The organism is Micromonospora okii, from assembly GCF_020884795.1.
GTDB classification, from domain to species: Bacteria; Actinomycetota; Actinomycetes; order Mycobacteriales; family Micromonosporaceae; genus Micromonospora; species Micromonospora okii.
On record NZ_BBZF01000015.1, the window covers coordinates 1 to 57,438 of the forward strand.

Annotated in this window: 47 protein-coding genes, 1 tRNA gene and 1 pseudogene (1 of these 49 only partly in view); 14 read left to right on the forward strand and 35 right to left on the reverse strand. The window is 72.9% G+C overall.

The annotated features are described in order from the left end of the window. On the reverse strand, positions 1-474 hold a 474-nt coding region (locus tag LPU43_RS09535; protein WP_229399912.1), incomplete at its 3' end, for a hypothetical protein. Positions 475-631: 157 nt separating this feature from the next. Between LPU43_RS09535 and LPU43_RS09540 the strand changes: the two genes are divergently transcribed. Continuing rightward, positions 632-1,702, forward strand: coding sequence for a glycosyltransferase family 4 protein (locus LPU43_RS09540; RefSeq protein ID WP_229399913.1), 1,071 nt, complete (start codon positions 632-634; stop codon positions 1,700-1,702). Between the two features lie 30 nt (positions 1,703-1,732). On the opposite strand, the gene LPU43_RS09545 is transcribed toward LPU43_RS09540, so the two are convergent. The 19 genes and pseudogenes from LPU43_RS09545 to folE form a co-directional block, all read right to left on the reverse strand. Beyond that, complete coding sequence (locus tag LPU43_RS09545) at positions 1,733-2,680, reverse strand: phosphotransferase family protein (RefSeq protein WP_229399914.1); 948 nt, start codon at positions 2,678-2,680, stop codon at positions 1,733-1,735. 98 nt (positions 2,681-2,778) lie between these two features. Further along, the gene (locus tag LPU43_RS09550) at positions 2,779-3,447 is read right to left on the reverse strand and encodes a dTMP kinase (RefSeq protein ID WP_229399915.1); all 669 of its coding nucleotides are present in this window, start codon (positions 3,445-3,447) and stop codon (positions 2,779-2,781) included. Beyond that, positions 3,441-4,265, reverse strand: a complete 825-nt coding sequence (locus LPU43_RS09555) for an inositol monophosphatase family protein (protein WP_229399916.1) — start codon at positions 4,263-4,265, stop codon at positions 3,441-3,443. The genes LPU43_RS09550 and LPU43_RS09555 overlap by 7 nt, the downstream gene beginning before the upstream one ends. Then, on the reverse strand, positions 4,262-4,819 hold the full coding sequence (locus tag LPU43_RS09560) for a P-loop nucleotide/nucleoside kinase family protein (protein WP_229399917.1): 558 nt from the start codon (positions 4,817-4,819) through the stop codon (positions 4,262-4,264). Before LPU43_RS09560 ends, LPU43_RS09555 begins: the two co-directional genes overlap by 4 nt. Before the next feature lie 71 nt (positions 4,820-4,890). Next, positions 4,891-5,703 carry a nucleotidyltransferase family protein gene (locus LPU43_RS09565; protein WP_229399918.1) on the reverse strand — a complete coding sequence of 271 codons (813 nt, stop codon included), beginning with the start codon at positions 5,701-5,703 and terminating at the stop codon, positions 4,891-4,893. Beyond that, positions 5,700-6,824, reverse strand: coding sequence for a hypothetical protein (locus tag LPU43_RS09570; protein WP_229399919.1), 1,125 nt, complete (start codon positions 6,822-6,824; stop codon positions 5,700-5,702). Before LPU43_RS09570 ends, LPU43_RS09565 begins: the two co-directional genes overlap by 4 nt. Further along, positions 6,821-7,624 carry a hypothetical protein gene (locus tag LPU43_RS09575; RefSeq protein ID WP_229399920.1) on the reverse strand — a complete coding sequence of 268 codons (804 nt, stop codon included), beginning with the start codon at positions 7,622-7,624 and terminating at the stop codon, positions 6,821-6,823. Before LPU43_RS09575 ends, LPU43_RS09570 begins: the two co-directional genes overlap by 4 nt. After that, positions 7,621-8,403 (reverse strand): HAD family hydrolase, encoded by a 783-nt coding sequence (locus LPU43_RS09580; RefSeq protein ID WP_229399921.1) that lies wholly within the window; start codon positions 8,401-8,403, stop codon positions 7,621-7,623. Before LPU43_RS09580 ends, LPU43_RS09575 begins: the two co-directional genes overlap by 4 nt. After that, on the reverse strand, positions 8,400-9,116 hold the full coding sequence (locus tag LPU43_RS09585) for a ribulose-phosphate 3-epimerase (RefSeq protein WP_229399922.1): 717 nt from the start codon (positions 9,114-9,116) through the stop codon (positions 8,400-8,402). The genes LPU43_RS09580 and LPU43_RS09585 overlap by 4 nt, the downstream gene beginning before the upstream one ends. A gap of 2 nt (positions 9,117-9,118) precedes the next feature. Beyond that, positions 9,119-9,895 (reverse strand): dTMP kinase, encoded by a 777-nt coding sequence (locus LPU43_RS09590; protein WP_229399923.1) that lies wholly within the window; start codon positions 9,893-9,895, stop codon positions 9,119-9,121. A 20-nt stretch (positions 9,896-9,915) separates the two neighbouring features. Continuing rightward, on the reverse strand, positions 9,916-10,170 hold the full coding sequence (locus LPU43_RS28540; protein WP_306416125.1) for a TIM barrel protein: 255 nt from the start codon (positions 10,168-10,170) through the stop codon (positions 9,916-9,918). A gap of 92 nt (positions 10,171-10,262) precedes the next feature. Further along, positions 10,263-10,787: pseudogene (locus LPU43_RS28545) on the reverse strand (TIM barrel protein); the annotation flags it as partial. 11 nt (positions 10,788-10,798) lie between these two features. Beyond that, on the reverse strand, positions 10,799-11,521 hold the full coding sequence (locus LPU43_RS09600) for a 7-cyano-7-deazaguanine synthase (protein WP_229399924.1): 723 nt from the start codon (positions 11,519-11,521) through the stop codon (positions 10,799-10,801). 118 nt (positions 11,522-11,639) lie between these two features. After that, on the reverse strand, positions 11,640-12,776 hold the full coding sequence (locus tag LPU43_RS09605) for a DegT/DnrJ/EryC1/StrS family aminotransferase (RefSeq protein WP_229399925.1): 1,137 nt from the start codon (positions 12,774-12,776) through the stop codon (positions 11,640-11,642). Then, the gene (locus LPU43_RS09610; RefSeq protein ID WP_229399926.1) at positions 12,773-13,804 is read right to left on the reverse strand and encodes a radical SAM protein; all 1,032 of its coding nucleotides are present in this window, start codon (positions 13,802-13,804) and stop codon (positions 12,773-12,775) included. The genes LPU43_RS09605 and LPU43_RS09610 overlap by 4 nt, the downstream gene beginning before the upstream one ends. A 103-nt stretch (positions 13,805-13,907) precedes the next feature. Further along, positions 13,908-14,399, reverse strand: a complete 492-nt coding sequence (locus LPU43_RS09615) for a phosphoribosyltransferase (RefSeq protein ID WP_229399927.1) — start codon at positions 14,397-14,399, stop codon at positions 13,908-13,910. Continuing rightward, the gene (locus tag LPU43_RS09620; protein ID WP_229399928.1) at positions 14,389-15,186 is read right to left on the reverse strand and encodes a 7-carboxy-7-deazaguanine synthase QueE; all 798 of its coding nucleotides are present in this window, start codon (positions 15,184-15,186) and stop codon (positions 14,389-14,391) included. Before LPU43_RS09620 ends, LPU43_RS09615 begins: the two co-directional genes overlap by 11 nt. Before the next feature lie 17 nt (positions 15,187-15,203). Beyond that, positions 15,204-15,626, reverse strand: coding sequence for a 6-pyruvoyl trahydropterin synthase family protein (locus LPU43_RS09625; protein ID WP_229399929.1), 423 nt, complete (start codon positions 15,624-15,626; stop codon positions 15,204-15,206). Further along, positions 15,623-16,375 carry a GTP cyclohydrolase I gene (gene folE / locus LPU43_RS09630; RefSeq protein ID WP_229399930.1) on the reverse strand — a complete coding sequence of 251 codons (753 nt, stop codon included), beginning with the start codon at positions 16,373-16,375 and terminating at the stop codon, positions 15,623-15,625. The genes LPU43_RS09625 and folE overlap by 4 nt, the downstream gene beginning before the upstream one ends. A 240-nt stretch (positions 16,376-16,615) precedes the next feature. On the opposite strand from folE, the gene LPU43_RS09635 reads away from it, so the two are divergent. Continuing rightward, a complete protein-coding gene (locus LPU43_RS09635; protein ID WP_229399931.1) occupies positions 16,616-17,950 on the forward strand; it encodes an NsdA family TPR-like regulatory protein in 1,335 nt (444 codons plus the stop codon). Positions 17,951-18,097: 147 nt separating this feature from the next. On the opposite strand, the gene LPU43_RS09640 is transcribed toward LPU43_RS09635, so the two are convergent. The 3 genes from LPU43_RS09640 to LPU43_RS09650 form a co-directional block, all read right to left on the reverse strand. After that, the gene (locus LPU43_RS09640) at positions 18,098-19,117 is read right to left on the reverse strand and encodes a tyrosine-type recombinase/integrase (RefSeq protein ID WP_229399932.1); all 1,020 of its coding nucleotides are present in this window, start codon (positions 19,115-19,117) and stop codon (positions 18,098-18,100) included. Beyond that, positions 19,114-19,413 carry an AbrB/MazE/SpoVT family DNA-binding domain-containing protein gene (locus tag LPU43_RS09645; protein WP_229399933.1) on the reverse strand — a complete coding sequence of 100 codons (300 nt, stop codon included), beginning with the start codon at positions 19,411-19,413 and terminating at the stop codon, positions 19,114-19,116. The genes LPU43_RS09640 and LPU43_RS09645 overlap by 4 nt, the downstream gene beginning before the upstream one ends. A gap of 299 nt (positions 19,414-19,712) precedes the next feature. Further along, positions 19,713-19,796, reverse strand: a tRNA-Leu gene (locus LPU43_RS09650). Between the two features lie 225 nt (positions 19,797-20,021). Between LPU43_RS09650 and LPU43_RS29065 the strand changes: the two genes are divergently transcribed. The 6 genes from LPU43_RS29065 (at position 20,022) to LPU43_RS09690 (ending at position 31,240) form a co-directional block, all read left to right on the forward strand. Continuing rightward, entirely contained in the window at positions 20,022-22,709 is a 2,688-nt protein-coding gene (locus LPU43_RS29065; protein WP_505845378.1) for a tetratricopeptide repeat protein, read from the forward strand. Between the two features lie 158 nt (positions 22,710-22,867). Next, the gene (locus LPU43_RS09670) at positions 22,868-25,507 is read left to right on the forward strand and encodes a fibronectin type III domain-containing protein (protein ID WP_373321680.1); all 2,640 of its coding nucleotides are present in this window, start codon (positions 22,868-22,870) and stop codon (positions 25,505-25,507) included. A 27-nt stretch (positions 25,508-25,534) separates the two neighbouring features. Continuing rightward, positions 25,535-26,539: an AAA family ATPase gene (locus LPU43_RS09675; protein ID WP_229399935.1), complete on the forward strand. Its 1,005-nt coding sequence runs from the start codon at positions 25,535-25,537 to the stop codon at positions 26,537-26,539. Between the two features lie 17 nt (positions 26,540-26,556). Then, the gene (locus tag LPU43_RS09680; RefSeq protein WP_229399936.1) at positions 26,557-27,849 is read left to right on the forward strand and encodes a DUF58 domain-containing protein; all 1,293 of its coding nucleotides are present in this window, start codon (positions 26,557-26,559) and stop codon (positions 27,847-27,849) included. 50 nt (positions 27,850-27,899) lie between these two features. Continuing rightward, positions 27,900-30,152: a transglutaminase TgpA family protein gene (locus LPU43_RS09685; protein WP_229400354.1), complete on the forward strand. Its 2,253-nt coding sequence runs from the start codon at positions 27,900-27,902 to the stop codon at positions 30,150-30,152. A 203-nt stretch (positions 30,153-30,355) separates the two neighbouring features. After that, positions 30,356-31,240, forward strand: a complete 885-nt coding sequence (locus tag LPU43_RS09690) for a DUF1028 domain-containing protein (protein WP_229399937.1) — start codon at positions 30,356-30,358, stop codon at positions 31,238-31,240. A gap of 40 nt (positions 31,241-31,280) precedes the next feature. On the opposite strand, the gene LPU43_RS09695 is transcribed toward LPU43_RS09690, so the two are convergent. Next, positions 31,281-31,967, reverse strand: coding sequence for a maleylpyruvate isomerase N-terminal domain-containing protein (locus tag LPU43_RS09695; RefSeq protein WP_229400355.1), 687 nt, complete (start codon positions 31,965-31,967; stop codon positions 31,281-31,283). After that, complete coding sequence (locus tag LPU43_RS09700; RefSeq protein ID WP_229399938.1) at positions 31,964-32,851, reverse strand: phosphatase PAP2 family protein; 888 nt, start codon at positions 32,849-32,851, stop codon at positions 31,964-31,966. The genes LPU43_RS09695 and LPU43_RS09700 overlap by 4 nt, the downstream gene beginning before the upstream one ends. Before the next feature lie 217 nt (positions 32,852-33,068). Here LPU43_RS09700 and LPU43_RS09705 point away from each other — a divergent pair, with 217 nt between their 5' ends. Continuing rightward, a complete protein-coding gene (locus tag LPU43_RS09705) occupies positions 33,069-33,680 on the forward strand; it encodes a DUF3159 domain-containing protein (RefSeq protein WP_229400356.1) in 612 nt (203 codons plus the stop codon). Between the two features lie 271 nt (positions 33,681-33,951). Here LPU43_RS09705 and LPU43_RS09710 read toward each other — a convergent pair whose 3' ends face one another. After that, positions 33,952-36,849 carry a glycoside hydrolase family 48 protein gene (locus LPU43_RS09710; protein ID WP_229399939.1) on the reverse strand — a complete coding sequence of 966 codons (2,898 nt, stop codon included), beginning with the start codon at positions 36,847-36,849 and terminating at the stop codon, positions 33,952-33,954. Between the two features lie 921 nt (positions 36,850-37,770). Here LPU43_RS09710 and LPU43_RS09715 point away from each other — a divergent pair. Then, the gene (locus LPU43_RS09715; protein ID WP_229399940.1) at positions 37,771-39,159 is read left to right on the forward strand and encodes a GH1 family beta-glucosidase; all 1,389 of its coding nucleotides are present in this window, start codon (positions 37,771-37,773) and stop codon (positions 39,157-39,159) included. Between the two features lie 44 nt (positions 39,160-39,203). Here LPU43_RS09715 and LPU43_RS09720 read toward each other — a convergent pair whose 3' ends face one another. The 3 genes from LPU43_RS09720 to LPU43_RS09730 all read right to left on the reverse strand — a co-directional run bounded on the left by LPU43_RS09720 (position 39,204) and on the right by LPU43_RS09730 (position 43,633). Further along, positions 39,204-39,626 carry a roadblock/LC7 domain-containing protein gene (locus tag LPU43_RS09720; protein ID WP_255684531.1) on the reverse strand — a complete coding sequence of 141 codons (423 nt, stop codon included), beginning with the start codon at positions 39,624-39,626 and terminating at the stop codon, positions 39,204-39,206. Then, positions 39,623-42,124, reverse strand: a complete 2,502-nt coding sequence (locus tag LPU43_RS09725; protein WP_229399941.1) for a sensor histidine kinase — start codon at positions 42,122-42,124, stop codon at positions 39,623-39,625. Before LPU43_RS09725 ends, LPU43_RS09720 begins: the two co-directional genes overlap by 4 nt. A 96-nt stretch (positions 42,125-42,220) precedes the next feature. Next, a complete protein-coding gene (locus LPU43_RS09730; protein ID WP_229399942.1) occupies positions 42,221-43,633 on the reverse strand; it encodes an FGGY family carbohydrate kinase in 1,413 nt (470 codons plus the stop codon). Positions 43,634-43,891: 258 nt separating this feature from the next. On the opposite strand from LPU43_RS09730, the gene LPU43_RS09735 reads away from it, so the two are divergent. Beyond that, the gene (locus LPU43_RS09735; protein WP_229399943.1) at positions 43,892-45,823 is read left to right on the forward strand and encodes a chorismate-binding protein; all 1,932 of its coding nucleotides are present in this window, start codon (positions 43,892-43,894) and stop codon (positions 45,821-45,823) included. 67 nt (positions 45,824-45,890) lie between these two features. On the opposite strand, the gene wrbA is transcribed toward LPU43_RS09735, so the two are convergent. Both wrbA and LPU43_RS09745 read right to left on the reverse strand, forming a co-directional pair. Next, a complete protein-coding gene (gene wrbA / locus LPU43_RS09740) occupies positions 45,891-46,511 on the reverse strand; it encodes an NAD(P)H:quinone oxidoreductase (protein WP_229399944.1) in 621 nt (206 codons plus the stop codon). A 146-nt stretch (positions 46,512-46,657) separates the two neighbouring features. Next, positions 46,658-47,044 (reverse strand): hypothetical protein, encoded by a 387-nt coding sequence (locus tag LPU43_RS09745; RefSeq protein ID WP_229399945.1) that lies wholly within the window; start codon positions 47,042-47,044, stop codon positions 46,658-46,660. Positions 47,045-47,219: 175 nt separating this feature from the next. On the opposite strand from LPU43_RS09745, the gene LPU43_RS09750 reads away from it, so the two are divergent. The 3 genes from LPU43_RS09750 (at position 47,220) to LPU43_RS09760 (ending at position 53,316) form a co-directional block, all read left to right on the forward strand. After that, positions 47,220-47,945 carry a PRC and DUF2382 domain-containing protein gene (locus LPU43_RS09750; protein WP_229399946.1) on the forward strand — a complete coding sequence of 242 codons (726 nt, stop codon included), beginning with the start codon at positions 47,220-47,222 and terminating at the stop codon, positions 47,943-47,945. 115 nt (positions 47,946-48,060) lie between these two features. Beyond that, entirely contained in the window at positions 48,061-49,212 is a 1,152-nt protein-coding gene (locus LPU43_RS09755; protein WP_229399947.1) for a winged helix DNA-binding domain-containing protein, read from the forward strand. 213 nt (positions 49,213-49,425) lie between these two features. After that, positions 49,426-53,316, forward strand: coding sequence for a S8 family peptidase (locus LPU43_RS09760; protein ID WP_229399948.1), 3,891 nt, complete (start codon positions 49,426-49,428; stop codon positions 53,314-53,316). A gap of 53 nt (positions 53,317-53,369) precedes the next feature. Here LPU43_RS09760 and LPU43_RS09765 read toward each other — a convergent pair whose 3' ends face one another. The 4 genes in view from LPU43_RS09765 to LPU43_RS09780 are tightly spaced (at most 55 nt apart) and all read right to left on the reverse strand, a layout consistent with a single transcriptional unit that may run on beyond the window. Beyond that, a complete protein-coding gene (locus LPU43_RS09765) occupies positions 53,370-54,575 on the reverse strand; it encodes an ABC transporter ATP-binding protein (RefSeq protein ID WP_229399949.1) in 1,206 nt (401 codons plus the stop codon). A gap of 11 nt (positions 54,576-54,586) precedes the next feature. Further along, positions 54,587-55,420 (reverse strand): carbohydrate ABC transporter permease, encoded by an 834-nt coding sequence (locus LPU43_RS09770; protein WP_229399950.1) that lies wholly within the window; start codon positions 55,418-55,420, stop codon positions 54,587-54,589. Between the two features lies 1 nt (position 55,421). Further along, positions 55,422-56,405 carry a carbohydrate ABC transporter permease gene (locus LPU43_RS09775; RefSeq protein WP_305073837.1) on the reverse strand — a complete coding sequence of 328 codons (984 nt, stop codon included), beginning with the start codon at positions 56,403-56,405 and terminating at the stop codon, positions 55,422-55,424. Positions 56,406-56,460: 55 nt separating this feature from the next. Continuing rightward, on the reverse strand, positions 56,461-57,438 hold the 3' portion of the coding sequence (locus LPU43_RS09780; RefSeq protein WP_229399951.1) for an ABC transporter substrate-binding protein. 303 nt of this gene lie beyond the right edge of the window; 978 of the gene's 1,281 nt are visible here — the last part of the coding sequence; the start codon falls outside the window, past its right edge — the gene reads right to left on this strand; it ends in the stop codon at positions 56,461-56,463.

The window sequence follows — 57,438 nt, forward strand, 5'->3', positions numbered from 1 at the left end:
CCCGGTGGCTGCGATTTTCATGCACTGCTGAGCAGGAAGACCGTTGGTCGCCACCCACAGCGCATGATTCCGCGCAAGCAGCTCTAGCCCGGCCCCGACCTCTGGTAACAGCCGGAGAGCGCGACGGCGGCATGCTCGGAAGGTACGGGCCGCCACGGCCGCCCGACTAGGATCGCCGCGCAGCGATTCAATGATCGTTGCCCACACCCGTATCTCGTGCGAATGCAGCGATTCCGCCACGGCCGTAGGGAGCCCGGCGCCTGTGGCTGGCAGCCATAGCACTTCCCAGCCGCTGACGGAGGTGAGTGGCCCGGTATGGCGATGGGGATGCCGTGCCCATATCTTGCGGATATACGACATAGCCTGATCCGCTGCCGTGGAATCTGCGGCCAGGTTCTCCGAAGCAAGCACCTGGGTAACTGATTCGCGGGTGGCGCGAATGTCGTCGACGAGCGTATCGTCAAGGTCGAGCACGACAACGTTCGTGGTCGTCTCCTAGAGAAGGACGTACTCCCCGGGAGCGTTGCGCCCCGGTCCCTTAATGTGTAACCTGCTGTCAATCTCGCCTCGATCGAGGAAACTGGCGCTTCGGAGGCGTTTGTAGAGCGGGGTACCGTCTATTTGGAGTCTCATGAAGATCGATATCGCACACCCGGGGTATCTGCCCGTGCAGCCGTCCGACCTGGAAAGCAAAGGTCTGGGTGGCAACGAGACCGCGCTCGTACTTGCCGCCCGTGGCCTCGCAGCGAGGGGACATGATGTGCGGGTTTTCGCCGACTGTCCCCGTGTCGAGGACCAGGGGGTGCGCTGGCTTCCTTTACCCTCCTTGCGTGAAGAAGAGCACCGGGACGTAATCATGTTCTGGGTGCGCACGAAGCGGGTTGAGCCCGGAAAATTCAACGCGCCCGTCAGGGTGGCAAAGCTGGGGTTGAAGACGCCGAACGACAGCCTCCTGGATCAGGTTCTAAACGACGACATCAACGTCCTGATTGCGTTCTCTGAATTTCAGCGACGCCTTTACCTGGACGGCTTTGGCTATCCCGAAACGGCGAATTGGGTCGTCACTGCCGATGGGTTGGACATGTCGCACTACGCCCGGAGGTTACCCAAGGCGCCGGGGAGGTTTTTACACGCCGCGAACCCGAAACGCGGATTGGAGCCTCTTCTGGACATGTGGCCTACCATTCGTCGGGCGCATCCAGGCGCGGAGCTGTTCGTGGCGTCGAGTCACCTGCTGCGAGGGATTACCGCAGACGAGGACGAGCGGCGTGCGGGAGATCTGTACCGGCGCGCGGCCTCGATGTCGGCGGACGGCGTGCGGTTCCTGGGGCGGGTCGCGAAGCCTGACCTGGTCGAGTTGCAGCTGACCGCGCAGTTCTATCTGTATCCCACCACGTACCCGGAGACCTGCTGCATAGCGGCGCTGGAGGCCGCCGCTGCAGGCGATGTGATCGTGTGTTCGCCGGCGGGCGCGCTGCCGGACCGGGTTGTGGACGACGTGACGGGTTTTCTGATTGACGGGGATCCTGCGGACCCGGCGGTGGCCCGGCGCTTTGCCGACCGGATCGCGCTGCTGCGCGAGGATCCTTCGCGCCTGGCAAGGATGTCGCAGGCGGCTCGTGACCTGGCTGCGACCCACGACTATGCGCATGTGTTGCCCGTCTGGGAGGAGGCGTTCACGCGGACCATGAGGTCCGCGTGAACGCGGCTGGCCAGGGCCTTGGGGCGGGGATCAGGCGTAGGGGTTGGTGCTGTTGTAAAGCATTTCGACCCGCTCGTGCTGGACGGTGAACTCCTCGCGGCGGCGGTCGCGCTGCTTCCACAAGACCGCCAGCCACCGCAGGGCGCAGGTGCGCTGGTTTGCGGTGAACTGGCGTCGGTTTGCGTCGGTGACGCCGAGGTCGGGCAGCAGCTGCGTCCAGATGCTGTCCGGGACCGCGCGGCCGGAGATGTGCTCGATGAGGTCAGCGGCGTCGAAGGCAACGTTGCTGAAGCCGGCGTACTCGAAGTCGACGCAGGCAGCGCCGTTATCGGTCGTCATCCAGTTGAGCAGGTTCGCGTCACCGCGAGACAGGACCGGCATGGCTGGCGCCGTGACCAGGGCCGCGTCGCCGCTGCGCTGCCATGCCGCGAGCAGCTGCTGCATGGCAGGGGTGAGCGGGTCGTCGGGCTGGCCGGCCAGCTGCTCCGGCCACGCTTGCGTCAGGCGGACCATGTAGTGCTCGCCGGTGTCGATCCGGGGAAGTCCGGCCAGCAGACCGGTCAGGGGTACGGCCTGTAGCTGCGTGGTGGTGTGCGCGAGGGCGCGCAGGGCAGCCAGCTGGTCCGCGGCCTCGATCAGTGGCTTGCCGTGGAGCCGGGTCATGCCGATCGCGGGTTCGACCGGTGCCTCGTCGCGCCATAGCGGGGCGGGGACGGTGCCGAGCTGGTGCGGGGCGAGCAGGGTCAGGGCGGCCCACTCTCGCTCCATGCGCTGCCGGTCGGTCTTGACGTACAGCTTAATTACCACGTCGTCGCCGTGTGGAGACGTCCACAGGTAGAGGTCGTTCTGCATTCCTCCGGTGAGGGGACGTAGACCCAGCGTCGACAGCGCGGCGTCACGGTCGTTGTCGGCACCGGCGCGTACGCGGCGGAGCTCGGCGAGCAGGCCAGTGGGGACGTCGATGAGCGGGACAGGCATGGGATCTTCGGCTCCAGGTTGATGGAACGAAACGGACTGTAGGGGACCGACCGTAGTGGTCGGGCTTCGCCGCCGAGCGCGTGACGCGGCCAGGGATGTCACGAGATGGTGGACAAGACGACGGCGGATGGGGTCAGGTCGGCGACGGCGGCGAGCACCGCATGGTGCGCGTCGTCGGTGCCGAGTCCGCTGACGTCGACGACACGTAGGTCGGGGTTGCTCTCGGCGAGGGCCGTGTAGGCGTCGTGGACGTAGCGCAGGAACGCACGCTGCTCGTCGGTGTACGGGTGGCCTTGCCGCTGCTCGGCGCGGGCGATGGCGTCGTCGGGGGGAAGGCGCAGCCACACTGACCGGTGGGCGGCTGGGCCGGCGAACGTGCCGACCTGCTGCAGCCAGGCGATCGCCTCGTCCGGTGGGGTCCGGTGTTTCTGAAGCAGCCCGGCGAGGCTGTAGGAGTAGAGGGTGTGCAGGCCGCGGTCTTCGATGACGGTGCTCCCCGCGGTGAGCACGCGGGCGATGTAGGTGGTGTAGGTGTCGGCGCGGATCGCGGCCGCGAGGTAGGTGTCGGTGAGCACGCTGTCGTGCCGGGAGAACGGGTCGCCGGAGCCGAACAAGGTCAGCAGGGCCTGGCCGAGCGGTTCGGCGTCGCGCGTGAGGTTGTCGGGCAGGTATGTGACGGCGGCGTCGCGCTGGGAGAGGTGCGCGGCCAGGGCGCGGGATTGGGTGGTTTTCCCGGCGCCGGGCAGTCCCTCGAAGGCGATCAGCATGAGGCGGCCCTTCTGACGTATCGAGTTCCGGTGGTGGCGGTGGTCAGGATGTGCAGGAGGGCCCCGGTGAGTCCGGGTGCGGAGGCGATCGTGGTCAGCGACCGGCTGTCGTGCGGGCTGCCGTCGGTGTCGATGACGGCCGCGCCCGCCGCGCGGGCGATCGCGACGCCGGCGGCCATGTCCCAGTCCCGGTTGCCCAGGGTGATGCTGGCGTCGAGGGTGCCGTCCGCGACGAGCGCGAGGTCGACGGCTGCGGAGCCGAGCATGCGTACCTTCTCCGCGACCGGCGCGAGCGCGGTGTGCAGGGCGACGGCGACAGCATTGCGTTCCGGCGCGTCGTCGCCGGTGCCGTAGTCACCGATTGCGATCATTGCGGCCGGCAGGCCGCTGACGGTTGACGGTGCGATCGGGTGCCCGTCACGCCAGGCGCCGATGCCGGGTGCCGCCCAGTAGGTGCGGTCGAGCGCGGGCAGGCTGATCACGCCGAGCAGTGGCTGGATGCCGTCGGTCAGCGCCAGGGAGACGCCGTAGAGCGGCAGGCCGTGGACGAGGTTGAGGGTGCCGTCGACCGGGTCCAGGACCCACCGGTGCGGGGTGGCCGGGTTGCCGCCCGACTCTTCCCCGAACCGGTCGATGCCGGGCGTGCGCTCGGCCAGGAATGTGAGGATCTCGCGTTCGATGGCGTGGTCGAGGTCCGTGGCCACGTCCCTGTCGCCTTTGGTAACGACCTGTTGGACGGCCTGGGTCTTCAGCCGCCGGGTGCCGCGGCGCACGGCGTCGCGTGCGACGTCAAGCATGACGGCGAGGTCGATCTTCATCGGATGGCGTCTCCCTGAGCGGGTGGTGCGGCTATGTCGTGGAGGTAGTCGACGGCGGCGGCGAGGGTCCGCGCCGCTGTTGTGTCGGTGCGCAGGTGCAGCGCCGGGACGGTGATGGGGTCAGCAGTCGCCCGCAGCCGCTGGTAGAGGGCGAAGTCGCGGTTGGCAGCCGGGTGCTGGCCGTGCTGCTGGTCGGCGTCGAGGCGGGCACGCGCCACAGGCTCGGGGCACCAACATCTGATGATTGCCAACGGCTGGTGCAGTCCGGCCGCGAGTCGGACCACGGCGTCGATCTGGTAGCGGCGGGTGCAGGTGCGTTCAAGGATGACCGTGGCGTCCGGCTGCCGGCTCAGGTACTCGTGGGCGGCCTGGTGCAGCAGGGAGACCACGAAGTCGTCTTGGTCCCGGCTGTAGGTGACCTGGCCGCTGGCCGCGTAGAGCGCGGCCCGGACGTGGTCCTTGTCGAGCACCAGGCCGTGGCCGAGGTGCGCGTGCAGCGCAGCGGCCAGTGAGCTCTTGCCCGTGCCGGGCAGCCCGGCCAACTGCACGATCATCGCCGGTGTCCAGTGGTTTCGGGCAGCGGCGGCCGTTCGGGCAGCTGTGGCCAGCAGGAGCGCAGCAACTGTCATCCGGTCTGCGCCGGCACGGCCACCACGGTGGCTGCAGCCGTCGGGGCGGCGCTGTGGGCGCTGTACCGCAGCGCGTCGGCCAGCGCGGGCCAGCGGCGCTGCGCGGCGATACGGGCCAGAGTGTGCAGAAACCCGTCATTGCGGCTCAGGATCGGCAACGGCTCCAGATCCGCACCGTGCTGCGGCGCAGGTGTCCGGCGGGCGAGGACGGAGGTGATGTCGGCAGGTTCGCTAGTATGTGCCAGCCGTGTGCACAGGTCGAGGGTGAGGCCGGGGACCACGGGATCGTCGAAGTCCCGGTGCAGGGCTGTGGACCGGCGCCCGGTGGCGTAGTAGCCGCAGCCGGTTAGGGCGTTCACAGCGTCGTCGGTGGCCTCGGCGGGGATGAGAATGTCGACGTCGCTGGACTGGCGGGATCCGTCGCCGTGGTAGAGCAGGCTCGCGTGTGCGATCCCGTTGATTGCGGCGGCCGGGATGCCACGGCCGGTAAGGACGGTGATGACGCGGGCGGCTTCCCGGTGGTGCATACGCCAGCGGTGGGTGTTGAGCCGCCGCTGCCCGCGTAGGAACTGCTGCATCGGTCGGGCCAGGCTCGCCGTGTGGCCGTGGCGGTCGAGGCAATCGGCGAAGAGGCATAGCATCTTGGCGACGATGGCGTACTCCAGCACATCGCCGAGCGGCCGAATGTCCTCGTCGGCCAGGCCGACGTCGGTTGCGGTACCGGGGGGTTCGCAGGCGGCGCGCAGCAGCCGGTACGCCCGAGGACAGCTGGTGGTGTCGGGAAAGAAAGTGGCGGGCGCGGCGGTCATCGGGGCTCCCTGGCGTCGGGGAGTGCACCGACGGCGTCGGCCAGGGCGGCCGGGTCGGTGCCGGCGTGGACGCGGTAGCAGGGCCGCGTGGCCAGCATGGCGGCGGTGCTTAGCAGGTGGGCGTCGGTGACCTCGTCGGCAGGGCCGGGCACGAGCCACTGGTTGATGTGCGCGCTGGTGCCACGCGCCGGGTCGTGCATGAACATGCGGGTGTCGAGCAACGTCTGGTGCACCTCGTCGGGGTCGACGCGCTCGACGCTGACGCCGGTGCGACTGGGGTCGAAGTGCGGCCAGATCATCACCGACGGGGTCATCCGGCTGGCGACCTTCCCGCCCCTGTGTAGCAGGTCAGAGAAGTCATCCGGCTCGATGACGATCTTCTGTGGGAAGCTCCACTTCTCGTCCGTCGTCAACGCCCGCTGTCCGGCGGGGACACGATGGCGCAGGTGCGGCAGGGCGGCGAGCGTGCCGATCCCGGCGCGCAATGGCATCGGCCAGGGGTAACCATTCAGGTTGTTGTCGTTGCCGTGCAGCATTAGCCGGTCGTTCGTCACGTAGTCGCCGCCGAGGTAATGCAGCCCGGCCAGTAGGGTGGTCGTCTTCCCTCGGCCGCGGTGGCCGGCGATCAGGATGCCACGCTCGCGAAAGGCGAAGGCGGCGGCGTGGACGTAGACCATCCCCTCGGCCAGCAGTTGCCCAGTCATTGCCTGCCGCACCAGTCGCGGCGCCCACAACGCGGTCGCCTCCGCCGTCGCGCACCGGACCCCGATCTTCCTCGCCTTTTGGTCGGCATGCAGCAAAGTGCCCCGGTCGGGCACCCAAAATGTGCTCAACGGCCCGTCCGCGACTTCGTAGGCGTAGGTCTGCGGGCCGATGTCAAAGCGCCGCCCATCCGTCGTGGGTTCGGCGCTGCTTTCGATGTCTGGATCGAGGGTGAGGTAGATGTACCAGGTCGCGGGCCCGGCGGGTTGTTCGTCGTAGGAGTACAGGATTCGCCGGGCCTCGGCCAGCGCCTGCGCGCTGTCGGTGTGGAGGGTGACGGTGGCGTTGCCGCACCGGAACGTCGCGGCGCAGCCGCTGGTGGTGACCGAGGCCGGGCTGATAGCTGTGGAGTAGGTCATCGGCTCTCCGTTTCGCGACGGTGCGGCGTGTGCACCGGCAGATGGCGGTGCGCGTGCCAGGCCAGCGCGGCGAGCGCGGATCCTTCCGCGGTGCGGTAGAACTCCGGCAGGCTCGCGCCACCGAGGGCCTGGCGCAACCAGGTGGGCTCGACGGCCTGCTGTGCGGTGCCCCAGGCGGCAAGTCCGGCACCGGTGAGCTGGAATTCGTCGCCGACCCGCACGGCGGTGATCTCGACGGCCGGCGCGCGCCGGTACTTGTCCGCGTCGAGGTCGACCCGCTCAGCGGGCGGGTGTCCGGCGGCGGGCAGGTCGGTGTAGAAGTTGAATACCGTGGCCGGACCGTCGAGCACGAGGGTGAGGTGCCAGCCGCCGAAGGGAATCACTGCCAGTGCACCGGCGGGGCATTCCTGATATCGCAGAGCCGGCTGGCCGGCGGCGGTCCGCCAGGCGGTGATCATCAGCGTGCGGCCGGTCAAGGCCTGAAAGACCTCTAGCTGCGCCGGGGTGTTCCAGTGCCCGGTCGAGCGGTGCAGCTCCCCGCCGGGCAGCACGCCGGGTTGGTACTCGACCAGGTCGGCGAACCAGTCGCTGCCGAACGCATGCCGGCGCGGCAGGACATCGCGGTGGGCGGTGTAGAGCAGCTGATCGTTCCCGGTGCCGTGGCGCAGGACGGCGTCGCTGACGAATACCGTGTTCCCGCCGTCGCGGTGGCGGGCCAGGAGGTCGGACAGGAGGAAGTCGGCACCAGCGTCATGCTCGGGCCGCATGTTCAGCGACGCGGCCGACGCGATCGTGGTCATCGGGGGTCTTCCTTTCGGGTGATGCCGTCGGCATCGTTCGACAGGCAGGCGACAGACAGCGCGTCTACGAGCTGGTCGAGAGCGGCGACGGCGAGGACACCAGGTCGGGCCGGACGACCGGTCGGCTGGTACTGCACGGCCCGGCAGCCGGCATCCAACGCGCCCCGGACGTCGGTGAGCCAGTCGTCACCGACGTGAACCACTCTTTCCGGTGTGGTGTGCGCGCGCTCGGCGACCGTGGCGAAGACCTCCGGCCGTGGTTTCGCGATGCCGAGCTCCCCGGAGAACAGCATGTCGGCGAAGAACGGCGACAGCTCAAGGTCGTCAAGCAGCTGCCGGTGCACCTGGGGAGAGGTCGACAAGGTGTTCGAGGTCAGCACGAGCCGCGCACCAGTTCCGACCAGCGCCCGCAGCGCGTCCTGCGCGCCGTCGATGGGGTGCGGGCATCCGCGCAGACTCGCGTGGGTGTGCACGACTTCGAGGACCGACAGCATCTCCGCCGTCGCCTGGACGGCGAGCGGATCGAGGATCCCGGCCAGCAGGTCGCCGACGCTGGGCTGCTGGCCGTCGTGGCGCTGCCGGTGAAGGGCGAGGCGATCGGCGGCAGTCACCGCGTGGCGGATCTGGGGGTCGGGCTTGGCCTGCCCGAACGCGTCCAGGACGCGGGTGAACTCGGCTACCCGCCAGTCCGTCACGGCTGTTCGGTCGCCGTGCACGATGAGGGTGCCCCACAGGTCGAGGCTGACCGTCCAGCCCGACAGGTCAGGTGAGGTGGTCATAGTGGGGTCTGCCTTTCGGGCGATGCCGGCGGCATCGGTTGGTGGGAGCGAATCCATGCGGCGGTGCCGGGCAGGTCGCGGCTGGCCCAGAGCAACGATCCGGGGACCACACCGTTGGCTCCGGCAGCGGCAAGCGACGCGACGGTGCCCTGGCGGATGCCGCCGTCGGCAATGATCGGGATCTGCCGCTGCTCGGCGTCCAGCAGCCGCCGCATCGCGGTGATTTTGGTCAAGGCGGCGGGCTGCATGGTTGTGCCTTTGGTGCCAAGGGGGGTGCCGATCAGGACGATCGCGTCGACTTCTGCGAGCAATCCACGGACGTCGAGGGGATCGGTGTCGAGCATCAGCGCGATCCCTGCCGACAGCCCGGCATCGTGAATCGCCCGAATGGCGTTGGCCGCGCCTGTCGCTTCCACATGCACAGTGATCAGGTCGGCACCGGCATCAGCGAACGCGGACGCGAGCCGGGCCGGCCGGTGCGCCATCAGATGCACGTGCAGCGGCCGATCGGTGTGCGGACGGACCGCGCGCACGAGGTCGGGGAAGAACAGCGGCTCCGGTATGAAATTGGTGTCGGAGGCGTCGATGTGCAGCAGGTCGGCGTGCGGGCTAATCCGGGCGGCCTCAGCCCCGAGGGCGGACAGATCGGCCGACCACAGGGACACATCCAGCACCAGCCGGTCATGCGGTAACGCGTCGAGCAGCGACGACATCCTCATCCCCTCCCCAGGGCGCTCGGGGAAAGCGGTGCGGCCCGCAGCGGGCCGAGGAGCCGGCTGGTGATCTCCTCTGCGACCGCGCCGGCGGCACGCAGCCCCACCCGCACGCGGGTCACTCGGTCCTCGTGGCCTGCGAGAACCTGCCGGTAGGCGGCGGTGTAGCGGGGCAGGAACAGCAGCCGTTCGATAGCGGCGGGATCGCCACCGCCGCGACCGCGAGCGATCGCGCGTTCCCGGGCAAGCGGCCACGGCGTGTCGAGGAACACCGGTAGGTCGGGCTCACAAAACCAGGGCGCGACGACGGCCCGTAGCCGTTGCAGCGTGCGGGCGGGATCGGTGTCGGGTGCGGTCTCGGTTAGCACCGCCAGCGCCCAGGCGAGCTTGGAGTAGACGCCGTGGTCAACGAGCACTATGTCGTTGACAGCCAGGGCGGGCCGGAAGCAGTGGACGTGGTGATGGGCCTCGCGGCACAGGCGCAGCAGCACATCGACGGCGCTGTGATGTGGCAGCGCGTACCCGCCGAGACCGGTCCGTGCGCGCAGCGGGGAGCGTTCGAGGAACGCCGACAGCCGGCCGATGCTGCCGGGCTCCCCGCCGTAGTGGACCACCTGGACGGTGAACCCGGCCCGCCGGAGCCTCGCGCCAACGAGTTGGGCAGCCGTGGTCTTGCCTGCTCCCCAGACCCCTTCGATCGTGACGAGGCGTCCCCGCGGCGGCCCGAACCGACACGACGGCTCGGCCGGCGCGTCGGCTGCCGCCGTGCTGTGTGGCATCTCTACTCCCGCCCACGTCATCAGGTCAGCCCTCGGGCCGGCAGCCAGTCGTAGTCGACGGCGGGGTCACGAGCCGGCTCGTACTCCAGCCCGATCCAGCCCTGGTACCCGATGTCCTGCAGGGTTGCGAAGTAGGCCGGGTATTCCAGCGTGCCCGAGCCGGGACGGCCGCGGCCGGGGTCGTCGGCGACCTGCACGTGCGCGATGCGGGCCGCGTGCCGGTGCAGCAGCGCGGGCACATCCTCACCCGCACGGCCGTGGTGGTAGAGGCGCACAGGACACCGGTGTTGGTCAAGCCGGTCACGGCGTTGACCGCATCGGCGGCCGTCACCGCCGCGTCGGCGTCGCCGAGCGGGTAGTCCGGGGCCTCTCGGAGGCTGATTGCCTCCAGCACCACCGTGGCGCCGATCGTGTCTGCAGTGGCGGCCGCAGCGAGACTTTCGAGGGCCAGCTGGTCCTGGCGGACGGGGTCGACGTCGGGTTCCCGGTTGCCGTACAGCGCGTTGAAGATTCGGCAGTCGGTGCGCGCGGTGAACCCGACTGCGGTGTTGATACCAGCACGGAACTCGCCGTGGCGGCGCGGGCTAGACAGCAGCCCGCGGTCACCGAATCGCATGTCGCCTTCTACGAGGTTCATCGCGACCAAACGCACTCCGGCGGCGTCGAGTGCGGCAGCGAAGGCGTCGGTCTCCCGGTCGTCGGGTACCGGGCTGGAAAACGGCCACCAACACTCGACAGCGTCGAAGCCGTCGGCAGCCGCTGCGGCCGGCCGTTCCAGCAGAGGCAGGTGCCCGTAAAGGATGGACATGTTCGCGGCGAACCGCAGGCCGGAGACGTTCATTGTTCCTCCCATGGCGTAAGAAGTTCGTCGTATCGGTGATGCCGGAGGCATCGGTCAGTGGGTCAGTGGAGCGGCGGCTCCTCGGGTGGCTCGGGAAGTGCGCCAACGGTGGCCATGGCGCGGCGGAACTCCTCAACGCGGTGTAGCGGGTAGCCGCCGCTGGCCATCGCCGGCAGGTAGTAGGTGCCGATCCGGTCCCAGGCCCACGGCGGGGAGGCGAAGTGTCCGGTGATGTCGTTGTTGGTCAGCGCTATCCACCGGCGCAAGCAGCTCGGACACCGGCCGCAGTGTGTGAACGCGGTGCCCGGCGTCGCGCAGGAGAACGTCTGCAGCAGCTCGTCGACGGGCAGCCCGGCCTGGAGGTACCAGGCGACGATCTCCGATTTCGTCATATCCCAGAACGGACTGTCCACCCGGATCGGCCGGCCCGCGAACGCGGTCAGCATCTCGCTCATCCGCGCAAACGCCTCTGGGCTCTTGTCGGCGGTATGGTCGCCCTTGACCCCCACGCACCAGATCACGTCGGCGCGGAGCGCGGCGAGCATCGCGAACAGCACGTTCCGGAACCGGATCAGGTCCCCCTGCGGGGTGGCCCGGCGAGACAGGTCGAGCTCGTTGCTGATCTCCAGGTCCATCCCGTGCGCGGCCGCGAGCGCCCGCACGGTGTCGATCTCCTGCTGCCGTCCGTAGTGCCCGCTATCGAAGTACAAGGTCGGAGGTTTGCCCAGGTAGTGCCAGGCCGGGAAGGAATCCAGCCCGGCGGAAAAGAGCAGGATCTCGCTCATCGCTCACTCCTTTTGGTAGGTGCCGCTGTAATGCCGGCGGCATCACCTTGTGACCGGCCGGCGCCGGTGGGCCCGGTTCCCGGGTGGGGTGTTCGCGACGACCGGCTGACGTCGCAGGTCACGGTCTCCACTGCCGGGCCTCACGAGAGATCGTTTGTGCGTAGCCGGCGAGGCGCTGCTCGTCGTCGTGGTCGGTGAGGACGACAGCGAGAGTCCGGTCGACGACCGCAGCAGCGTGGGGACACGGCGCGGTGGTGAACGGGGCGAGGGCGGGTCGCTGATCGGCGGGGATCAGGCCAAACGTGCCGACGCTGTTTGGTACGCCGCGACGGGCAAGGTGCTCGCAGAACGCGCGGGGCTCGTCCAGGGCCACGGTCGCCAGGAAGTTGTAGCCGTTCCACCCCCGACGGGCCGGGACGTCGGTCACGTCGATGCCGGGCGTGCTGGTTAGCAGTTCGGCGAGCAGGCAGGACTGGTGTCGACGGCGAGCGGCCAGCGTGTGGAAGCGTGCGAGGTTGGCGCGGGCGATGAGGGCGAGCGGCTCGGCGAGCCGGTAGTTGTAGCCGACCTCGGCCGGACGACCGTTTTCGGGCGGTGACGGCTGCTGGTGTGAGCGGAAGGACCGGGCGCGTTGGGCGATGTCGTCGCGGTCGGTGAGGAGATATCCGCCCTCTCCGGACGAGAGCACCTTGCCGTCTTTGAGGCTGAAGCAGCCGACATCTCCGATGGTGCCGGCAAGTCGGCCGCCAACGCGGCTCCCTTGTGCCTGGCAGGCGTCCTCGACGACAGCCAGGCCATGATCCATCGCCATGCGGGCGAGCCGGGCCGGGTCACCCGGGCGGCCCCAGAGATACACGGGAAGGAGCGCCTTAGCGGAGGGCGTGACCTTCCGAGCGAGGTCGTTGTAGTCGAGGTCGGTGCCGGTGGGGTCGCAGTCGACGAAGACCGGCCGGGCGCCAGCGTGGACGATCGGGGCTACTGACATGATCACCGACAGCGCCGAGACGAGGACCTCGTCGCCCGGACCGATGTGGAGCGCGCGGAGCGCGGTGTGCAGCGCTGCGGTGCCGGACGACACCGCGACCGCGTGCCGTACCCCGGTGGTTGCGGCCAGTTCCCGCTCCAGGGCCGCGCCATGCACACTCCCGGCGGGGTCGGGCATCCGCGCGAGCAGACGCGCAAGGTCCGCGACGACGGCCTCCTCAACTCCGGCGGCGTCCGGTGGGGCAGCGGGGCGCGTATCGCCGGGCGTCATGACGGCACACCGGTGGGCAGGAACTGGGCGAAACCCATCAGCGGCCACATGTTGACGCAATCGGGGGAGAACAGGTGGCAGTCGGCGCAGGGGCCGCCGGGACCAAACAGGATGGTGGCGCTTGCGCTGCGGATCGAGCGCCGACCGTCGGCCGCCGTGGTGGCGCGGATCTTCAAGGTGGAAGGGCAGTCCCAGACGCTGCCGTCGGGCTCGATGAAGAACAGGTCGGTCCCGTCGAAGCAGCCGCGCACGAAGCCGGGGCGCTCGGCGGTGACCGCGTCGATGACCTGACCTGCATAGCCAGGCGCGGGTAGTTGTACCGGCGGCGCGTCGTACAACTGCGCGAGCGCTGCGGCCAGCGCTTCGGCGTCGGACGGTGTGAGCGACAGTTGCTGGTGCAGCGCGTGCTCCGGCTCAAGGGCGATCGGCTGCGGCACGAAGTAGTCGCAGCCGATCCGAGCGGCCAGGGCGGCGGTTTCGGTGACCGTGTCGATGTTCTGCCGGGTGACCACCGAGTAGATGCCCACGCGTGGCACCCGGTCAGCGCCGCGGGCGGCGACCAGGGCCTGGATGCCGGCCACGACGTCCCGATGGCCGTGCACACCATTGCGAGCCGGACGCCACCGGTCGTTGTAGCCAGGGTCGGCGGAGTCGAGCGAGACGGACACGGCGTCGACGCCGGTGGCGAGGATCGCCTCGACGAGTTCCGGCCGGTTGAGCGGGATGCCGTTGGTGCACAACACCACCTGAACGCCGGCGGCTTTGATCCCGGCGACCACCTCCATGATCGGCGGCCAGATCAGCGGCTCGCCGCCGGCGAGGAAGATCCGCTCGACGCGCGATGCGGGCAGGGTCTGCACGAACGCGGCAATGGTGGCCAGGTCCAGATCGGTGCGCGCCAGGTGCGACAGCATCCCGGGTTGAGCCGGCATGGCTTCCCGGTGCTCCTCAATGGTGCCGAAGTAGCAGTAGCGGCAGCCGAGGTTGCACGGCGAACGCAGCGCCCACAACAGGGAAACACGGGTCATCGCGTGCCGCCCTCCCTTCCGAATTGAGTGCCGGTCGGTGTGCTGTGGCCGCCGCGATCGGTCCTCGGCGCATATGTGCGCAGGGACCGGATGCCCGCTCCGTTCACGAGCGCTCCCACGGAAAGACCACCCAGCTGTCGATGACGGTCCCGATATAGGTCAGCGCCTGCCCGGGGTCCTGCGTCCGGCGCCAGTTGCCGACGTTGACGACGAAGACCGCAGTGCGTACCTGGGCAGCCCCGGCGGTCCGCACCAGCTCGACGGTGCGCGCAGCGGTGTCGCCGCTGCCAGCGATATCGTCGACGACGAGCACGTCCGCGCCGGTCAGGTCGCCGAGGCTGATCGCGTTGGCGACCTGCGGCGCGGCCGACTTCACTGCGTCTACGCCGTCGGCGGTCGTGTGCAGAACCTCTACGGCGCGCACCGTGCGCACGCCGAGGGCGTGCGCGAGCAGCACGGCCGGGATGACGCCACCGCGTAGCACGCCCACCAGCACGTCGGGAACCTTGTCGGCCCGGACCTCGCTCGCGATCCGGTCAGCGGTGGCGGTGATGCCGTCCCAGCCGAGCATGGTGGGGGTGCGGTCACCGGCCACGTTCGTCACCCCAGATCAGCACGTGCTGGCGGGTGGTGAGGTTCCAGCCGTGAGTCAGCGCGACGTCGGCCAGCCACCGCGTCCGGTCGACGATCACATCGACATTGGCACCCTCCGGGGACAGCCACACCTCCGTTAGGCCGAATTCCTGCTGGAGGCCGGCGACCTCCTGCACGTCATCGGGGCCGGTCACCACGAATTTCCACCGAACCCGTCCGCTGGCCTGTAACTGCGCGATGACCTGCGGCTTGATCCGCTTGCTGAACGGGACTGCGGAGCTTGCCAGCTTCAGACCGGCGTTGAAGCGCGCGCCGGCCGCGATCAGCGCTGCGCTCGGCGCTATGGTCGCGTTCGTCTCGATCTCCAAGGCCCTGCCCGAGGCGGACGCAGACCGGGCGAGGTCAACGACGATGCTGGGGTGCAACAGCGGTTCGCCGCCGGAAACGACGACCAGGTCCACCGGCGCCAGGCCCGGATCGCTGGTAGCCGGGTCGAGCCGTACCAGCTGATCCCAGATTTCGGCGGCGCTCATCGCCGGCGCGGCCCGCAGGTCGTGCTTGGTTGTGTTCCACGTGTACTCGGTGTCGCACACCATCGCGCCAGCGGCGGCCGCATCCGCCGTTCGAGGCATACCGGGATATCCGCAGGTCAGATTGCATTTCATGAGGCGCACGAACAGGGCACGGCGGCCGAGGTTCACACCTTCTCCCTGGAAGGAGTAGAAGATGTCGGCGACCGCAACCCGTGCGGCGGTCCGGCGGTTCGTGGCGGTAATCGCGGTAGACAAGGCGGCTCCCTTCCCGGTCACGGAATGTCTTGGCGGTACTCCGCCCAACTGGTCGCGGTTTCGCGCACCCGCACGGCCTCGACGAACGCGCCGTCCGGCAGGGCAAGGTGGGCCGCGCACCAGTCGAACAGCACCCGCGCCAGCTTCTCGCTGGTTGGCTCCACGTCGACGACCTCGTTGAGGAACTGGTGGTCGAACTCGCTGTCCAGATGCCGCTTCAGCAGATTGAGCTCCGCGAAGTCGACCACGAAGCCGGGCCCGGCCAGCCGTCTTGAGGCGAGCGTGACTTCTACGGTGTACCCGTGGCCGTGCAGCTGGCCGCATTTGTGTCCCTCGGGCAGCCCACCCAGCTGGTGCGCCCCCTCGAACGTGAACATCTTGCCGATCCGGTAGATCCCCCGCCCGACGAGAGCCGAGCCGGCCGGTGCGGGCCGGCTCATACGGCCCTGCCCGACGGAACGGCCAACTGGAGAAATTCGATGCGGGCAGAGTGGTCCCGCTTCAGCCGACCGCGGGTGGCGACCGTGAGCGTGTCCGCCCCTGCGGCGCGGACACCGCGGCGGGTCATGCACAGGTGCTCGGCCACGAGCACCACGCCGACGCCGTCGCATGCCAGCTGCTCCTCCAGGAACCCGGCGATCTGCTGCCCGAGGTTCTCCTGCACCTGCAGCCGGGCGGCGAACATCGCCACCGTCCGGGCGATCTTTGACAGGCCGGGCAGCTTCTCTCCGGGGTAGAAGCCGACGTGTGCGCGGCCAAAGAACGGCAGTAGGTGGTGGGCACACAGCGACGTGAACACGATGTCGCGCGTCAGGACCAGATCGTGGTGACCCTCGTCGTTCGGGAACGTTGTGAACGTCCACGACTGGGGGGTGAGTAACTGGATCAGGGCGTCGGTCATTCGTCGAGGGGTGTTGCGGCCGACCTCGGTGTCTGCGGGGACGCCAAGGGCTCGCAGCAACTTTCTCGATGCCTCTTCGGCTTGCTCCCGATCGAGCACGTCTGCGCCAGCGAGCACGGTGTGGACTGGACCGTCGAGGTCGGGGATCGTGGTTACCACCAGGTCTCCTTCGGTGTCAGCTCGGACGTCCGGACTGCCCTGTGCGATGTCGGCCGCCGCATGCGCGAGCTGGTGCAACGGGGTGCTGCCTTGACGGTGGGCGCGATAGGGCGGCGCTGTGGCGATCATCGCTTGCAGAGGTCCACAGGTCGTCGCCCTGCACAGTCAGCAATCGTGCGGCGGTGAATCTCCGGCCGTCGGTCGCGGCGGCCGTATGACTGAGCGTGGCACCGGGCCTACCCGGTTAGCCAGACCGTAAAGGGTGCTCAGGAAGGTGCGCGAAAGGTGCGTTCGTCTACTGTCAATTTCGTCGCCGATACTCTGTAGACGGGGCAGCGCGGTCACTCCGCGTATGCGAGGGTCTACGTCATGCGAATGCCTTCACGTATCGTCAACCCGGTCCTGGCGGTTCTGCTCGATGGCAGTGGCTTCACTTCGCTCGACGAGTTCGCTGCAGCGGTCAACGCTTTCGGGAAGCACGAGTACGGCCTTCACCTGTCCTACGACCATGTGGGCGTCAAACGATGGCTGTCCGGTGGAACATGCCGGCAGCCGGAGGTGGTCGCCGAGGTGCTGTCCCGGGCCTGGGGCGTCGAAATCCCGGTCGCGGTGATCTGGCCTCAGTCTCGGTTCGGCGCCGCTCCGGCCGCACCGCACCTCGTTCCCTGCGTAGCCCCTCGTACGCTTGATGAGCTGGCCGCCTACATCGGGAGCGACATGCTGACCAGGCGCGCACTTCTGACCGACGCGATCGCGTTCACTGTGGGTGAGGCGCTGACGGATCCGCTGCTGCGCTGGCTCACCGGGCCTGCGGGTCGGTTGCCGGACCGCTCCGCGCCGGCATCCCAACGCCTGACCATGTCGACCGTCGTGAGAATCGAGGCTGCCACCGCCGCGTTCGGCGCCCAAGATGCGGCAATCGGCGGCGGCCTGAGCCGCGAGGCCGCGGTCGGGCAGCTCAAACACGCCGTCGACCTGCTGCGCGTAGCGTCCTACACCGAGTCGGTCGGTAACCGGATGCTCGCCGCGATCGCCGAGCTTGCCGGAATGGCCGGCTGGATGAGCCACGACGTGCAGATGGCCGGTCCCGCCCAGCGGTACTTCACCCTCGGGCTACAGGCCGCCCGCGAATCCACCGACCGACGATCAACACTGCTGCAGGTCAGCCTCCTCGCGGACATGGCCCGGCAGATGCGCGACCTTGGACACCCGGCCACCGGACTGCAGCTGGTCGACGCCGCCCTGGCGCTGCTACCGCGCGGACGGCATCCGGCCGCCGCAGCGATGCTGTGGAACCTGCGTGCGCGGATGCTCGGCCCGCTCGGACCCTCCTCGATCACCGAACTCAAGCACGCGATCGGGCTGGCCGAGAACCTGCTCGCCGACGCGACCCCGGCGGTGACGACCTGCTGGCATACACCGGACGAGCCGAACTCGCCGGAAACGCTGCCCTCGCTTGGCAGGACGCGGCCGTCCGTCACCCGGATCTCGCCGCACACGCAGAAGAACAGGCCCTTGCCGCACTCAATGCCCGTCCGCCCGGTTACTCCCGCTCGGCCGTTTTCGACCAGATCGGCGTCAGCGCAGCCCGATTTACTGGCATCGACCCGGACCAAGCAGCCGCCGACGGCCACCAGGCGATCGACATGGCCGCCGAGGTTGCCACCTCCACGCGTGTTCTCGACAGGCTCAGCTCACTGCTGACCCACTCCGCGCCGCACGCCACCCGGCCCGCGGTTCGCGCGTTCCGGGAGCGGCTGGCCGTCACCTGGTGCCGTCCGGAAGACCGGCGTCCACTGCGGCGGGGCGGGCCTGTACCTCACGACCAGACCCACCCCGCCTCTGCGGTAGCTACGCCAGGGGATGGGGCTCGTCGGTGAGGGCTGCGAGCGCGGCGGCGACCTCCTGGAGGCTCGCTCGCACGTAGGTCGTGGTGGTGCCGACATCGCCGCCGCTGTCGGAGTGACCGGCGTACGCACGCGCCACCGCGTAGCCCAAGTTACGCTCCACCCAGGTCAACGTCGTGTGCCGCAGCCAGTGCGTGCTGATCTGCTGCACGTACACCCACGGCAGGTGCTCACCGATACGGACCCACAGGTGGTCATAGCGTCGGTAGGTGATCGGCTGACCGTTCCGATACCGCAACAACTGGCCCGTACCCGTGGCGTGCCGGTCCTCGGCATGCCGTTGCAGGTGCCTCATCAGGGTCGGCGACACCGGCTGCCACCGCACCGTGTCTCCCTTCTCCCGCAACAGGATCAGGCACTGATCCGGGTCGAGGTCGACCGGACGCAGCGCCAGCGCCCCGCCCCGGCGGCACGCCGTCTCGGTATGCAACCGCAGCAGCAGGCTGTCCAGCGCCGGATCATCACCGGTGCTGGCGGCCACCGCGTTGATCTCCACCAGCCGGGTGTCCGCCACCGCCCGCCGGGTGCTCGGCAACCGCCGCGGCTTGGCCACCTTCAACGCCGGATTGTCCGCCGCAGTGATGAACCCGTCGGCGACCGCCCGCTTGTACAGACACCGCAACGCCGCGATCAAATGTTCCGCCGCGCTGCGCCCGCCACGGGCGTTACGCCGGGCCACCACATGCTTCTTGACGTACTCCGCCAACTGCTCGATCTCCGACGGGGACGGCTCGTCCAGCCGTCGCTGTCCCCAGTGCTCCACGACCCGGTTCCAGTACGAGCCGTACGCCCGCCTCGTGCCCGCGGTGACCGCCGCCGACACGACCGGAACGTACTCGGCGAACGTCGGTGCCGGTGGCCGCGCGGACGCCGCCTCGACCAGATCAGCCGGCGAGATGCCCATCCGCGCCAGCAACAGCCGCGCCGCGTCCAACTCGGCCCGCCCCGCCGTGCTGTCGCTCATGCGCCGTCACCACCGAGAACCGCCAGGTGGGCCTGGGCGATCATCGCGTCCAACGCAGCCGGAGGATGCACCACGAGCCGGGAGCAGTCCGGCTCGGCAGCCAGGAACACCCGGTCACCGGCGGTGAGCCCACACCACTGCCGCACCACGGCCGGCAACCGCAGGCGCCCCTCCTTGGTAACAGCGAACACACCCCGCTCGTCGGCAGCCACGATGATCAGCCCGCGGTGTTCCCGGATGTCGAGGCGACGGCCCGCAGCCCAGCCCAGAGCCCTCATCACCGTCCGGTCGGCCATCCGTCCATGACAATCCAGCGTCACCAGGCCATAGACCGTACGCGCAACACGGCGGGGAGCCGCAAGCCTCGCCAGCGGCAGAGGCGACCGCCGGGCGGCTCCAGTGGATGATCTTCCGCTACCAGCACCCACCTGGCCGGGCAGAACCACAGCCGGAATGACAGCGGAAGCAGCAGGGGTACTCACGATGCCCACCGCCCCGCGAGCAGGGCCATCAGGGGCTTACAGAAAGTCAACGAGGGTGGTTGAAGCCGCTCAACCACCGCTCCGCACAACGTCGCATGAATGCTACGCGGGAGTGTCCGAGGGGGGACTTGAACCCCCACGCCCTATACGGGCACTAGCACCTCAAGCTAGCGCGTCTGCCATTCCGCCACCCGGACTTACTCGCTCAGCCTACCCCGTCGCCCCGCAGTGGCTTCACCACCCTCGGGCCGCCCTGGCGGGCCGCACGGGGCATTACTGTACACGGCCGGCGTGGATCATGCACATCGCCTCGTCAGCGGCCTGATCGCCCAGCTCAGGAGGGTGCCGGCCGCCCCCGCACCAGGCCCGCCCGGACCATGATCGGCTTGCCGGGTGGCGTCGGGACGCCCTTTCCGGGCAGCATGAACGGCGTGTCGCAGCCCTCTCCCCTGGTCACCCTCCAACACCGGGCGCTGGCCCAGCGCGCCGCCGGCGACCTCGCCGGGGCGCGTCGGCTGCTGGCCGACGCGCTCGATCCGTTCCGGGCCAGCTACGGCGAGGACCACCCGGAGGTGCTGAGCACCGCTCACCTGCTGGCCCGCCTGCACCGCGAGGCCGACGAGCCGACCGCCGCGCGACGCGTACTGGAGGAGTCCCTCGCCGCCGGCGAGCGCCGCTGGCACCCGGCCGACCCGCTGATGCTCGCCCTCACCCTCGACCTCGCCGCGGTCTCCGAGGAACTGGGCAACCGACACGAGGCCCGCCGCCACTACGCCCGCATCGCCAGCCTCGGGCCCGCCGCGCTCGGCGCGGACCACCCGGCGGTACGCCAGGCGCAGCACTACCTCAGCGGCGCTGCCCCCGGACCGACGGTGCCCGTCCCACGGTCCGCCGCGCCGGCTCCGCACTTCGCCCCACCCGCCCCGCAGCCGGGGCCCACGGCGCTGGGCGCTCCGACAGTGCCCCTGAGCCCGGTCCCGCCGCACCCGCCCCGGCCTCAGGCCGCCGTGCCTCAGCCCCGACCGGCCCAGGTCCCACCTCCGCCAACGGTGTCCGCACCGCTCCGTCAGGTTCCACCACCGCCCCCGCTGTCCGCACCGCCGCGACAGGTCCCACCGCCGCCTCCGGTACCGCCGCGCCAGTTCCCGCCCCCCGGGCCGCAGGCGTCCGCGCCAGCGCAGCAGCTTCCGCCCGCGCGCCCGCAGCAACAGCTTCCGCCCCCACCTCGGGTCGCGGCCCCGCCCCCACCTCAGGTCCCGGCACCGGCACAGCAACCGACCCAGCCACCGGTACCGGGTCCCCGTGCCCCCGCGTCGTCTCCGCCGGGGCCGGCCGCCCAGGGCGTCCCGCCGGCGCCCCGGATCCCGCCTCCCGCGCCGCAGCCCGGCCCGGCGCCCACCCCGCGCCCGGTGGCACCGACGCAGCAGCCTGTCTCGTCGTGGGCACCACCGGCCGCTGCCCCGCCCGCCTCTCCGCCCCCCGTCCCCCAGCCGGGACCGCCGCAACCGGCGTACCCACCTACACCGGCACCCGCGCCGCACGCGGCAGCGGCACCGCAGGCACGGAACGAGCCCCAGGCGCGGAACAAGCCGCCTGCGGCGGACGCTCCCCGCGCCACCGTCGCGGCGGGACCGCAACCGACGCCGCCGGCCACGCCGGCACCCGGCTGGGACAAGCCCACCATCCAGGTACGGCAGATCGACGCTCTGCTGCGCGAGGAGGCCAGCCGGCCGAGCGGCCCCACGGCCACTCCGGTCAGCGGTGGCCCGGCGGTGCCGACGAGCGGGGCGCCCATAAACGGTGGCACGCCGGCGAAGGCGGGAGCGCCAGTCGGCCCGGCCGCAGGCGCCCCGGTCAGCACGCCGCCCACCAGCGCTCCACCGGCGAGTTCCCCGCCCGCCAACGCACCGATGAGCGGGCCTCCGGTGAGCGCTCCGCCGATCGCGCCCGCGCCGAGCATGCCGCCACCTCCCCCGGTGAGCACGCCGCCGAGCATGCCGCCTCCACCGCCGGTGAGCGCGCCGTCGGTGGCTGGTCCGCCGACCAGCGCCCCGCCGTTCACGCCGCCTCCGCCAAGCGTCCCCGTGAGCGGCACGCCCTCCAGCGCCCCACCGGCGAGCGGGCCACCCGCCAGCGGCACGCCGTCCGCCCCACCCGTCAGTGGCACGCCTTTCAGCACCCCACCCGTCAGCAGGCCACCCGTCAGCGGCATCCCCTTCAGCGCCCCACCCGTAAGCGGACCGCCGATCAGCGGACCACCCGTCAGCGGGGCGCCCGTACCGCCGTGGGGAATGACGGCACCGCCTTGGAGCGTCGCCGCGCCGCCACAGCCGCCCGCTCCCCCGGTCGACGCGGATCCGGGGGACGACGCCGAGCCCCCGTACGCGGAGGAGCCGGACGGCCCGGTCGACGCCTTCTCGGTGCCGCCCGCGCCCGTGGTCCCGCCCCCGCCGGGCCGCCGGGAGGCCCCGGCCGCGCGGCTGGACGCGCCGGCCGCCCCGCCACCGCCGAACCCGTTCGTCGAGCCGGCGCCGGTCCACGGCGACCACCCCGAGGCCGCAGCGGAGCAGAGGCAGGCCGCGCAGGGGTGGTCCGCGCGGGAGGACTGGCGCAGCGGCGAGGGCTACCCATCGCCGCAGGAAGCGTGGCAGACCACGGACGAGGAGAAGGGGCGCGGCCGTACGACGATGGTCGTCGCGGCGGTGGTGGCGCTCGTGGTCCTCGCGATCATGGTCGGCGTCGCGGTGCTGGTGTTCGGCGGCGACGCGGCGCCTCCCCCGGAGGCGGCGCCCGCGTCGCCGTCGGCCGCCGCAAAGCCGAGCGGCCCGCCGCCCGGCGAGCTGAAGTTGCGCGACGACGGGGGCACGATCGCCCTGACCTGGACGGACCCGTCGTCCGGGGCGGTGCCGTTCATGGTGGCGGGCGGCCGGACCGGGCAGAAGCTCGGCGTGATGGCCACGGTGGACCCCGGGCAGACCAGCTACACGGTCAACGGCCTCAACGCCCGGGTGGACTACTGTTTCACGGTGCTCGCGGTCTACTCGACCGACGCCTTCGCCACCTCCGGGCAGGTCTGCACGGAGCGCGGGGCGGGCGCGACGCCCGGCTGACGGGATCGGCCACCACCCGCACACACGCTGGGTGTCCACAGGCGAACGGTGTGGGTTCCCCCTCCCCCGGCAGGGCCATATGATGGCACCCGGCTCAGGGGAGGCTCGCCGTCCGACGGTGTCTCACCTGGCACCATGACACGGGGAGGCAGCCGCTTGTGGCCACCATCGACCACGCCGTGAGCAGCACGGAACCGGGCTCCCCTCCCCGCCGGCGGCGCTGGCGCGGCGGTCTGGTCACCGTCGGCACGGTCGGCGCGCTGCTGGCCGCGATGGGGCTCACCGTCCTGGGGCTGGGCGCCGCCGACGACGCGGTTGTCAACTACGACGCCAGTAGCTGGCTGTGGAGCGCGGCGCGCAGCGAGCTGGCCCGGGCCAACGGCCTGACCGCGCGGGTCGACACCCGGATGGAGGTGCCCGACTCGCGCCGGCACCCGATGCAGGTCACCCAGACCGACCGGCTGCTGGTCCTGCGGGACCTGCACACCGGGCAGGTCAGCTCGCTGGACCTGGCCACCCTCCAGATCACCGCGACGACGCGGACCACGCCGGGGCTCGGCGTCAACGTCGCACTGCACGAGGACGCCGCGTTCGTGGTGGACGCCGTGCAGGGCGTCGTCCGGCAGCTCGACCCGCGCTCGATGGCCCCGGTCGGCGAGCCGGTGCGCTACCCGCCGGGCATCACCGGGGGCGCCTTCGACGGCGAGGGTCGGCTGTGGGTCGCCGTCCCGGCCGAGGGCACCGTCTCGGCGGTCACGGCGGCGGAGCTGCCGGCGGAGCCGGGCTCGGCCGCGCCGGCCGGCGCGGGGGTCAGCCCGAAGAAGGTGGAGACGTACGACGTGGCGGAGCCCAGCCACGAGCTGGTGGTCTCCACCCTCGACGACGGTGTGGCGGTGCTCGACCGGACCGCCGGGGTGCTGGTGCGGGTGACGCGCGGCGAGGTGGTCCGTGCCCCGCTGACGATCGCCGGGCCGGGCGCGCTGCCGGCGCGGACCAGTGGCCCGAGCGTGCCGGTGACGGTGCCCGGCGAGCGGCGGGTCCACGTGGTGGGGGCCGGCGGCGAGGAGCGGCAGTTCACCGTGCCGGGGCGGGGCGACGGGCTCCGGCCCGCCGTGGCGTGGGCGGACCGCTACTACGTCGCCGACGAGGCCACCGGCACCGTGTACGCCTTCGACGCCACCGGCCAGCTCGTCGACACGATCGGCGGCAAGGGCTCGACGGGCCCGCTGGAGCTGGAGGTGCGGGAGAACCGGCTGTTCATCAACGCGCCGGACTCGTCGACGGCCCGGGTGGTCGACGACCAGCACCGGGTGCGCGAGGTCAACAAGTACGCCAACGACGTGCTCGGCGGCGACCCGCCGCCGGCGCCCCCGCCGCCGCCTCCGCCGAAGAAGCCGAAGGTGGGCAAGCCGAGCGCGCCGCGCGGCGTCACCGCGTCGGCCGGCGACGCGCGGGCCCGGGTGAGCTGGCGGCCGGCCGCCGCGAACGGCGCGGAGATCGTCCGGTACGTGGTGGAGGGCGCCGGCCAGCGCCGCGAGGTGGGCGCGAACCAGCGGTCGGTGGAGGTCACCGGCCTGACCAACGGCGAGACGTACCGCTTCTCGGTGCACGCGGTGAACGCCAAGGGCGCGGGCCCGGCGCGGACCAGCAACCCGGTCACCCCGACCGCGTCGGTGCCGGAGCCGCCGACCGACGTCACGGCCGAGGCCCGGCCGGACGGCACGGTGCTGGTGCGCTGGCGGGCCGCCGACGGCCGGGGCAACACCATCGCCCGGTACGCGGTGACGGCGGCCTCGGCCGGCGCGAACGCCCCGGCCGGCGAGTCGACCCGCACGGAGCTGGTGATCCCGGCCGGTGAGCTGGAGTACGGCACGCAGTACGCGTTCACCGTGGTCGCGGTCAGCGAGCGGGGCGCGGGGTCGGCGTCCTCGCCGGTGAGCAACACCGTGGTGCCGTTCGCCGCGCCCGGCGCGCCGGTGGAGCTGCGGGCCACGACGGTGGCGGACCGGCCGGGCACGGTGGCGGTGCGCTGGTCACCGGCGCCGGCCAACGGCCGCCCGGTGACGAAGTACCTGGTGGACGCCGGCGGCCGGGCCAGCGAGGTGACCGACACGGAGGCCACGGTGGGCGGCCTGGGCGACGGGCAGAGCGTGACGGTGCGGGTGAAGGCGGTCAACGAGGCGGGCCCGGGCGCGGAGGCGACGACCACCGCGCGCACGGTCGCCCCGCCCCGGGTGACCGTCACCGGCTCCTCGGCGACCGCCACGGCGGTCACGGTCACCTTCACGGTGGACGCCGGGGGCGGGCGGGCCACCTGCACGGTCAGCGTCCCGGGCGAGAAGCCGGTCACCGCGCGCGACTGCGCCAGCGCGGCGGTGCCTGGCCTGAAGCCGGGGACGGCGTACACGGCCACGGTGACGGCGAGCAACGCCGCCGGCGAGGGCACCGCGACCCGCCGCCAGACCACCGACGACCTGTACGGGGTGGCGACCTGCAACAACGGCCCCGACGGCGACCAGCGCACCTACTGCGACAGGGACGTGGACGGCCGCAACGGCAACGAGATCTTCCGGGTTCCCCGGCAGGACAACGACCAGCAGGCCGGCTGGGCGAGGCCGGGCACGCGGCTGAAGGCGTACTGCCGGGTGCGGGGCGAGAACGTCGACTCGTGGATCTACAACGACCAGAAGCAGAGCACCTGGTGGGTGCGGGTCGAGTACGAGGGGAAGAACTACATCCCGTGGGCCTGGCTCAACCTCGAAGGCGGCGACGACATCGACGTCCTGCCGACCTGCTGACCGCGCCATCAGGCAAGGAGCCCCGCCGTGAACACCACCCACGAACCGCTCACCCAGCCGGAGGTGCAGGGCTTCGCCGCCCTCGCCGCCCGGCTGGCGGAGAACGTCAACTCGGTGGTGCTGGGCAAGCCGCAGGTGGTCCGGCTGGCGCTGACGGCGCTGTTCGCGCAGGGGCACGTGCTGCTGGAGGACGTGCCGGGGGTCGGTAAGACCACCCTGGCCCGGGCGATCGCCGCCACCGTGAAGGGGCGGTGGCGGCGCATCCAGTTCACCCCGGACCTGCTCCCCTCCGACGTCTCCGGTGTGACGATCTTCAACCAGGCGACCCGGGGCTTCGAGTTCCACCCGGGGCCGGTGTTCGCCAACATCGTCATCGCCGACGAGATCAACCGGGCGTCGCCGAAGACCCAGTCGGCGCTGCTGGAGGTGATGGAGGAGCGCACCGTCACCGTGGACGGGGTCCGGCACCCCGTGCCGCAGCCGTTCCTGGTGGTCGCCACGCAGAACCCGGTGGAGATGGACGGCACGTACCGGCTGCCGGAGGCGCAGCTCGACCGGTTCCTGGTGAAGCTCTCCGTGGGGTACCCGGACGAGGCGGTCGAGGTGGAGGTGCTGCGCGGGGCGACGGTCCGCTCCCCCGAGGCGCTGCCGGCGATCACCGACACGGACACGGTCGGGCAGATGGTGGGGATGGCCCGGCGGGTGCACATCGCCGAGCCGCTGTACGCGTACGCGGTCCGGCTGGCCGCCGCGACCCGGGGCCATCCGCAGGTGCGGGTGGGGGTGAGCCCCCGTGGGGTGATCGCCCTGACCCGGGCGGCGTGCGCGTACGCGCTGATCGACGGCCGGGGCTGGATCATGCCGGAGGACCTGAAGGCCCTGGCCGAGCCGGTGTTCGCGCACCGGCTGCTGCTCAGCCCCGACGCGCAGGTGCGCGGGGTGACCGCCGCAGAGGTGTTGCGCCAGGCGGTGGCGTCGGTGCCGGTGCCGCTGCCGTCGGGGCAGGTCGCCCCGACCCCGGCCCAGGGCTGAGGCGGGCCGGAGGAGACGTGGGGATCACCGCCCGGGGCGCCGGGCTGCTCGTGGCCGCCGTGGCGCTGCTCGCCGCCGGGTTCCGGTTCGCGTACCCGGAGCTGGCCCTGCTCGGCGCGGCGGCGGCGGTCGCGGTCGGGTACGCCCTGCTGGTGGCGCTGTGGCGGCCCCGGCTGGAGGTGACGCGGCACGCCGACCCGGACCGGGTGTCGCGGGGCGAGCCGGCGCGGATGACGCTGACGGTGCGCAACGTGGGGCGGCTGCGGGCGGCGAACCTGCTGGCGGAGGACCGCTGCGGGGACCGGGCCGTGCCGGTGCCGGTGCTGCGGCTGCGCCCGGGGCGGGACACCACGGTCACGTACGACGTGCCGACGGACCGCCGGGGCGTGGTGCCGGTGGGGCCGCTGCGGGTCATCCGGCGCGACCCGCTGGGGCTGGTGGCGCTGGCCCGCTCGTACGGGGGCGCGGTGCCGGTCTGGGTGCACCCGCGCGTGCACCCGCTGGTGGCGGTGCCGACGGGGGCGGGGCGCAGCCTCGACGGCCGGGTGGACGGGGTGCCGCACGGGTCGATCACCTTCGACTCGCTGCGGGAGTACGTGGTCGGCGACGAGCTGCGCCGGGTGCACTGGCGCACCAGCGCCCGGGTGGGCGAGCTGATGGTGCGGGAGAACGTGGACACCAGCCTGCCCCGGATCGTGGTGCTGCTGGACGACCGGGCCGCCGCCCACCCGGACCCGGAGTCGTTCGAGGCGGCGTGCGAGGCGGCGGCGTCGGTGGTGACGGCGGCGCTGCGCGCCGACCTGCCGGTGGCTCTGCTGCTGGTGGCCGCCGACCGGCCCGCCGAGGGCGGGGAGCCGTCGGCCGCCGGGGGTGGGCAGGCGTCGCCGGACGGGAGCGGTCGACCGGGCGGGCAGGCGTCGGCCGGGGCCGGGTGGCGGGTCGGCCGGGTGGTGGGCCGGCTGCGGGCCCGGCTCGCGCCGCCCACGGTGGCCGCCGAGGCGGGGGCCGGGCCGCTGGACCGGCTCGCCGCCGTGCGGCTGGACGCCGGGGACGCCGCCCCGGCGCTGCGCGCCGCGACGGCCCGGCTGCGTCAGCGGCGGCTCGGCGACACGCTGGTCTTCCTCACCGGGCCGGGCGGCCGGGGCGACCTGGGGCAGCTCGGCGCGCTGCGCGGGGCGTACCCGTCGGTGCTGGCGGGGGTCTTCGGGGCGGCCGAGCCGTCGCCGCCCGCCGCCACCGGGATGCGGGTGGTCGACGCGGCGGACGGGGCCGCGTTCGCGGCCGAGTGGGACGGGGTCCGCCGGTGGTGAGGTTGCTGCGGGCGCTGCGCGCCGCGCCGCTGCCGCTCGTGCTGGTGGCGATGGTCGCGCTGACCGGGGTGGTGCTCGGCCGGGTGTACGCGGGCGGCCTGCTGACCCGGCTGGTGCTGTTCGCGGCGGCCGGCTCGGTGCTGGTCAGCGTGGCCGCCCGGCGGCTGCCGTCCTGGCTGGTCGCGCCGCTGTCGGTGGCGGCCCTGGCGGGTTTCACGCTCTGGTCGCTGCGGGTGTCCGCCGACGCGGCCGGGCTGCCCGGCGCGCTGACGGGCGTGGCGGCGGACGCGGCGCGCAACGGCATCCCCCGGCTGCTGACCGCGATGATCCCCGTGGAACCGACCCCGGACACCGTGCTGGTGCCGCTGGTCGCGGCGTGGCTGGCCGGGCTGGCCGGCGCGGAGGTGGCGCTGCGGGCCGGTCGGGTGCTGCTGGGGTACCTGCCGCCGACGCTGCTGTACGCCGGGGCGGTGTTCCTGGTCGGCCCGAACGCCGACCCGGCCACCTGGCCGACGGTGGCGTTCGCGGCGGTGGCCGCGCTCGGCCTGGCGGTGCCGTCCCGGGGTGCGGGGCCGCCGGTCGCGGACCCGGTCGCCGGGCTCGCCCCCGGGGTGCGGGCGGCCGTTCGGGCCCGCCTCGCGGCCACCACCGCCGCCGGCCTGGCCGTGGTGGTGGGGCTGGCCGCCCTGCTGGGCCCGGCGCTGGCCGGGCGGGTCGACCAGCGGCCGGTTGACCCCCGGCGGTACGTGGAGCCGCCCCGGGTGGAGTCGCTGGACGAGAACCCGCTGATCAGGATCTCCGGCTGGGCGCTGAACCCGGAGCAGCGGCTGCTGGAGGTGCGGACGCCCGGTGGGGAGCGCACCCGGTCGACGCGGCTGCGGCTGGCGGTGCTCAGCGACTACGACGGGGTGACGTGGCGGGTCGGGGCGACGTACCGCAACGCGGGCCGGATCCTGCCGGTGGTCGAGCCCGCGCCCGGGGCGACCGTGGAGACGGTCCGGCAGGAGGTCACCGTGGCGGACCTGAGCGGCCGGCTGCTGCCGGCGGTGGCGACGCCGCGCGAGGTCACCGGCGCGCGGGTGGCGTACGACCCGCTGACGGGGACGCTGATCCGGCCGGAGGGGCTGACGCCGGGGCTGCGGTACACGGTCACCTCGGCGGCGGAGCGGCCGGACACCAACCTGCTGGCCACGGCGGACGTGCCGGCCGGCGACGCGGTGGCCCGGGTGCTGCGGGTGGCCGACGGGGTGCCGGAGCCGCTGCGCCGGCTCGCCGCCCAGCTCGCCGAGGAGAACGGCGCCCCGTACGCGCGGGCGGCGGCGATCGAGCAGTTCCTCGCCGAGCACTACCGGGTGGTGGCGGACGCGCCGAGCGGGCACGCGTACCCGAACCTGGAGTTCTTCCTCTTCGGCCGGCGCGACGGCGGCGGGCAGCGCGGCACGTCGGAGCAGTTCGCGGCGGCGTTCGCGGTGCTGGGCCGGCTGTCGGGGCTGCCGACCCGGGTGGTGGTGGGGTTCGAGTCCTCCGGGGACGGGCCGGTGCGCGCGGCGGACGCGTTCGCCTGGCCGGAGGTGTTCTTCTCCGGGTTGGGTTGGGTGCCGTTCGACCCGCTGCCCCGCCCGGACGACGAGCCACGCCCGGTGGAGGAGGACTTCCGCCCGAAGCCGGAGGACCCGCCGCCGTCGGAGGCCCCGGAGCCGACGGTGGAGCCGACCGCGTCGCCGGAGCCGGTGGCCGGGCCGGGCGGGCCGGCCGAGGCCGGCGGGCCGCCGACGGCGCTGCTGGTCGGCCTCGGGGCGGGCGGCGCGCTGCTGCTGGTCGTGGCCGCGCTGCTCGCGCTGCTGCTGGCGCGCCGGGCGCGGACCCGGGCGCGACTGGAGCGGGGCGACCCCGGCCAGCGGATCGCGGGCGCCTGGCGGGAGGTCACCGACGCGCTGCGGCTGGCCGGGCGGCCGGCCGGCGGGGACCTCTCCGCCTCCGAGGTCGCCGCCCACGCCCGCCGGGCCCTCGTTGGAGCCGTCCCCGGCCCGATCGGTGCCGGCCCCGTCGGCACCGGCTCCGGCCTCGTCGGAGCCGGCCCGCACCGGGCTCCGGCCGACGCCGCAGACCTCGGTGCGCGGCTGGAGGAGCTGGCCGGCCTGCTCAACCGGATGGCCTTCGCCCCGGGCACGGCCGCCCCCGAGGAGGCCGCGCGGGCCGTCGCGACCGCCACCGACTACGTGACGGCGCTGCGCGCCACCCGCCCCCGGTGGCGTCGCCTCCTCTGGTCCGTCCACCCCGGCCCCCTGCGCCGGCCCCACTGAACGGCGTCACCGGCCGCCGCCCCCCCCTGCCCCGGCCCCGCCGACGCGGCGTCACCGGCCGTCGGCGCCCTGCGCCGACCCCGCGACACGTCGTCACTGGCCGGTGGTGCCCGCTCGGGCCGCCGCCGAGCAGGATCCGCCGGAGGTCCCGGGCACGGCGACCACCGGAGTCGCTACCCGGCGTCGCGAGCTAATCTCTACTGGTGACCTTCTCCCTCGTCGCCCGCTCCGACGACGGCCGCCAGCACGGCGTCATCGTGGCCAGCCGCTTCCTGGCCGCCGGCGCGCTCGTGCCGGCCGCCGAGGCCGACGTCGGCGCGCTCGCCACCCAGGCCCACGTCAACCTCGCCTACCGCCCGCAGGGCCTGGCCCTGCTGCGCACCGGGGTGGACGCCGACGGCGTGGTGGCCGGGCTGGTCGCCGCCGACGCGGAACGGGAATATCGCCAGCTCGGCGTGGTCGGCGCCACGGGCGCGGGGGCGAGCTGGACCGGCCCGGCCTGCCACCCGTGGGCCGGGGGTCAGGCCGGGGACGGCTGGGCGGCGCAGGGCAACATCCTGATCGGCCCGCAGGTGATCGACGCGATCCGGGACGCCTGGCTGGGCGGGGGCGCACTGCCGTTTCCCGAGCGGCTGCTCGCCGCGCTGCACGCCGGGGACCGGGCCGGGGGCGACCGGCGCGGCCGGCAGAGCGCGGGGCTGCTGGTGGTCGAGCGCGGCGGCGGGTACGCCGGCACCGGCGACGTCCTGGTCGACCTGCGGGTCGACGACCACCCGGACCCGGTGGCCGAGCTGGATCGGCTCCTCGCGGTGCACACCCTGCTGTTCACCCGCCCCGACCCGGCCACCCTGATCGACCTCACGGGCTCGGTCGCCGCCGAGGTCGGCGCGCTGCTGGCCGCGCTCGGCCACCCGGTCGATCCGGCGCGGCCGGAGGAGGCGCTCTTCGACTGGGCCGGCCTGGAGAACCTCGAGGAGCGTCTGGTGCCCGGCCGGATCGACCCGGTCGTGCTGGAGCACCTGCGTCGGGCGGCACCGCACGTGCCCGCGCCGCGCCCGGCGGCCGACCCGCTCGGCGCGGACGCCTGAGACCGGCCGACGCCTGCGGGCGTCGGTCACGAATTTCGGGTCAGCCGCCGAAGGAGAGCCAGCGGAAGCCGGCGGCGTCGGCGGCGGCCCGCTCCCCGTCGGTGAGCCCGGCCCGTCCGGTGGCCTTGCGGATCAGCGTGAGCCGGTCCCAGCCCAGCTCGGGCGGGACGGGCCGCCCGCCGGTGAACAGGTCGGCGACGACCCGCGCGGCGGTGGGCGTCAGCCACGGCCGCCGGTCCAGCGCCGCCGCCAGGTCCAGGCCGTGCACCCCGACCTCCACCACGCGGGTACGCAGGAACTCGCCGAGCGCCATCGCGTCGCCGTGCCGGGTGCGCACCACCCGGGACGGCGGTGCGGCGTCGACGGCGGCGAGAGCGGCCCGCCAGGCCCGCTCGAAGTCCGCCACCAGGGCCGGCCCGTCGATTTCCCGGGCCTCGTGCCGGCCGCTGTCGATCCGGGCGGCGTCCACCGGCGGGGTGAACTTGGCGGCGCCGTAGTAGCCGACGGCGTCGACCCTCGCGCGGGGCGGGGCCGGCGCGGCGAGCATGTCGACCAGCCGGCCCGCTCCGGTGCGCACGTGGGCCAGCAGCTCGCGCACGGTCCACGGCCGGCAGTCGGTCGGGCGGTCGAGCTGCGCCTCGTCGACGCCGCGCAGCACCTCGCCGAGCCGCGCGCACTCGTCCCGGAACGCCGTCCGTACGCTTTCCACGGTCCTCCCGGCGGTCAGCCCTTGATGCGGGGCACGACGCGGTGCACGAGGGCGAGCACCGGCGCCGCCACCAGGGCCATCGTCCCGGCGATGCCGGCGGCGCTGCCGGCGTAGCCGACGAGCAGCGTCCGCTGGCCCATCTCGTCCGGGGTCCGGTGGGGCAGGTCGACCAGCCAGGACAGGGCCAACCCGGACGCCACGACGGCCAGCGCGCCGAACAGGCCGAGCACCACGGGCGCGATCCGGTGGGCGTCGCCGGGCTCCACCTGGGCCTGTTCCCGCTGGGTGAACAGCAGCAACAGCCCACCCAGCGCCGCCCACACCCCCACCACGAGGAACGCGACGACGGCGTCGCTGGGGCGGTGCCAGCCGGCCGACAGGGTCGCCACGCCGGCGATCGCGGCGTACGCGGCGCCGAGGAACGCGCCGAGCACCCGCACGGTGGTCGGGAGCACCAGGATCAGCGCCAGCGCCACGGAGGCCGCCACGGTGGCGTGCCCGCTGGGCAGGCTGTTGCCGGCGGCGACCCGTTCGGGGTCGATCCCGTAGTTCGGCCGGGCCAGGAAGTGCTTGAGCAGTTGGGTGGTGACGTTCGCCCCGGCGATCAGCAGGGTGGCGGTGACGGCCAGCGCGACCCTGCGCCGGATCAGCGCGATGAACCCGATCACGGCGGTCGCCGCCAGCAGCGACACGACGGACATCGTGTTGAGGATGCGGTCCACCGGCTCGGCGATGCGGTCCTGGCCGATCCGGTTGCCGGTGAGCGCGACGGTGTCGACCCACTGGCCCAGCTCGGTGTGCAGGGCGGCACGCCAGACGACGACGAAGGCCGCTGTCTGGGCCAGGGCAAGCAGGACCAACCAGACCGCCGTCCAACCCCTCGCCGTCGCGCGCACCCGCACACCGTAGCGGCACGCCTCGCCGCGTCTCCCGGGGGCCCGCCGGCTTCCCGGCGCTAGTTTGGGTCGGACAGACAGGAGGTTGCCGGTGACCGCGACACCCCAGCCCGGCCCGTCGGGCCCACCGCGACCCGCCGACCAGCCCTCGGGCCCGGCACGACCCGGCGACCGGCCCTCGGGCCCGGCACGACCCGCCGAGCAGCCGGAGTCCCTCGCGGACCTGCTCGGGGGGCGGCGGGGCGCGGTGGACGCCACCGCACCGCCGGTGGCGTTCGCGGTCGGCTGGCTGGCCACGGGCCACTCGCTGCTCGGCGGGGTCGCCGCCGCCGTGCTGGCCGGCACGGCGGTGGCGCTCTGGCGGCTGCGCCGGGGGCACCGGCCGCGCTCGGTGCTGATCGGGCTGCTCGCGGTCAGCGTGGCCGCCCTGATCGCGCTGCGCACCGGGCGGGCCGCCGACTTCTTCCTCGTCCAGGTGGTGTCGAACGCGGCCAGCGCGCTGGCCTGGATCGTGAGCGTCGTGGTCCGCTGGCCGTTGCTGGGCGTGCTGGTCGGGGTGGCGCTGCGCCAGCGGGGGCGGTGGCGGCGCGACCCGGCGCTGCTGCGGGCGTACGCGCGGGGCAGTTGGGTGTGGGCGGCCACCTACGTGCTGCGGGTGGCGGTCTTCGTGCCGCTCTACCTCGGCGACCAGGTGGTGGCGCTGGTCGTGGCGCGGGTGGCGCTGAGCTGGCCGCTGGTGGCGGCGGCGCTGGCGGGGAGCTGGGTGGTGGTCCGCCGGTCACTGCCGGCCGGGCACCCGGGGCTGCGGCACCCGGTCACCGCACCCCGAACGTGAAGGGAGAGGCCGCCACGGGGGGAGCGGCCTCTCCGGTGACGTACGTTACTCCGTCCGACACCGTCACGTGATCCCTGGACGGGCTCTTTTCGCGGCAAGTTCGGCTTCGGGCGGTGGGACGGGCCGGCCGGTCCGCTGCGTTGGCCGGCCGGCCGACCCGTCCCGGCCCGACCGTCGGGTCAGGCCCCCCGCCGGCCGGGCCCATCGTTCCCCCGGGCCCGGCCGGTCTCCGGGCGGGCGGGGCCGCGCCGCCCGCCCGGAGGGATCGCGGTCACCCGTTCGGGAACAGGTTTCCGTAGTCGGCGTAGGCCATGGCGACGTCGGCCTGCGCCCAGAACCGGTGGTAGTTGAACGTCGGCTCGGGGCCGCCGTTCAGGTAGGCCTGCACCTTCGGCCAGTCGGGGTCGTTCTTGTAGAACGACCGGATGTCCAGGAAGCTCTTGCCCGAGGCGATGGTGTCGCCGTTGGGCATCTTCCCGGTCCAGCCGGACGGGACGTAGAGGCCCTGCCCGGTGCCGGCGTCGTAGACGTCGTCGAAGCGCCGGTAGTCGCCGCGCTTCTCCGGCGTCGAGACGCCCTTGGCGTCGGCCGCCGCCGACAGGGCGTCGAGCAGCCCCTTGGCGGTGGTCTTGGCCGCCGTGTCGCCGGACTTGGCCGCGTACGCGATCAGGGTCCGGGCGTAGGCGGCGGTGACGCCGACGTCCTGGCCCTTGACGGTGACCTCGACGTGCAGGTTGGTGTTGGGCTGCGGGATGCTCGGGTTCCAGTTGTTCGGCTGGCCGGTCCACTTCATGTCCGACGGGATCGACCAGTTCGCGCCGAGCGTGGTGTTGGCGATCGCCCACGGCACCCACTTGTCCAGCAGCGCCTTGGCCTTGGCGTTGCCGGTGGCCAGGTAGAGCTCGGCGATGCGCTGCATCGACCAGGCCTGCATCCCGAACCACTGGTTCGAGGGCGGGTCGTTGTAGACCGGGTCGACGTCGTAGAACATGCCGTAGAAGGTGGCGGTGCCGGCCGGCGGGGTGCCGTAGTGGCCGTCCCAGCTGTTGGTGGCGCCGCCGGCGATGCCGCCCTCGGCGGACTGGAGCCAGGTGTAGAACTCCAACTGCCGGTCGAGGCTCTTCTGCCAGTCGGCGACGGCGGTCGGGGACTGCGGCTTGAGCTCGGCCACGTTGGTCAGCGCCCAGGCCGCGAACGGGTTCTGGTAGCCGAAGTGGTTGTGGCTGGAGCCGATGCGCCACGACCAGTTCTGGTTGGGCTCGTACGCGCCGCCCCAGGCGTAGTACCAGGACATCAGGTAGTGCGCCGAGTCCTTGCCGGTGCCGGCCGGGCAGGTGGTGGGCCCGACGCAGTTGCCGATCTTCTTGAAGTACTTGTCGAACATGGCGTACCGCAGGTAGTCGCCCATCTTCGCGGCCTTGGTCACGGTGGCGGCGATGTCGGCCTGCTTGTTCTGCGCCTTGGCCCAGGTCAGGGCCCAGTACGCGGCCTGCACGGCGCGGGCGTCCGCGTCGGGGGCGTTGGTGTACTTCCACTGCTTGGCGGGGGCGTTGGCCTCCTTGACGAACAGGTCGAGGTAGCCGTACTGGCCGCCGTGCTTGAAGGTGTCGCAGGACGGCTGCGGGATGGTCTCCCACACCGACTCCTGGGTGCCCCGCTGGAAGGTGTTGATGTACGCCGGGCGGCTGGTGCCGTCGCCGCAGCGGCCGAAGCCGTAGGTGTTGTCGACGTCGAGCAGCCAGTGCATGCCGTAGATGTCGCCGGTGCCGTAGGTGCTCTGCAGCTCCGAGCGCAGCGGGTCCGCGCCGACGGAGACGTTCGCCTCCAGCGCCGAGGGGTACTGGCTGGGCAGGTTGTGCTCCGCGGCGTACTGCGGGGTGCCGGCGGAGCCGGCCGTGGACTGGTCGGCGTGCGACGGGATGATGTACTTCTCCATCACCGTCCAGGCGTTGTTGAACGGGGCCCAGTTCTGGGTGGCCCGCCCGTAGTAGGCCTCCAGCCACAGCCAGAAGCTGAACGCCTCGGAGGTGGTCTCGTGGCCGTGGTCGGGCGCCTCGACGATCAGCGTCTCGACCGAGTGGTACGGCACGCCCTCGGGGCTGAAGTAGCCCGAGTTCTTGATCTTGCCGTACTGGTCGAGGAACTTCTTGAGGTAGTCGTTGTCCCCGCCGGGGACGTCGTTGTCGACCTCGGTGGCGGTGACCGCGAGCGGGGCGAGGCCGGTGCCGGAGGCGGTGATGGTGGCGGTGCCGCCGACGGTGTCGGCGTCCTCCGCCGCCGCGACCGTGACGGTCGTCCCGGTGTTCCAGTTCGACGGCGTCAGGGTGACCGAGGCCGGCGTGGCGGTGATGTCGCTGTCGCCGGTGCGGGTGAGCGTCACCGGGACGTTGGCGGTCGGGGCCGCGCTGAGCTTGAGGTTGAACGTCGCGGTGCCGCCCTCGCTCACGCTCACCGAGGACGGGGTGGCCACCAGCCGCGGGCCGGAGGCCGGGGCGACGGTGAACGCCTTCTCGGCGACGGCGACGCCGTTGGCGTTGTCGTACGCCTTGGCCTGGACGGTGTAGCTGCCGGCCGGCAGGTCCTCCAGCGTGTAGCCGTACGGGGCGGTGGTGTCGGTGTTGACCAGCAGGCCGTTGCGGTAGAACTCGACCTTGCTGATCGTGCCGTCCGGGTCGCTGGCGGTGGCGGTCAGCGGCACGTCCGCCGGGGCCTCGAAGGGCCCGGTCGGCACGCCGAGGGAGACCGTCGGCGGCTGGTTGGCGGGGGTGCCGTTGCAGGCCACGCCGTTGAGCGTGAACGCGGTGGGCTTCGGGTTGCTGCCGGAGTAGCTGCCGTTGAACCCGATGGTCGTCGACGCCCCGGTGCCGAGGCTGCCGTTGTACGACTCGTTGGTCGCGGTCACCTCGCTGCCGGTCTGGCTGTACTTCGCCGACCAGCCCTGCACGACCCGCTGGCTGCTGTTGGGGAACGTCCACTTCAGCGTCCAGCTCGTGACGGCGTCGCCCAGGTTCTTGATGGTGATGTTGGCGGTGAAGCCGCTGCCCCAGTCGTTGGTGGCGTAGACCACGTCGCACGCCGGCGCGGCCTGCGCGGCGCCGGCGGGCAGGGCCACCCCGGTCGCGGCCAGCGCGGCGGCGGCGAGCATCGCCGTTCGGCGACGTCTTGCCATGAGTCTCATCTGCGCGGTGTCTCCTCGGACCAGGCCGGGGCGCGGGGCCCCGGCGGGAGCGCCTCCACATGCCGTGGCACGGGGGGACGGAGGCGCTCGGGAATTGGTGGTCGATCCGGCCCGGCCGGGGTGGGGACGGGGCGTCGGCGCTGGTCGACAGCGCCCGCCGTCCTCCTGTAGGGGGTGCCGTCCGGAAACCGGATGCCCTCGGCGACCCGCGCTCACGTGAGCTGGCTCCTCGTCGCGGTGTTCGACAGTCTTGCATGGAAGCGCTCCCACAACAAGGAGCGACCGACGAAGCGCAGTCAGATGTTTCGATCTCGTTCTGGGGGTTTCACAAACTCGTAACGGGCGTTACAGTCGCAGCATCGCCGATGGGAGCGCTTCCATCGACGATGGTCCACACAAGATGTTGACCGGGATCGTCGTGCCCGCGACGTTTCCGGCGCAGCCCGAAGGCTGACGGCGGGCCAGCCCGGACACCGCCGCCAGCCCCATCCACCGCACCGGAGGGAGGTGGAACCAGAGCCACTCGCGTGGCCCGGCTCCCGCGCGACACGCACGACAGGACGCCAATTCCGCTCGTGCGTGTGTGCATCACAGGTGGGGACGGGGGTTGCCCTCCCCCGTCCCCACACTAAACCCCCCGACACCATGGGAAAAGAGGCCGACGGGTCAGGCGTGTCCGCCACCCGCCCGGCCTCGCTCGCTGTCGGCGCACGCCGGCGGGTGGGTCACACCCCCGACCGACGCCCCGGCGCCGCCTCCCCGTCCGCGCGTCCGCGCATCCGGCCGCGCCCGGAAGAAGTCCGCCCCGCAGAGCCGATCCGCCGCCGGCGGCCTCGGCCGGCCCCGCCTGCCTTATGCTGGGAGCGCTCCCGGCCGCGACGGCGGGGCACCCCACCACGAGGAGAAGGCCCCATGTCGATGCACACCCGGCGGCTGCCCAGCCCCGCCGCACCCTCCGCCGCCGACGGGGCTCCCGGCCCCGGGGCCGAGCTGCGCTTCCCGGCCGGCTTCGGCTGGGGCGCCGCCACCTCCGCGTACCAGATCGAGGGCGCCGCCAAGGAGGACGGCCGCGGCGAGTCGGTCTGGGACACCTTCAGCCGCACCCCGGGCCGCACCCGCAACGGCGACACCGGCGACGTCGCCGCCGACCACTACCACCGCTGGGCCGACGATCTCGACCTGATGCGCGACCTGGGGCTGGGCAGCTACCGGTTCTCCATCTCCTGGCCGCGCATCCAGGCCGACGGCACCGGCGCGCCCAACCAGCGGGGCCTCGACTTCTACCGCCGCCTCGTCGACGGGCTGCACGAGCGGGGCATCTCGCCGATGGCCACCCTGTTCCACTGGGACCTGCCCCAGGCGTTGCAGGACACCGGCGGCTGGGAGAACCGCGACACGGCCTACCGCTTTGCCGAGTATGCCGAGGTGCTCTTCCGGCACCTCGGCGACCGGGTGCCGGTCTGGCTGACCATCAACGAGCCGAAGACCGTGGTGCAGAACGGATACCTGGAGGGCCACCACGCCCCCGGCTTCCAGGACCCGCAGGCGGCGTACCTGGTCGCCCACCACCTCCAGCTCGCCCACGGCCTGGCCGTGCGGGCGCTGCGCGCCACCGGCGCCGGCCGGATCGGCCCCGCCCTGAACCTGCACCCCTGCTACCCGGCCGACGACAGCGCCGAGGCCGCCCGGGCCGCGCGCCTCCACGACGGGTACGAGAACCGCCTCTACCTCGACTCGATCCTCAAGGGCAGCTACCCGGCCGACGTGCTGGCCGACCTCGGCCCCGACAGCCGGATGGCGCGCGGCATCGCCGACGGCGACCTGGAGATCGTCGCCTCCCCGATCGACCTGCTGGCCGTGCAGTACTACACCCCGTACTACGTCGACGGCGAGGGCGGCACGGTCAGCCGCTGGCCCACCTCGCAGGCCGACTGGCAGCAGATCTACCCGGACGGCATGTACGACATCCTGACCCGGGTGACCCGGGACTATGGGCCGGTCCCGCTGACCGTCACCGAGAACGGCCTGCCGCAGGCGGACGTCCTGGCCGCCGACGGGACCGTCGACGACGCCGGCCGGATCAGCTTCCTGCGCGACCACATGGCCGCCGCGCACCGGGCCGTCGGCGACGGCGTGCCGCTGGAGAGCTACCACGTCTGGTCGCTGCTGGACAACTTCGAGTGGGCCGAGGGGTACGAGCAGCGCTGGGGCCTGGTCTACGTGGACTACCCGACCCAGCGCCGGGTGCTCAAGCGCAGCGCGCACTGGTACCGCGAGGTGATCCGGGCCAACGGCCTGTAGCAGGCCCGGGGCGGGCGCGACGGTGTCGTGCCCGCCCCGCGCGCTCAGCGGGGCAGCGCCTGCTGGAGCTCGGCCCGCAGCGCCGGGGTGAGCATCTCCCCCGCCTGCTTGACCAGCCGGGCCATCTCGTAGCCGACCACACCGACGTCGGCGTCCCCGGCCGCCAGCGTGGCCAGGATGGACCCGTCGCGGATCTGCATCACCAGGAAGTAGCCGCGGCCCATCTCCACCACGGTCTGCTTCACGATGTCGTCGTCGAACATCCGCGCCGCCCCGGCGGTGATGCTCATCAGCCCCGAGGTCACCGCCGAGAGCTTGTCGGCGTGGTCGCGGGGCAGGTGGTCGGAGATCGCGACCAGCAGCCCGTCCGACGAGACCACGATCGCGTGCACCACCCCCGGCACCCGCTCCACGAATCCGCTCACCAGCCAGCTCAGGTCCCGTGCCTCCTGGCTCAACGTGGTCACTCATCTCCCCCTTCGGTCCGCCCGCCGGACGGCGGCCGGACAAACTCGACGGTCTCCTCGGCCTCGGCGCGCCGCATCCCGCTGTAGAGCCGCGACAGCATGCCACCCACGGCCTCCGGGTCCGGGTCGTGCCGCGGGGCCGGCTGCTGCGGTCGCGCGGGTCGCGTCGTGGCGGCGAGCTGGGCCATCGGCACCCGGACCGGCAGGCCGCGCGCGTTGGTGCCGCCGGTCACCGGCACCACGGGCGGCGCCGGGGCGGATGTCGCGCCGGCCGCCGGGCCCTGCCGGGACCACCAGCCGCCCCCGCCCCCGGCGGGCTGCCCGGCCGCCGGGGCGAGCACGTCCTCGGCCCGCACCGGCACCGGCCGGGGCTGCCGCGACGCGGCCACGGCGGGCGGGCGGCGCCCGGCCACCGGCAGCTCGGTGGGGTCCGCCGGGACGGCGGCGACCCGCCGGGGCGGCGGGGCGGTCAGCATCCGAGGGAACGGCGGGTCCAGTTCCGGCGTCGGGGCGGTGAGCAGGACCATCGGGAGCCGCACCCGGGCCACCAGCCCGTCGGGGTCGGCGTGCAGGCGCACCTCGACGGCGTGCCGGGCGGCCAGATGGCTGACCACGAACAGGCCCATCCGCTCGGACGCCGCGACGTCGGCGGCCGGCGGGGACGCCAGCACCGCGTTCGCCTCGGCCAGCCCGGTCGGGCTCATCCCCAGCCCCCGGTCGACGATCTCGACCAGCGCGCCGGTCCCCTCGTGCCGCGCGCTGACCAGCACCGTGGTGTCCGGCCGGGAGAAGGCGGTGGCGTTCTCCAGCAGCTCGGCGAACAGGTGCACCAGGTCGGCCACGACGTGCCCGACGACGTGCAGCTCGGCCACCTGCTCGTGGCGCACCCGCTGGTACTGCTCGGTCTCGGCGGTCGCGGCCAGCAGCACCGCGGCGAGCCCCACCGGGCGTCTCCACCGCCGGGTCGACTCGCTGCCGGCGAGCACCAGCAGGCTCTCGTCGTTGCGGCGCAGCCGGGCGGCGATGTGGTCGAGCCGGAACAGGTTCTCCAGTTGGTCCGGGTCGCTCTCCTCGCGTTCCAGGCCGTCGAGGAGCTCCAACTGCCGCTCCACGAGGACCTGGCTGCGCCGGGCGAGGTTGACGAACATCAGGTTGACGTTGCGGCGCATGGTCGCCTGCTCCACGGCGACGCTGACCGCGCTGCGGTGCACCGCCACGAACGCCTCGGCCAGCTCCCCCATCTCGTCGAGCGAGCGGACCACGGCGGGTGGCACCTCGATGTCGGGCACCCCGCCGGAGACCTGGCGCAGCCGCTCCAGGGCCTCGGGCAGCTCGACCTGGGCGATCCGCAGCGCCCGGCCGCGCAGCAGCCGCGTCGACCGGGCGATGCTCCGCCCGACCAGCACCGAGATCAGCAGGGCCGCCAGCAGCACGGCGAGGATGCCGCCGACCACGAGCAGCGTGGTCCGGAGCTGGCCGGCGCTGGTCTGCTCGGCCTCGGTCACCGCGTCGTCGACGACGCCGGCCTCCAGTTGCCGCAGCAGCTCCTGGCGCTGCTCGCTCGCCGCCCACCACTGCGGGGCGGCCAGCACCGCCGGCGCGGCGCGGCCGTCCGGCAGGCTCTGCTCCTCCAGCCGGGCGGCCGTGTCGAACGCGGGGTTGGCGGAGACCGCGTCGAAGCGGCGGATCTGCTCCTCGGTGGCCGCCAGCCGGAACGCGCCGAGGGCGGTGAGCAGTCGCGCGCGCAGGTCGGTCAGCTCGACCTGGTCCTCCACCCCGTACCGGCCGGTGCGGGCGGCGGCGTACAGCTCGGCGCGGACCCGGGAGGAGAGCTCCTTGACCCGGGCGAGCTGGACGTAGCGCAGCACGCTGTCGCCCAGCGCCCGCCGCCCCTCCCCCGGTGAGGGCTGGGCGAGCAGGGTCAGCAGGGCGGAGATCGCCCGGTGGTAGTTGTCGAGGATGGTGTCGCTGTCCAGCACCGCCGGGGGCACCGCCGCCCGGATGTAGACGACCTGGTCGTACGCCTCCAGCGCCGCCGCGTACGCGACCCGCCAGGCGGCCCCGGCGTCGGCGTCGCGCAACGGGGCCGCCGCCCGGCGCAGGTCCTGCACGGCGGTGTCGGTGGCGGCGCGCAGCGGCGCCAGCGCGGCGATCGCGGTGTCCCGGTCGCCCTGTCCGCCGACGCGGCGCAGCTCGGCCAGCTCGCCGGCGGTGCGGTCGCGCTCCTGCTGGAGCTGGTGCACGGCGGCGGTGATCTCCCGGCCGATGGCGACCTGGTCGGCGAAGTCGCCCAGCGCGGTGGTCTGCCCGACCAGGCTCCGGGTCTGGATGCCGGCCAGCACCAGGAACGCCACCGAGGGGACCACGAGCACGGTGACGAGCTTGGTGCCCATCCGCCAGTCCCGCAGCCGCAGCGGCGAGCGCCGCCGGTGCGGCACGACCCGGACGTCGAATCGGCTCCGGCGGTGGTTAGACGCCCCGTCGGGACCTGCGCCCACACATGCCTCCTAGGCCCCTGGGGTCATCCACCGCAGGGCCGGGGTCCATCCAACCAGCCGGGCCGGTCCTGTCAATGGGCCTTCCTGAGTGGAAGATCAGGAAGGGTACCGGGGGTCGCGCCGTCCTGACGGTGCCGGTGAGGGCGCCTCGTCCGTCCGGCCGATGCCGACCAGCGGGACCGGCTCGCCCAGCCGGCCGAGCGCCACCCGGGCTGCGCCGGTCGCCCCGATCTCCGGGTCGGGCCGGTACCACACCCGACGGGGCCCGAGCACGGCCGCGAAGGACCGCCGCCACCAGTCCGACGCGGCCATCGCCCCGCCGCCGAGCACCACCTCGACCCGGCCGTCCACGGTGGACTCCAGCTCGACGAGGTCGGCGGCGACCAGCCGGCAGACCCCGGACATCAGGCCGGCCAGGATGTCGACCGCCCCGGTGTTCAGGCTCAGCCCGCGCAGCCGGCCGGAGCCGGCCGGGGCGCGACCGGGCGGCCGGTCCCCGCCGAAGCGCGGGTCGGCGTCGACCCCGCCGGCCGGGTCGATCCGGGCCAGCGCGGCCTCCAGCTCGGCCCCCTCCGGCAGCCGCAGCTCCCGGTTGGCCCAGTGGAACAGGTTCCCCCCGGCCGAGTACGCGGCCCCGGTGACCACGTGGTGGTGGTCGACCCGGTACCGCCACAGCCGCTCGGGCAGCGCCGGCAGCTCCGCGCCGACCGGGGCCGGCTGGACCAGCCGGACGGCCGCCGAGGTGCCCACCGTCACCGCCGCGCGGTCGGGGCCCGTCGCGCCGGAGCCGACGTTCGAGGCGGCCCCGTCGCCCACCGGCGCCGCCCAGGCGGCGTCCGCGAGCTGCGGCCAGCGGCGGGCGTGCTCGGGCCGCAGCCTGCCGCGCCAGCCCTCGGGGGCCAGCTCGGGCAGCTCCCCCGGGCCCACACCGGCCAGCTCGCACGCCTCCGCGTCCCAGCTCAGCGCCCGCAGGTCGAGCAGGCCGGTGCCGGAGGCCTGGGAGACCGACATGGGGGCCGCGTCGAGCAGCCCGCCGAGCACGTACTCCACCAGGCCGACGAAGCGGGCCGGGACGGTGCCGGCGTGCCCGCGCAGCCACGGCAGCCGCACCGACCAGTAGCAGCGGTGCCACCAGGCGCCGGTGCGCAGGTGGAACGCATCCGCGTCGGCCGGGCCGGCCGCGCCCGTGGGCGGCTCGGGGCGGGTGTCGAGCCAGGTGAGCACCGGGCCGAGCGGCTCGCCGGCGCGGTCGACGGGCAACACCGAGTGCCACTGGGCGCTGGTGGCGACGAGGCCGACGTCGCGCAGGTGCCCGCCGGCGGCCAGCTCGTCCAGGCAGTCGGCGAGGCAGGCGAGGTAGGCGGGACCGTCCAGGGTGCCGGTGCCGTCGTCGTCCACGGTGAGGCGCAGCCGGCGACGGGCGAGGGCGCCGGGGCGCGGCGCGGCGTCGGAGTCCAGCACGAGGCCCCGCACGGAGGAGGTGCCCAGGTCGAGCGCGAGGATGTCCATCGTCGATCACCGTACCTGTCCGGCGGCGGGGCGGCGGGGCGGCGGGCGGTCCCGTAGGGCGGGATCGGACTCCCGGCGGGTGGTCCGGCGCGTAGGGTGAGGCACATGCCCGCGCACCCGACCCGCTGGTGGCCCGCCGACCCGGCGGCCCACCCCCGCGCGTAGCTTCCCCACGCGGCCGCCCGACGAGGCGGTCGCCGGTCTCCCCGGCCCCGGGGCCGCCTTCGGCGGCGGCGCCCGGCCACCAGGAGAGACCCGATGACCAGCCCGCACCGCCTGCTCGCCGACGCCACCGGCGGCGTCGACCCCGGCCCCTTCGCGCTCGTCCGCCGCGAGGGCGCCGACCACCTCGACCTCTTCACCGGCACGGTACGCCCGGTCGACCGGCTCGCCGACATCCCGCTGCCCGACGGACCGGCCGGCCCGCGCACGCTCGCGCTCGTGCCCTACCGGCAGGTCACCGAGCGCGGGTTCGCCTGCGTGGACGACGGCGCCCCGCTGGAGTGCCTGGAGATCACCGGGCACGCACGGCTGCCCCTGGACGACGCGCTGGCCGCCCTGCCCGACGCGCCGGTGCGCACCACGGGGGCCGGCTTCGACGTCTCCGACGCCGAGTACGCCGACATCGTGGGCCGGGTCCTCGCCGAGGAGATCGGGCGGGGCGAGGGCGCGAACTTCGTCGTCCACCGCACCATGCGGGCCACCGTGCAGGGCCCCCCGCTGGTGGCCGCCCTGGCCGCGCTGCGCCGGCTGCTGCTGCGCGAGCGCGGCGCGTACTGGACGTTCGTGGTGCACACGGGCACCCGCGTGCTGGTCGGGGCGAGCCCGGAGCGGCACGTCAGCGTCGACGACGGCCTGGTTTTGATGAACCCGATCAGCGGCACCTTCCGGCACGGCGGCACGGCCGACCGGGCGGCGCTGCTGCGGTTCCTCGCCGACCCGAAGGAGGTCGACGAGCTGTACATGGTGCTCGACGAGGAGCTGAAGATGATGGCCCGCGTCGCCGAGCGCGGCGGGCAGGTCGTCGGCCCGTACCTCAAGGAGATGTCGCACCTGGCGCACACCGAGTACCTGCTGGCCGGGCGGGGCCGCCTGGACGTGCGGGAGGTGCTGCGGGAGACCATGTTCGCCCCCACCGTGACCGGCAGCCCGATGGAGAACGCCTGCCGGGTGATCGCCCGGCACGAGGCGACGGGGCGGCGCTACTACGCCGGGGTGCTGGCCCTGCTGGGCCGCGACGAGGCCGGCCGGCAGACCCTCGACGCGCCCATCCTGATCCGTACGGCCGAGATCTCCCCCGCCGGGGAGCTGCGGGTGCCGGTCGGGGCGACCCTGGTGCGGCACTCCACCCCCGAGGGGGAGGTGGCCGAGACCCACGCGAAGGCCGCCGGGGTGCTGGCCGCGCTGGGCCTGCGGCCCGACGCCCCGGCCCCGGGGCCGGGCCCGGTGCAGCGGCTGGCCGACGACCCCGAGGTACGGGCGGCGCTGGCCGCCCGCAACGCCCCGCTGGCCCGGTTCTGGCTGGACCAGCGGCCCCCCGGCGCGGTGGCGCTGGCGGGGCTGGCCGGCCGCCGGGCGCTGATCGTGGACGGGGAGGACACCTTCACGGGGATGCTCGCCCACCAGTTGCGCGCCCTCGGCCTGGCCGTCGAGGTGACCCCGTGGCACGCCACCGGCCCCACCGACGGGCACGACCTGGTGGTGGCCGGCCCCGGCCCCGGTGACCCCCGGGAGGTGGGGCAGCCGAAGATGGCCGCCCTGCGGGGCCTGCTCGCCGGGCGGCTCGCCGCCGGGGCGCCCACGCTGGCGGTCTGCCTGAGCCACCAGCTCCTGGCCGGGCTGCTCGGCCTGCCGCTGCACCGACGGGACGCGCCCTACCAGGGGGCGCAGCGGGACGTGACGGTCTTTGGCGCGAGCCGGCGGGTGGGGTTCTACTCCACCTTCACGGCCCTGGCCGACGCGGACCGGATCGCCACCGCGTACGGGCCGGTGGAGCTGTCCCGCGACCCGGACGACGGGGCGGTGCACGCGCTGCGCGGGCCCGGCTTCGCCGGGGTGCAGTTCCACCCCGAGTCGGTGCTCAGCCGCGACGGGCTCGCCGTCCTGGCCGACGTGCTCGCCCACCTGATGTCGGTGCCGCCGGGCCGGTCGCCGGTCGGGTCGGGGCATGGAACGGCCGAACGGGGGTAGTGACCCGTCGACCGGCGGCGCGGGCGGGCCGAGAGCCCCCGTCCGCGCCGCCGGCTTCCCCTGCCGGTCAGCCGGCGGCCAGGCCCTTCTTCAGCGCCGCGCCGATGCGCACCGCCCGCCGGGCGGTCAGCGCGCTCGCGCCCAGCGCGACGGAGTCCGGCGGGATCTCGCCGTTGTTGCTGGTGTGCGAGGCGCCGTACGGGTTGCCGGCGACGAACTGGCTCGCGTCCGTGTAGCCGGGGGTGACCACCACGCCGCCCCAGTGGTAGAAGACCGTGAGCAGGGAGAGCAGCGTCGACTCCTGGCCGCCGTGCGACGTCGCGGTCGAGGTGAACGCGGCGTACACCTTGTCCGCCAGCGCACCGTTGGCCCAGAGCGGGCCGGTGGTGTCGATGAACTGCTTGAGCTGCGCGGCGATCATGCCGTAGCGGGTCGGCGACCCGAAGATCACCACGTCGGCCCAGGAGAGGTCGTCGGGCTCGGCCTCCTCGACCTCCTGGGTCTGGAGGCGGTGCGCCTCCCATCCCGAGTTGGAGCGGATCGCCTCGTCCGGCGCCAGCTCGCGCACCTTGCGCAGGCGGACCTCCGCACCGGCCTCACCGGCGGCCTCGGCGGCGGCCACCGCCATCTGGTACGTGATGCCGGTCGCGCTGTAGTAGATCACCGCGACCTTGATCGGGCCGTCCATGAGATCCCTCCTCGGTTCGGGTCAACTCCGGCGACTACCCGCCCCGCACGGCGGCAAACGACGCGGCGGCGTCCGCCGGGACGGGTTCGCAGCCTGTCCGGCACGCGCCGCACCGTCGCCCTCCCGAACGGGACGGGGCAGCCGGTTCAGTCCAGCTTGTCGCGCAGGTCGCCGACCCGCTGCTCCAGCCGGTCGACGGCCTTCTCGTTGTTGACGAAGGTGCTGATCCCGGCCGCCAGGGCCAGCCCGAGCAGCACCGCGAGGGCGCTGAGCACCAGACCGCCGATGGCCACCCCGCGCCCGGTCACCCCGGGCCGGCCCGCCATCCTCAGGCCGAAGATGCCGAGGACCACCCCGATGACGCCGAGCAGCAGACCCACCCAGGCCAGGATGGCCGTCAGCACGCTGAGCAGCCCGGCGACCCCGAACACCAGGGCGAAGGTCGCCGCGGCGCTGGTCTTGGCCCGGCCGGCCGACGGCCGCCGCCCGGTGGACACCCCGGCCCCCCGGGCCGGGTCGTTGGACGCGGTCATCCCACACCTCGCATTCGTCGCGTCGCTCCGCCCCGCCGCATCCCCGCTGCGCCGGGGCCCATGCCTCGCACCGGGCCCGTTTCCGCCGCGCTGCTCCTATCCACCTCCGTCCCCGGGAATGTGCCCGGCGGCTGCCGGGTAGCCAGGGCGTGACCCACGAGAGGAAGGACGAACCATGCGACTGACCGAACAGCAGATCCGATCTCTGTACGGGCAGGACGTCCAGGACCGCTCGGGCGCGAAGATCGGCAGCGTGGGCCAGGTGTGGGCCGACGCCGCCGGTGAGCCGACCTGGGTCAGCGTGAAGACCGGGGTGATGGGCCACCACGAGTCGATGGCCCCGCTGGGCGCGGCCACGCTGCGCGAGGACACGCTGAGCCTGCCGTACGACAAGGCGACCGTGCGCAGCGCGCCCAGCGTGGAAACGGGCACCGACCAGCCGCTGGACGCCCAGCAGCTCGCCCAGCTCTACGCGCACTACCAGCTCCAGCAGCCCGGGACGCAGGCCCAGGGGCGGCAGCGCCGGGAGGGGCCGGAGGTCATCCGCTCCGAGGAGCGGCTGCACGTCGGCACCGAGAGCGAGCCCGCCGGCACCGCCGTGCTGCGCAAGCACGTCGTCAGCGAGGACGTGCACACCACCGTCCCCGTGGAGCACGACGAGGTGCGGGTCGAGCACGAGCCCGTCGCCGCCGGCGACCGTCGGGCGCGGGCCGACATCGGCGACGAGGAGCAGGAGATGACGCTGCGCGCCGAACGACCCGTGGTGAGCAAGGAGCAGGTCCCCGTCGAGCGGGTGCGCCTGGCCAAGGACGAGGTGGTCGAGGACCGCGCCGTCGACGAGCGGCTGCGCCGCGAGCAGGTGGAGGCCGACGTGCCCGAGCCGGCCCGTCGTCACGCCTGACGCACGGCCGGCACGACCCCGGGCGGGTGGACCCTGCGGTCCGCCCGCCCGGTCGCGCCCGCGTCGTCGGTGCCCGGTCCTATGCTGTCGCCTCGACGGACGGAAGGCGGCGCACATGGCGACGAGCGGCACGAGGAGACGGGCCGGGTCGACGACGCTCGCCGGCACGGCGGAACTGACCGCCGCGCAGGCCCTCGCGCTGCGGATGACCAGCCTGCTGCTGCGCCCACACCCCGCCGCCCGGCCCGGCGACGTGGCCGGGGTGGTCGAGTGGTTCGGCGCGATGCAGGCGCAGGACGTGGCGAGCGGCCTGTGGTCGCTCGGGCTGCGCCTGCCCGGCTGGACGCAGGCCGACGTGTGGGAGGCCCTGGAGCGGCGGGAGGCGCTGCGCACCTGGCCCATGCGGGGCACCGTGCACCTCGTCCCGTCGCGGGACGCGCGCTGGATGCTGGAGGTCACCGGCGTACGGGCCCTGGCCGGGGTGGAGCGACGGCGGGCGGTCCTCGGGCTCACCGAGGCCGAGGCCGACCGGGCCGCCGACGTGCTCGGCGCGGCGCTGGCCGGAGGGGGCCGGCTCACCCGCGCCCGGTGCCTCGCCGTGCTCGACGAGGCCGGGATCGCCACCACCGGGCAGCGCGGCTACCACCTGCTCTGGTACGCGGCCCAGCGCGGCGTCACCTGCATCGCCCCGCACGTCGGCACCGAGCAGACCTTCGCCCTGCTCGACGAGTGGGTGCCCGACCCGCGCCGCCCCGAGCGCGACGAGGCGCTGGGCCTCCTCGCGCTGCGCTACTTCCGCAGCCACGGCCCGACCACCCGGCAGGACTTCGCCGGCTGGACGGGCCTCACCGCCGCCGACGCGAAGCGGGGCATCGCCGCCGCCGGGGACGCGCTGACCACCGTGACGGTCGACGGTGCGGAGGCGGTCGTCGACCCGGCCCTGCTCGACGCGCCCCGGGAGCCGGTGGACGACGTGCACGCGCTTCCGGGCTTCGACGAGTACCTGCTGGGCTACAAGGACCGGTCGCTGATGGTCGACGCGGAGCACAGGCAGGCGATCATCCCCGGCAACAACGGGATGTTCCAGTCCACCGTGGTGCGTGGCGGCCGGGTGGTCGGCACCTGGAAGCGCAGCCTCGGCCGGACCGGGGTCGGCGTGACGGTGCGGCAACTGGTGCCGTTCGACGGGGCCGCCCGGGCCCGCGTCGAGGAGGCGTTCGAGGGTTACGCCCGCTTCGTCGGGCTGCCGCTCCACCACTCCTGGTGACCGGCTGCGGCGAGGCGCGGCGGAAACGTCGCGCAACCCGACTTATCCACCGTGGACCTACGGATGCGAGCGGTCCGCCACGAACCACAGTCGATCCTCCTTTATCCAGAGTAGAAGCCAAAGGTGCCCCCTACCAGGGAAAACATTAAGAAAGGATCTTCACAGTGCCGCTGCGGCTGCGGTAGCTTCAGGCATCCCGCAAGGAGGATGTCAATGTTTGCTGCGCGGTTAACCCGTGCGCTCGCCGCCGCTGCCACCGGCACGGCGTTGGTCCTGAGCGCCACCCAACCCGTGCTCGCCGCACCGGCCACACCGGACGGCCCGCCGCCACCCAACACCCCGTCGGCCCCACAGCCCGAACCGGGGGAGATCGGCACCCACCGCGTGCCGCTGCTCACCGGCGACACGGTCACCGTGACCACCGGCCGCGACGGTCGGTCGACGTACTCGGTCGACACGGCCGACGACCCGACCCGGTCCGCCACGTTCACCGTCACGGGCAGCGACGACGACCTGTTCGTCATCCCGTCCGACGCGGAGCCGTACGTCACCTCCGGTCTGCTGGAGCGCGACCTGTTCAACGTGCGCGAGCTGGTCCGCCAGGGGATCACCGACGCCGCGAAGAGCGTGCCGGTGATCGTCACCTTCCAGGGCGACCCGGCCCCCAAGACCCTGGCCCGGCAGGCCGACGCGCTGCCGGCCAGCGCGAACGAGCGCACCCTGGCGAGCATCGACGGGGCCGCGCTGAGCGTGTCGACGGCCGACGCCCGGCAGTTCTGGGACTCGCTCGCCCCGGCGACGACCAACGGCACCGCCCGCGCCGCCCTCAGCAAGGGCGTCAAGAAGGTCTGGTTGGACCGCAAGTTCAAGGTCAACCTGGCCCAGAGCGTGCCCCAGGTCGGCGCCCCCGCCGCGTGGGCGGCGGGCGTCACCGGGACCGGCGTGAAGGTCGCGGTGATCGACACCGGTATCGACCCGGCCCACCCGGACCTCTCCGGCAACATCGCCGGCATCGCCAACTTCACGCCCGAGGCGGACGGGGTCGACTACCACGGCCACGGCACGCACGTGGCCTCCACGGTCGCCGGCAGCGGCGCCGCCTCCGGCGGGCGTCACAAGGGCGTCGCGCCGGGTGCCCAGGTGCTCTCCGCGAAGGCCCTCGACCGCAGCGGGTCCGGGCAGGACTCCTGGATCATCGCCAGCATGGAGTGGGCCACCGCGCAGGGGGCCGACGTGGTCAACATGAGCCTGTCGGCGCCCAACACCACCGACGGCACCGACCCGATGAGCCAGGCGGTCGACTCGCTGACCGCCTCCACCGGCGCGCTGTTCGTGGTCGCCGCCGGAAACAACTACGGCGACCTCGCCATCGGCAGCCCCAGCGCGGCGAGCAGCGCGCTGACCGTCGGCGCGGTCGACAAGGCGGACGCGCTCGCTCCGTACTCCAACCGTGGCCCCCGCTACGGTGACGCGGCGGTCAAGCCGGAGATCACCGCGCCGGGCACCGACATCGTGGCCGCCCGCGCCGCCGGCTCCCCCTGGCCCGCCGTGGAAGGGCAGTACACCCGGGTCAGCGGCACCTCGATGGCCACCCCCCACGTCGCCGGCGCCGCCGCGCTGCTCGCCCAGGCCAACCCGGACTGGACGGCGACGCAGCTCAAGGACGCGCTGGTGACCAGCACCAAGGCCGGCGCCTACGCGTGGTGGCAGGGCGGCACCGGGCGGCTGGACGTCCCGCGCGCCCTCCAGCAGCGCGTCTACGGCACGGCCACGGTCAACGTGGGCAGGATCGCCGGCGCGTCGGCGCCGATCGAGCGCAAGGTCACCTACACCAACTCCGGTGCCGCCCCGGTCACGCTGGGCCTCGCGCTGGACGTGAAGGCGTTCGACGGCAAGCCGATGCCCGCCGGTTCCGCCGCGCTCTCCGCGACCAGCGTCGTCGTCCCGGCGAAGGGCACCGCCCAGGTGACCCTCACGGTGGACCCGAAGGCCGTTCCGACCGGCGGGTACGGCGGCATGCTGCTCGCCAAGACCGCCGACGGCTCCGTGTCGGTGCGCACCGGCGTGTCCTGGTACAAGGAGACCGCGACGCAGCCGGTGACCGTTCGGCTCATCGACTCGAAGGGCGACGCCCCGCGCCCGCAGACGGTCGGCGCGATCCGGATCGACAACCCGGTCGACAACGACCCGATGACGCGGCCGGCGTACTACGAGCAGTCCCGCGACGGCGTCGTGACGATGCAGCTGCCGGTCGGCGTGTACGACATCCAGGTGGCGCTGATGGAGCACGAGGAGGACGTCAAGCGGGCGACGCTGATGACCGAGACCGAGGTGCGGGTCGACGGGCCGACCACGGTGACGTTGGACGCCCGCAAGGCGGTCAACGTCCGGCCGCCCACGGCCGAGCCGACCGACATGCCGAGCGTCACCTTCGGCACCCTTCGCGGGCTGGCCGACAACTCGGTGCTGCCCTTCTCGGTGCTCATCGGCGGCAGCCAGTACGAGGGCTACGCCACGCCGACCAAGCCGGTGAAGTACGGCTTCCTCGAGTTCCAGAACCAGTGGACCCTGGCCGAGTCGCTCGTGGACCTGCGACTGCGGGGCGGAGGCCGGCTCGCCCCGGACTACGACCTGCTCTCCGCCAGCAGCCACCTGAACGGCAAGAAGCGCAGCCTGCCGGTGGCGTTCGCCGGTTCCGGTAGCCCGAAGGAGCTGGCCGCGGCCGGCGTCAAGGGCAAGGCGGCGCTGATCCGGATCCAGATTCCGGCCGACATGGAGTGGCCGTGGCGGCACGCGCACGCGCAGAACGAGGCACGTGCGGCACGGGACGCCGCAGCCGCCGCGGGGGCCGCGACCGCGCTGATCTACGTGGACGTCGCCGGGGCTCCCGCGCTGCTGGGCAGCCTCGTGCCGAGCACCGACACGATGCTCGCCCTCACGCTGTCCCGCGCCGAGGGTGAGTCGCTGCGCAAGGGCGGCAAGAAGACCACCGTCACCCTGGACGGCAACCCCGGCCCGTCGTACGTCTACCACCTGCGTCGGGACCACAACGGCGTGCCGAAGACGCCGGAGCGGCCGGTGAACCCGAAGGCGATGGTGAAGCTGAACACGAGCTACCACGCCGACAAGCCGCACATGATCGACTCGATCTGGGGCTCGCTGGGCCCGCGCGACCCGTGGTCCGCGCAGAGCACCTGGCGGTTCCCCGGCCCGACCGCGCGCACGGAGTACGTGGGCGAGGGTGACCACCAGTGGCTGCGGTACATCGTGCAGGTCGGCACGACCGAGTCGGGCGCGCAGGAGCAGTTCTGGTGGACCTCGGAGGACTACTTCCGGGCGGGCACCCCCAGCCGGAACGAGTCGTGGTTCGCCGCGCCGCTCCGGGTCGGGGCGCTCGAGGTCACGTCTCCGGTGGTGCGGGCCAACACCTGCGGGTTCTGCCGGGACGGCGACATCTTCCTCGCCGGGCAGTACTGGGTGGACGGCAACGCCGGGCACAGCATGCCCGCCTCCACCGCCAACAGCACCTGGAAGCTGACCCGCAACGGCGTGGTGATCCCACCGCTGGCCTCGTCCCCGCGCCGCTTCCAGCTTCCGGCGGGGTCGGGCGTCTACCGCCTGGAGACCACGGACACCGGCTACGGGCTCACCTCGGTCCGGACCCTCGCCCCCCGGGTGGACTCGGTCTACACCTTCCGCTCGGAGACCCCGGCGAAGGGCGCCCCGGCCGGGTACGCCTGCCCGTCCGGCACCGGGCCGTGCGCCTTCCAGCCGGTGCTTCAGCTCGACTACGACCTGGGTCTGGACCTGAACAACAAGGCCAAGGCCGGCTGGGCGCACAAGTTCACGATCACGGCGGCTGCGCACGGGTCCACCCCCGGCAAGCCGAAGGCGAAGGGGATGTCCGTCTCGACGTCGACCGACGGCGGCGCCACCTGGCACCGCGCGTTGGTGGTGCCGAACGGCGGCGGGCGGTTCAACGTCTACACCCTTCACCCGAAGTTGTCCCGCACCGACGGCTTCGTCTGGCTGAAGGTCAACGCCTGGGACGCGAACGGCAACCGCACCGAGCAGACCGTCCAGCGGGCGTACGGCCTGCGGTAGGTAGCTCATGACGTGGGGCGCGGCCGAGACCCGGCCGCGCCCCACCGTCGTTCTCAGTCCGCGAGCGCGCCGGACGACCGGCCCTCGTGGAGGGTCAGGTTCCGCCCCGTGGACGGGTCGAACAGGTGGATCTTCTCCAGGTTGAACCAGACCCGGCGGTCCTCCCCCTCCCGTACGGCGGACTCGGCCGACAGGCGGGTGACGAGGCTCGCGCCGCCGCCGCTGAAGTCGGCCCCCGCGTCGGCGGCCAGCTCCTCCAGCTCGGCGGCGCTGGCGCGCTCCCCCTCCACCGTGAAGTAGACGTACTTGTCGGAGCCCATCGACTCGACGATGTCCACCGGCGCGGAGAACTCCAGGCCCCGGCGGCGGGTCTCGTCGTCGACCAGCTCGGCGTCCTCGAAGTGCTCGGGGCGGATGCCGAGGATCAGCTCGCGGGGCGCGTCGTTGGCGGTCAGCTCGCGACGGATGCGCTCGCCGATCGGCACGTCGCCGATCGCGGTGCGCAACTTGCCGTCGTCGACGGCGGCGTGCAGGAAGTTCATCGACGGCGAGCCGATGAAGCCGGCCACGAAGAGGTTGCGCGGGTGCTCGTACAGCTCCTGGGGCGGGCCGACCTGCTGGATCGCGCCCCCGCGCATGATCACCACGCGGTCGCCGAGGGTCATCGCCTCGGTCTGGTCGTGTGTGACGTAGACCGTGGTGGTGCCGAGCTGCTTCTGGAGCCGGGACACCACCGTGCGCATCTGCACCCGCAGCTTCGCGTCGAGGTTGGACAGCGGCTCGTCCATGAGGAACGCCTTGGGCTGGCGGACGATCGCCCGGCCCATCGCCACCCGCTGCCGCTGGCCGCCGGAGAGGTTGGCCGGCCTGCGGTCCAGCAGCGGGGTCAGCTCCAGCACCTTCGCCGCCTCCTCGACCTTGGAGTTGATCGTCTCCTTGTCGAGCTTGGCCAGCTTCAGCGGGAACGCCATGTTCTCCCGGACGGTCATGTTCGGGTAGAGCGCGTAGGACTGGAACACCATCGCGATGTCCCGGTCCCGGGGGGCCTTGTCGTTGACCCGCTGCCCGCCGATGCGCAGCTCGCCGTCGCTGATGTCCTCCAGCCCGGCGATCATGTTGAGGGTGGTGGACTTCCCGCAGCCGGAGGGGCCGACCAGGATGACGAACTCGCCGTCGGCGATCTCCAGGTCGATGTCCTGCACCGCGACGGTTCCGTCCGGGAACCGCTTGCTCACCTTGTCCAGCACGATGTCAGCCATGACTACACCACCTATCCCTTGACTGCGCCGGAGGTCAGGCCGGAGACGATGCGGCGCTGGAAGAAGAGCACGAACAGGATGATCGGAACGGTGATCACCACCGCGGCTGCGCAGATCGCCCCGGTGGGGTCCTCGAACTGCGACTCGCCGGTGAAGAACGACAGCGCCACCGGCACCGTGCGGGCCCGCTCGGTGGAGGTGAGCGTGATGGCGAACAGGAAGTCGTTCCAGCAGAAGATGAAGACCAGGATCGCCGTGGTGAACAGCCCCGGCGCGGCCAGCGGGGCGATGACCCGCCGGAACGCCTGGCCCTGGGTCGCGCCGTCCATCTTCGCCGCCTTCTCCAGGTCCCACGGGATCTGCTTGAAGAACGCCGACAGCGTGTAGATCGCCAGCGGCAGGGCGAAGGTGATGTACGGCAGGATCAGCCCCGGCCAGGTGTCGAAGAGGCCGAGCTGCCGCTCGATCTCGAACAGCGGCGACACCAGCGACACCTGCGGGAACATCGCGATCAGCAGGGAGACGCCGACCAGCAGCTTCTTGCCCGGGAAGTCGAGCCGGGAGATCGCGTACGCGGCCATCGCGCCGAGGACCACCGCGATGAGCGTGGCGATCAGGGCGATACCGATGGAGTTGACCAGGGCCCGGACGAACTGGTCGGTGGCGAAGATCGTCTTGTAGTTCTCCAGCGTCCACTCCCGGGGCCAGAACCTCCCGTCGGTGATCGTGGCCGGGGTCTTGAACGACAGCGAGGCGATCCAGAGCACCGGGACCAGCGCGAAGACGACGACGATGACGTCCAGCAGGCCCCAGCGCAGCTTCGCGCGCGTGGTGGTTTCGGCCATGTCAGCGCCTCTCCCCCTCGTCGCTGCCCGGGGCAGCGGTGCCGAACAGCTTCACGAAGACGAACGCGATGACCGCGACGGTGAGGAAGATCAGCACCGACATGGTCGACCCGATGCCGAGGTTGAGGCCCCGGATCAGGTTGTTGTAGGCGAGCATCGACACCGACGAGGTCTCGTTGCCGCCGGCGGTGAGCACGAAGATGTTGTCGAAGACCCGGAACGCGTCGAGCGTGCGGAACAGCAGAGCGACCAGGATGGCCGGCTTCATCACCGGCAGCATCACCTTGGTGAACCGCTGCCACGCGGTCGCGCCGTCGGTGGACGCCGCCTTGAGCAGGTCCTCCGGCACCAGGGCCAGACCGGCCATCAGCAGCAGCGCCATGAACGGCGTGGTCTTCCAGATCTCGGCGAGCATGATGATCGCCAGGGAGCTGGCCCGCTCGGTCAGCGGCGCGCCGTCGCTGAAAAGGTTCGCCAGGTAGCCGGTGCCGGGCGTCCACGCGTACCGCCAGGAGAACGCGGCGACGACCGTGACGATCCCGTACGGGATCAGCGCCGCCGTGCGGACGATGCCCCGGCCCACCAGGGTCCGGTGCATGATCAGCGCCAGCCCCATGCCGAGCACCAGCTCGACGACCACGGTGACCACCGTGATCAGGGCGGTGACGCCGAACGCCGTCCACCAGAACCCGTTGGTCAGCACCGTCACGTAGTTCTCCAGCCCGACGAACTTCCGCTCGTCGGGGAAGCGCAGGTCGAACCGCTGCAACGACAGCCAGACCGAGTAGATGATCGGGTACGCGGTGACCAGCACCATGACCAGCGCTGCGGGGGCGCAGAGCAGCCAGCCGAGCTTCCGTTCGGCCTTCTTGTTCTCGCTCAGCGGGGCTTTGGACCGGCGGCCGGAGTGCTGGGCGGGCACGGCCGGCTTCCCGCTCTCCTCGGCCGCGACCCGCGCCCCGGCCGGGGTGGCGTTCACGCTCACTGTGCCTCCTTGGTTCGCGACTGCGGGGCTCGCAGACCCGGCTCACTCCTCACGCTCATGGGAGGACCCCCTTCGATTCCAACGCGTCAGCAATCGCGTCGCGCAGCTCGTCGGCGGTCTGCTCGGGCCGGATGTCCGCAGGCGGCGACAGGATCGCCGACATCACCGTGGAGATGCTCTGATACGCCGGGGTCAGCGGGCGCGTGGCCGGCTCCTTCAGCTCCTCCAGGATGGTCTCCTTCATCGGGTACGCCTCGTCCATCTCCGGGTCGTCGTAGACCTTCTCGATGGTCGGCGGCACGCCGTCCTTGACCGCGGAGAACTTCTGGTTCTTGGCGTTGCGCAGGCACCGGGCCGCCTCGAACGACTCCTCCGGGTGCTTCGAGTACGCGCTGACGGCCATGTTCGCGCCGCCGATGGTGACCTTGCTCGGGGTGTCCGCGTCGACGCCCGGCACCCGCGCCCACTTGACCTTCTTCGCCAGCTCCGGGTCGGCCTCCTGCAACGCCGGGTAGACGAAGGGCCAGTTCACCTGGAACGCCCCGTTGCCGGCCTGGAACTCCAGCCGGACCGGGTCCTCGGTGGCGTTGCTGAACGACGGCGACGTCACCCCGGCGGTGGCGAGCCGCTTGAGCTGGTCGAGCGCCCGCACCGCGCCCTCGTCCATCACGGCCTGCTTGCCGTCGTCGCTGAGGATCTTTCCGCCGGCGCTGGCGGCCAGGGTGTTGTAGAGGACGACCAGGCCCTCGTACTGCGCACCCATGGTGAGGAACTGGTACGGCTTGCCCTGGCCCTTCAGCTCCTGGGCGGCTGAGATCATGTCGTCCCAGGTCTTCGGCGGCTGCTGCACCAGGTCGGTGCGGTACCACAGGAGCTGGACGTTGGTGTGCTTCGGCGCGCCGTACAGCTTGCCCTGGTAGCGGGCGGTGTCCAGCGGCCCGGCGAGCGTGCCCTGCTCCACCTCGGCCTTGTCCTGCCCGGTCCACTCCCGGATCCAGTCCGCGCTGGCGAACTCCTGCGTCCAGGTGACGTC

What these genes read in the sequence shown, in the direction of transcription:
- LPU43_RS09540 (WP_229399913.1), top strand. Translation starts at nt 632, where the DNA reads ATGAAGATCGATATCGCACACCCGGGGTATCTGCCCGTGCAGCCGTCC.
- LPU43_RS09545 (WP_229399914.1), bottom strand. Translation starts at nt 2,680, where the DNA reads ATGCCTGTCCCGCTCATCGACGTCCCCACTGGCCTGCTCGCCGAGCTC.
- LPU43_RS09550 (WP_229399915.1), bottom strand. Translation starts at nt 3,447, where the DNA reads ATGCTGATCGCCTTCGAGGGACTGCCCGGCGCCGGGAAAACCACCCAA.
- LPU43_RS09555 (WP_229399916.1), bottom strand. Translation starts at nt 4,265, where the DNA reads ATGAAGATCGACCTCGCCGTCATGCTTGACGTCGCACGCGACGCCGTG.
- LPU43_RS09560 (WP_229399917.1), bottom strand. Translation starts at nt 4,819, where the DNA reads ATGATCGTGCAGTTGGCCGGGCTGCCCGGCACGGGCAAGAGCTCACTG.
- LPU43_RS09565 (WP_229399918.1), bottom strand. Translation starts at nt 5,703, where the DNA reads ATGACCGCCGCGCCCGCCACTTTCTTTCCCGACACCACCAGCTGTCCT.
- LPU43_RS09570 (WP_229399919.1), bottom strand. Translation starts at nt 6,824, where the DNA reads ATGACCTACTCCACAGCTATCAGCCCGGCCTCGGTCACCACCAGCGGC.
- LPU43_RS09575 (WP_229399920.1), bottom strand. Translation starts at nt 7,624, where the DNA reads ATGACCACGATCGCGTCGGCCGCGTCGCTGAACATGCGGCCCGAGCAT.
- LPU43_RS09580 (WP_229399921.1), bottom strand. Translation starts at nt 8,403, where the DNA reads ATGACCACCTCACCTGACCTGTCGGGCTGGACGGTCAGCCTCGACCTG.
- LPU43_RS09585 (WP_229399922.1), bottom strand. Translation starts at nt 9,116, where the DNA reads ATGTCGTCGCTGCTCGACGCGTTACCGCATGACCGGCTGGTGCTGGAT.
- LPU43_RS09590 (WP_229399923.1), bottom strand. Translation starts at nt 9,895, where the DNA reads ATGCCACACAGCACGGCGGCAGCCGACGCGCCGGCCGAGCCGTCGTGT.
- LPU43_RS09600 (WP_229399924.1), bottom strand. Translation starts at nt 11,521, where the DNA reads ATGAGCGAGATCCTGCTCTTTTCCGCCGGGCTGGATTCCTTCCCGGCC.
- LPU43_RS09605 (WP_229399925.1), bottom strand. Translation starts at nt 12,776, where the DNA reads ATGACGCCCGGCGATACGCGCCCCGCTGCCCCACCGGACGCCGCCGGA.
- LPU43_RS09610 (WP_229399926.1), bottom strand. Translation starts at nt 13,804, where the DNA reads ATGACCCGTGTTTCCCTGTTGTGGGCGCTGCGTTCGCCGTGCAACCTC.
- LPU43_RS09625 (WP_229399929.1), bottom strand. Translation starts at nt 15,626, where the DNA reads ATGAGCCGGCCCGCACCGGCCGGCTCGGCTCTCGTCGGGCGGGGGATC.
- folE (WP_229399930.1), bottom strand. Translation starts at nt 16,375, where the DNA reads ATGATCGCCACAGCGCCGCCCTATCGCGCCCACCGTCAAGGCAGCACC.
- LPU43_RS09635 (WP_229399931.1), top strand. Translation starts at nt 16,616, where the DNA reads ATGCGAATGCCTTCACGTATCGTCAACCCGGTCCTGGCGGTTCTGCTC.
- LPU43_RS09640 (WP_229399932.1), bottom strand. Translation starts at nt 19,117, where the DNA reads ATGAGCGACAGCACGGCGGGGCGGGCCGAGTTGGACGCGGCGCGGCTG.
- LPU43_RS09645 (WP_229399933.1), bottom strand. Translation starts at nt 19,413, where the DNA reads ATGGCCGACCGGACGGTGATGAGGGCTCTGGGCTGGGCTGCGGGCCGT.
- LPU43_RS29065 (WP_505845378.1), top strand. Translation starts at nt 20,022, where the DNA reads ATGAACGGCGTGTCGCAGCCCTCTCCCCTGGTCACCCTCCAACACCGG.
- LPU43_RS09685 (WP_229400354.1), top strand. Translation starts at nt 27,900, where the DNA reads ATGGTCGCGCTGACCGGGGTGGTGCTCGGCCGGGTGTACGCGGGCGGC.
- LPU43_RS09710 (WP_229399939.1), bottom strand. Translation starts at nt 36,849, where the DNA reads ATGGCAAGACGTCGCCGAACGGCGATGCTCGCCGCCGCCGCGCTGGCC.
- LPU43_RS09715 (WP_229399940.1), top strand. Translation starts at nt 37,771, where the DNA reads ATGTCGATGCACACCCGGCGGCTGCCCAGCCCCGCCGCACCCTCCGCC.
- LPU43_RS09730 (WP_229399942.1), bottom strand. Translation starts at nt 43,633, where the DNA reads ATGGACATCCTCGCGCTCGACCTGGGCACCTCCTCCGTGCGGGGCCTC.
- LPU43_RS09735 (WP_229399943.1), top strand. Translation starts at nt 43,892, where the DNA reads ATGACCAGCCCGCACCGCCTGCTCGCCGACGCCACCGGCGGCGTCGAC.
- wrbA (WP_229399944.1), bottom strand. Translation starts at nt 46,511, where the DNA reads ATGGACGGCCCGATCAAGGTCGCGGTGATCTACTACAGCGCGACCGGC.
- LPU43_RS09745 (WP_229399945.1), bottom strand. Translation starts at nt 47,044, where the DNA reads ATGACCGCGTCCAACGACCCGGCCCGGGGGGCCGGGGTGTCCACCGGG.
- LPU43_RS09750 (WP_229399946.1), top strand. Translation starts at nt 47,220, where the DNA reads ATGCGACTGACCGAACAGCAGATCCGATCTCTGTACGGGCAGGACGTC.
- LPU43_RS09755 (WP_229399947.1), top strand. Translation starts at nt 48,061, where the DNA reads ATGGCGACGAGCGGCACGAGGAGACGGGCCGGGTCGACGACGCTCGCC.
- LPU43_RS09760 (WP_229399948.1), top strand. Translation starts at nt 49,426, where the DNA reads ATGTTTGCTGCGCGGTTAACCCGTGCGCTCGCCGCCGCTGCCACCGGC.
- LPU43_RS09765 (WP_229399949.1), bottom strand. Translation starts at nt 54,575, where the DNA reads ATGGCTGACATCGTGCTGGACAAGGTGAGCAAGCGGTTCCCGGACGGA.
- LPU43_RS09770 (WP_229399950.1), bottom strand. Translation starts at nt 55,420, where the DNA reads ATGGCCGAAACCACCACGCGCGCGAAGCTGCGCTGGGGCCTGCTGGAC.